This window comes from Nocardia sp. NPDC024068, assembly GCF_040638875.1.
Taxonomy (GTDB): Bacteria; Actinomycetota; Actinomycetes; order Mycobacteriales; family Mycobacteriaceae; genus Nocardia.
The window spans coordinates 114125-170635 of sequence record NZ_JBEZYU010000002.1 but is presented as its reverse complement, the minus strand read 5'-3'; the positions used below and the strand labels follow the sequence as shown (position 1 = coordinate 170635).

Annotated in this window: 57 protein-coding genes and 1 pseudogene (2 of these 58 only partly in view); 35 read left to right on the top strand and 23 right to left on the bottom strand. The window is 67.7% G+C overall.

Annotation, left to right across the window (positions count from 1 at the left end; all coding sequences use genetic code 11):
- Window positions 1–1150, top strand: partial view of a TerC family protein gene (locus AB0F41_RS03690; protein ID WP_357421143.1) — the 3' portion only. It extends 68 nt beyond the left edge of the window; only the last 1150 of its 1218 coding nucleotides appear in the window; its start codon lies off the left edge, out of view; it ends in the stop codon at window positions 1148–1150.
- Window positions 1151–1206: 56 nt separating this feature from the next.
- Here the strand turns inward: AB0F41_RS03690 and AB0F41_RS03685 are convergent, their stop codons facing one another.
- Both AB0F41_RS03685 and AB0F41_RS03680 read right to left on the bottom strand, forming a co-directional pair.
- Entirely contained in the window at window positions 1207–1569 is a 363-nt protein-coding gene (locus tag AB0F41_RS03685; protein WP_357421142.1) for an MmcQ/YjbR family DNA-binding protein, read from the bottom strand.
- 75 nt (window positions 1570–1644) lie between these two features.
- Entirely contained in the window at window positions 1645–2586 is a 942-nt protein-coding gene (locus tag AB0F41_RS03680; protein WP_357421141.1) for a hypothetical protein, read from the bottom strand.
- 402 nt (window positions 2587–2988) lie between these two features.
- Between AB0F41_RS03680 and AB0F41_RS03675 the strand changes: the two genes are divergently transcribed.
- The 4 genes from AB0F41_RS03675 to AB0F41_RS03660 all read left to right on the top strand — a co-directional run bounded on the left by AB0F41_RS03675 (window position 2989) and on the right by AB0F41_RS03660 (window position 7276).
- A complete protein-coding gene (locus tag AB0F41_RS03675; RefSeq protein WP_357421140.1) occupies window positions 2989–4191 on the top strand; it encodes a site-specific integrase in 1203 nt (400 codons plus the stop codon).
- A 247-nt stretch (window positions 4192–4438) separates the two neighbouring features.
- Window positions 4439–4945 (top strand): hypothetical protein, encoded by a 507-nt coding sequence (locus AB0F41_RS03670; RefSeq protein WP_357421139.1) that lies wholly within the window; start codon window positions 4439–4441, stop codon window positions 4943–4945.
- Window positions 4946–5179: 234 nt separating this feature from the next.
- Entirely contained in the window at window positions 5180–6352 is a 1173-nt protein-coding gene (locus tag AB0F41_RS03665) for a macrolide family glycosyltransferase (RefSeq protein ID WP_357421138.1), read from the top strand.
- Window positions 6353–6496: 144 nt separating this feature from the next.
- Entirely contained in the window at window positions 6497–7276 is a 780-nt protein-coding gene (locus AB0F41_RS03660) for an SDR family NAD(P)-dependent oxidoreductase (protein ID WP_357421137.1), read from the top strand.
- 216 nt (window positions 7277–7492) lie between these two features.
- Here AB0F41_RS03660 and AB0F41_RS03655 read toward each other — a convergent pair whose 3' ends face one another.
- Entirely contained in the window at window positions 7493–8053 is a 561-nt protein-coding gene (locus tag AB0F41_RS03655; RefSeq protein WP_357421136.1) for a DUF4303 domain-containing protein, read from the bottom strand.
- Between the two features lie 372 nt (window positions 8054–8425).
- On the opposite strand from AB0F41_RS03655, the gene AB0F41_RS03650 reads away from it, so the two are divergent.
- Window positions 8426–9085 (top strand): alpha/beta hydrolase, encoded by a 660-nt coding sequence (locus tag AB0F41_RS03650; RefSeq protein ID WP_357421135.1) that lies wholly within the window; start codon window positions 8426–8428, stop codon window positions 9083–9085.
- On the opposite strand, the gene AB0F41_RS03645 is transcribed toward AB0F41_RS03650, so the two are convergent.
- Window positions 8986–9513, bottom strand: a complete 528-nt coding sequence (locus tag AB0F41_RS03645; protein ID WP_357421134.1) for a helix-turn-helix domain-containing protein — start codon at window positions 9511–9513, stop codon at window positions 8986–8988. The genes AB0F41_RS03650 and AB0F41_RS03645 overlap by 100 nt on opposite strands.
- Before the next feature lie 35 nt (window positions 9514–9548).
- Between AB0F41_RS03645 and AB0F41_RS03640 the strand changes: the two genes are divergently transcribed.
- From AB0F41_RS03640 to AB0F41_RS03630, 3 genes are all read left to right on the top strand, one after another.
- Window positions 9549–10451, top strand: coding sequence for an alpha/beta hydrolase (locus tag AB0F41_RS03640; protein WP_357421133.1), 903 nt, complete (start codon window positions 9549–9551; stop codon window positions 10449–10451).
- Window positions 10452–10811: 360 nt separating this feature from the next.
- Window positions 10812–12137 (top strand): family 1 glycosylhydrolase, encoded by a 1326-nt coding sequence (locus AB0F41_RS03635; protein WP_357421132.1) that lies wholly within the window; start codon window positions 10812–10814, stop codon window positions 12135–12137.
- Window positions 12138–12268: 131 nt separating this feature from the next.
- A complete protein-coding gene (locus AB0F41_RS03630) occupies window positions 12269–13396 on the top strand; it encodes an AI-2E family transporter (RefSeq protein ID WP_357421431.1) in 1128 nt (375 codons plus the stop codon).
- Between the two features lie 11 nt (window positions 13397–13407).
- Here the strand turns inward: AB0F41_RS03630 and AB0F41_RS03625 are convergent, their stop codons facing one another.
- Window positions 13408–14100 carry a TetR/AcrR family transcriptional regulator gene (locus AB0F41_RS03625; protein WP_357421131.1) on the bottom strand — a complete coding sequence of 231 codons (693 nt, stop codon included), beginning with the start codon at window positions 14098–14100 and terminating at the stop codon, window positions 13408–13410.
- 116 nt (window positions 14101–14216) lie between these two features.
- Between AB0F41_RS03625 and AB0F41_RS03620 the strand changes: the two genes are divergently transcribed.
- The gene (locus AB0F41_RS03620) at window positions 14217–15935 is read left to right on the top strand and encodes a GMC family oxidoreductase (RefSeq protein WP_357421130.1); all 1719 of its coding nucleotides are present in this window, start codon (window positions 14217–14219) and stop codon (window positions 15933–15935) included.
- A 12-nt stretch (window positions 15936–15947) separates the two neighbouring features.
- On the opposite strand, the gene AB0F41_RS03615 is transcribed toward AB0F41_RS03620, so the two are convergent.
- Window positions 15948–16781 carry a thioesterase family protein gene (locus AB0F41_RS03615; protein WP_357421129.1) on the bottom strand — a complete coding sequence of 278 codons (834 nt, stop codon included), beginning with the start codon at window positions 16779–16781 and terminating at the stop codon, window positions 15948–15950.
- A 91-nt stretch (window positions 16782–16872) separates the two neighbouring features.
- Here AB0F41_RS03615 and AB0F41_RS03610 point away from each other — a divergent pair, with 91 nt between their 5' ends.
- Window positions 16873–17490 carry a TetR/AcrR family transcriptional regulator gene (locus AB0F41_RS03610; RefSeq protein WP_357421128.1) on the top strand — a complete coding sequence of 206 codons (618 nt, stop codon included), beginning with the start codon at window positions 16873–16875 and terminating at the stop codon, window positions 17488–17490.
- On the opposite strand, the gene AB0F41_RS03605 is transcribed toward AB0F41_RS03610, so the two are convergent.
- A complete protein-coding gene (locus tag AB0F41_RS03605; RefSeq protein WP_357421127.1) occupies window positions 17468–18106 on the bottom strand; it encodes a hypothetical protein in 639 nt (212 codons plus the stop codon). The two genes, AB0F41_RS03610 and AB0F41_RS03605, sit on opposite strands and share 23 nt — an antisense overlap.
- Before the next feature lie 110 nt (window positions 18107–18216).
- On the opposite strand from AB0F41_RS03605, the gene AB0F41_RS03600 reads away from it, so the two are divergent.
- Window positions 18217–19803, top strand: coding sequence for a GMC family oxidoreductase N-terminal domain-containing protein (locus AB0F41_RS03600; RefSeq protein ID WP_357421126.1), 1587 nt, complete (start codon window positions 18217–18219; stop codon window positions 19801–19803).
- A 175-nt stretch (window positions 19804–19978) separates the two neighbouring features.
- Here the strand turns inward: AB0F41_RS03600 and AB0F41_RS03595 are convergent, their stop codons facing one another.
- From AB0F41_RS03595 to AB0F41_RS03585, 3 genes are all read right to left on the bottom strand, one after another.
- The gene (locus tag AB0F41_RS03595) at window positions 19979–21019 is read right to left on the bottom strand and encodes an alpha/beta hydrolase family protein (protein WP_357421125.1); all 1041 of its coding nucleotides are present in this window, start codon (window positions 21017–21019) and stop codon (window positions 19979–19981) included.
- Between the two features lie 124 nt (window positions 21020–21143).
- Window positions 21144–22181 (bottom strand): transcriptional regulator, encoded by a 1038-nt coding sequence (locus AB0F41_RS03590; protein ID WP_357421124.1) that lies wholly within the window; start codon window positions 22179–22181, stop codon window positions 21144–21146.
- A gap of 172 nt (window positions 22182–22353) precedes the next feature.
- On the bottom strand, window positions 22354–23301 hold the full coding sequence (locus AB0F41_RS03585) for a helix-turn-helix transcriptional regulator (protein WP_357421123.1): 948 nt from the start codon (window positions 23299–23301) through the stop codon (window positions 22354–22356).
- Window positions 23302–23637: 336 nt separating this feature from the next.
- On the opposite strand from AB0F41_RS03585, the gene AB0F41_RS03580 reads away from it, so the two are divergent.
- The 4 genes from AB0F41_RS03580 (at window position 23638) to AB0F41_RS03565 (ending at window position 25673) form a co-directional block, all read left to right on the top strand.
- On the top strand, window positions 23638–23880 hold the full coding sequence (locus AB0F41_RS03580; RefSeq protein ID WP_357421122.1) for a hypothetical protein: 243 nt from the start codon (window positions 23638–23640) through the stop codon (window positions 23878–23880).
- 105 nt (window positions 23881–23985) lie between these two features.
- Window positions 23986–24492: a DUF2599 domain-containing protein gene (locus AB0F41_RS03575; protein ID WP_357421121.1), complete on the top strand. Its 507-nt coding sequence runs from the start codon at window positions 23986–23988 to the stop codon at window positions 24490–24492.
- A gap of 32 nt (window positions 24493–24524) precedes the next feature.
- Window positions 24525–25184, top strand: a complete 660-nt coding sequence (locus AB0F41_RS03570; RefSeq protein ID WP_357421120.1) for an SDR family oxidoreductase — start codon at window positions 24525–24527, stop codon at window positions 25182–25184.
- 261 nt (window positions 25185–25445) lie between these two features.
- Window positions 25446–25673 (top strand): hypothetical protein, encoded by a 228-nt coding sequence (locus AB0F41_RS03565; RefSeq protein ID WP_357421119.1) that lies wholly within the window; start codon window positions 25446–25448, stop codon window positions 25671–25673.
- A gap of 119 nt (window positions 25674–25792) precedes the next feature.
- On the opposite strand, the gene AB0F41_RS03560 is transcribed toward AB0F41_RS03565, so the two are convergent.
- Entirely contained in the window at window positions 25793–26680 is an 888-nt protein-coding gene (locus tag AB0F41_RS03560; RefSeq protein WP_357421118.1) for a helix-turn-helix transcriptional regulator, read from the bottom strand.
- 83 nt (window positions 26681–26763) lie between these two features.
- The gene (locus AB0F41_RS03555) at window positions 26764–26982 is read right to left on the bottom strand and encodes a DUF397 domain-containing protein (RefSeq protein ID WP_357421117.1); all 219 of its coding nucleotides are present in this window, start codon (window positions 26980–26982) and stop codon (window positions 26764–26766) included.
- A 347-nt stretch (window positions 26983–27329) separates the two neighbouring features.
- Here AB0F41_RS03555 and AB0F41_RS03550 point away from each other — a divergent pair, with 347 nt between their 5' ends.
- The 3 genes from AB0F41_RS03550 (at window position 27330) to AB0F41_RS03540 (ending at window position 29175) form a co-directional block, all read left to right on the top strand.
- A complete protein-coding gene (locus AB0F41_RS03550) occupies window positions 27330–28127 on the top strand; it encodes an SAM-dependent methyltransferase (RefSeq protein WP_357421116.1) in 798 nt (265 codons plus the stop codon).
- Between the two features lie 314 nt (window positions 28128–28441).
- Window positions 28442–28633, top strand: a complete 192-nt coding sequence (locus tag AB0F41_RS03545) for a hypothetical protein (protein ID WP_357421115.1) — start codon at window positions 28442–28444, stop codon at window positions 28631–28633.
- 104 nt (window positions 28634–28737) lie between these two features.
- Window positions 28738–29175, top strand: coding sequence for a CBS domain-containing protein (locus AB0F41_RS03540; protein ID WP_357421114.1), 438 nt, complete (start codon window positions 28738–28740; stop codon window positions 29173–29175).
- A 3-nt stretch (window positions 29176–29178) separates the two neighbouring features.
- On the opposite strand, the gene AB0F41_RS03535 is transcribed toward AB0F41_RS03540, so the two are convergent.
- Window positions 29179–29598, bottom strand: coding sequence for a pyridoxamine 5'-phosphate oxidase family protein (locus AB0F41_RS03535; RefSeq protein WP_357421113.1), 420 nt, complete (start codon window positions 29596–29598; stop codon window positions 29179–29181).
- Between the two features lie 177 nt (window positions 29599–29775).
- On the opposite strand from AB0F41_RS03535, the gene AB0F41_RS03530 reads away from it, so the two are divergent.
- The 4 genes from AB0F41_RS03530 to AB0F41_RS03515 are packed head-to-tail and all read left to right on the top strand — an operon-like array spanning window position 29776 to window position 35109.
- Window positions 29776–31062, top strand: coding sequence for an aminotransferase class V-fold PLP-dependent enzyme (locus AB0F41_RS03530; protein WP_357421112.1), 1287 nt, complete (start codon window positions 29776–29778; stop codon window positions 31060–31062).
- A complete protein-coding gene (locus AB0F41_RS03525; protein ID WP_357421111.1) occupies window positions 31059–32342 on the top strand; it encodes a heavy-metal-associated domain-containing protein in 1284 nt (427 codons plus the stop codon). The genes AB0F41_RS03530 and AB0F41_RS03525 overlap by 4 nt, the downstream gene beginning before the upstream one ends.
- Window positions 32339–33790 carry a decarboxylase gene (locus tag AB0F41_RS03520; protein ID WP_357421110.1) on the top strand — a complete coding sequence of 484 codons (1452 nt, stop codon included), beginning with the start codon at window positions 32339–32341 and terminating at the stop codon, window positions 33788–33790. Before AB0F41_RS03525 ends, AB0F41_RS03520 begins: the two co-directional genes overlap by 4 nt.
- Entirely contained in the window at window positions 33787–35109 is a 1323-nt protein-coding gene (locus AB0F41_RS03515; protein ID WP_357421109.1) for a pyridoxal-phosphate dependent enzyme, read from the top strand. The genes AB0F41_RS03520 and AB0F41_RS03515 overlap by 4 nt, the downstream gene beginning before the upstream one ends.
- A gap of 6 nt (window positions 35110–35115) precedes the next feature.
- On the opposite strand, the gene AB0F41_RS03510 is transcribed toward AB0F41_RS03515, so the two are convergent.
- Window positions 35116–35814: a phosphatase PAP2 family protein gene (locus tag AB0F41_RS03510; RefSeq protein ID WP_357421108.1), complete on the bottom strand. Its 699-nt coding sequence runs from the start codon at window positions 35812–35814 to the stop codon at window positions 35116–35118.
- Between the two features lie 66 nt (window positions 35815–35880).
- Here AB0F41_RS03510 and AB0F41_RS03505 point away from each other — a divergent pair, with 66 nt between their 5' ends.
- The 7 genes from AB0F41_RS03505 to ligD all read left to right on the top strand — a co-directional run bounded on the left by AB0F41_RS03505 (window position 35881) and on the right by ligD (window position 40910).
- Window positions 35881–36192, top strand: coding sequence for a DUF6191 domain-containing protein (locus tag AB0F41_RS03505; protein ID WP_357421107.1), 312 nt, complete (start codon window positions 35881–35883; stop codon window positions 36190–36192).
- A 63-nt stretch (window positions 36193–36255) separates the two neighbouring features.
- Window positions 36256–36879: a TetR/AcrR family transcriptional regulator gene (locus tag AB0F41_RS03500; RefSeq protein WP_357421106.1), complete on the top strand. Its 624-nt coding sequence runs from the start codon at window positions 36256–36258 to the stop codon at window positions 36877–36879.
- A 57-nt stretch (window positions 36880–36936) separates the two neighbouring features.
- Window positions 36937–37164, top strand: coding sequence for a hypothetical protein (locus tag AB0F41_RS03495; protein WP_357421105.1), 228 nt, complete (start codon window positions 36937–36939; stop codon window positions 37162–37164).
- A gap of 25 nt (window positions 37165–37189) precedes the next feature.
- Window positions 37190–38296: an SPFH domain-containing protein gene (locus AB0F41_RS03490; protein WP_357421104.1), complete on the top strand. Its 1107-nt coding sequence runs from the start codon at window positions 37190–37192 to the stop codon at window positions 38294–38296.
- Window positions 38297–38320: 24 nt separating this feature from the next.
- Window positions 38321–38710, top strand: a complete 390-nt coding sequence (locus AB0F41_RS03485; protein ID WP_357421430.1) for a cold shock domain-containing protein — start codon at window positions 38321–38323, stop codon at window positions 38708–38710.
- A gap of 107 nt (window positions 38711–38817) precedes the next feature.
- Complete coding sequence (locus tag AB0F41_RS03480) at window positions 38818–39903, top strand: ATP-dependent DNA ligase (RefSeq protein ID WP_357421103.1); 1086 nt, start codon at window positions 38818–38820, stop codon at window positions 39901–39903.
- Window positions 39900–40910, top strand: a complete 1011-nt coding sequence (gene ligD, locus AB0F41_RS03475; RefSeq protein WP_357421102.1) for a non-homologous end-joining DNA ligase — start codon at window positions 39900–39902, stop codon at window positions 40908–40910. Before AB0F41_RS03480 ends, ligD begins: the two co-directional genes overlap by 4 nt.
- 43 nt (window positions 40911–40953) lie before the next feature.
- On the opposite strand, the gene AB0F41_RS03470 is transcribed toward ligD, so the two are convergent.
- The 3 genes from AB0F41_RS03470 to AB0F41_RS03460 form a co-directional block, all read right to left on the bottom strand.
- Entirely contained in the window at window positions 40954–41718 is a 765-nt protein-coding gene (locus tag AB0F41_RS03470; protein ID WP_357421101.1) for a hypothetical protein, read from the bottom strand.
- A 162-nt stretch (window positions 41719–41880) separates the two neighbouring features.
- Window positions 41881–42444 (bottom strand): helix-turn-helix domain-containing protein, encoded by a 564-nt coding sequence (locus AB0F41_RS03465; RefSeq protein ID WP_357421429.1) that lies wholly within the window; start codon window positions 42442–42444, stop codon window positions 41881–41883.
- A gap of 100 nt (window positions 42445–42544) precedes the next feature.
- Entirely contained in the window at window positions 42545–43690 is a 1146-nt protein-coding gene (locus AB0F41_RS03460) for an acyl-CoA dehydrogenase family protein (protein WP_357421100.1), read from the bottom strand.
- A 205-nt stretch (window positions 43691–43895) separates the two neighbouring features.
- On the opposite strand from AB0F41_RS03460, the gene AB0F41_RS03455 reads away from it, so the two are divergent.
- The 3 genes from AB0F41_RS03455 to AB0F41_RS03445 all read left to right on the top strand — a co-directional run bounded on the left by AB0F41_RS03455 (window position 43896) and on the right by AB0F41_RS03445 (window position 47195).
- Window positions 43896–45326, top strand: a complete 1431-nt coding sequence (locus AB0F41_RS03455) for an SDR family NAD(P)-dependent oxidoreductase (RefSeq protein ID WP_357421099.1) — start codon at window positions 43896–43898, stop codon at window positions 45324–45326.
- A 40-nt stretch (window positions 45327–45366) separates the two neighbouring features.
- Window positions 45367–45753: a DUF2784 domain-containing protein gene (locus tag AB0F41_RS03450; protein ID WP_357421098.1), complete on the top strand. Its 387-nt coding sequence runs from the start codon at window positions 45367–45369 to the stop codon at window positions 45751–45753.
- A gap of 95 nt (window positions 45754–45848) precedes the next feature.
- Window positions 45849–47195 carry a CoA transferase gene (locus tag AB0F41_RS03445; protein ID WP_357421097.1) on the top strand — a complete coding sequence of 449 codons (1347 nt, stop codon included), beginning with the start codon at window positions 45849–45851 and terminating at the stop codon, window positions 47193–47195.
- On the opposite strand, the gene AB0F41_RS03440 is transcribed toward AB0F41_RS03445, so the two are convergent.
- Together AB0F41_RS03440 and AB0F41_RS03435 are read right to left on the bottom strand one after the other, a co-directional pair.
- Window positions 47196–47528: a hypothetical protein gene (locus AB0F41_RS03440; RefSeq protein WP_357421096.1), complete on the bottom strand. Its 333-nt coding sequence runs from the start codon at window positions 47526–47528 to the stop codon at window positions 47196–47198. It abuts the gene before it with no gap.
- A 51-nt stretch (window positions 47529–47579) separates the two neighbouring features.
- Window positions 47580–48551, bottom strand: a complete 972-nt coding sequence (locus AB0F41_RS03435; RefSeq protein ID WP_357421095.1) for a helix-turn-helix domain-containing protein — start codon at window positions 48549–48551, stop codon at window positions 47580–47582.
- An 893-nt stretch (window positions 48552–49444) separates the two neighbouring features.
- Here AB0F41_RS03435 and AB0F41_RS03430 point away from each other — a divergent pair.
- Window positions 49445–50596: a thioesterase domain-containing protein gene (locus AB0F41_RS03430; protein WP_357421094.1), complete on the top strand. Its 1152-nt coding sequence runs from the start codon at window positions 49445–49447 to the stop codon at window positions 50594–50596.
- Between the two features lie 12 nt (window positions 50597–50608).
- Here AB0F41_RS03430 and AB0F41_RS03425 read toward each other — a convergent pair whose 3' ends face one another.
- Both AB0F41_RS03425 and AB0F41_RS03420 read right to left on the bottom strand, forming a co-directional pair.
- Window positions 50609–51298: a hypothetical protein gene (locus AB0F41_RS03425; protein ID WP_357421093.1), complete on the bottom strand. Its 690-nt coding sequence runs from the start codon at window positions 51296–51298 to the stop codon at window positions 50609–50611.
- Window positions 51299–51493: 195 nt separating this feature from the next.
- Window positions 51494–52510, bottom strand: coding sequence for a phage tail tip lysozyme (locus tag AB0F41_RS03420; RefSeq protein WP_357421092.1), 1017 nt, complete (start codon window positions 52508–52510; stop codon window positions 51494–51496).
- Window positions 52511–52691: 181 nt separating this feature from the next.
- Between AB0F41_RS03420 and AB0F41_RS03415 the strand changes: the two genes are divergently transcribed.
- Entirely contained in the window at window positions 52692–53759 is a 1068-nt protein-coding gene (locus tag AB0F41_RS03415; protein WP_357421091.1) for a hypothetical protein, read from the top strand.
- A gap of 9 nt (window positions 53760–53768) precedes the next feature.
- Here AB0F41_RS03415 and AB0F41_RS03410 read toward each other — a convergent pair.
- Together AB0F41_RS03410 and AB0F41_RS03405 are read right to left on the bottom strand one after the other, a co-directional pair.
- Window positions 53769–54518 (bottom strand): annotated as a pseudogene (locus AB0F41_RS03410) (nitronate monooxygenase); the annotation flags it as partial.
- Between the two features lie 70 nt (window positions 54519–54588).
- Window positions 54589–56511, bottom strand: partial view of an acyl-CoA dehydrogenase gene (locus AB0F41_RS03405; RefSeq protein WP_357421428.1) — the 3' portion only. The gene runs 300 nt beyond the window's last position; 1923 of the gene's 2223 nt are visible here — the last part of the coding sequence; its start codon lies off the right edge, out of view; its stop codon occupies window positions 54589–54591.

Below are 56511 nucleotides of genomic sequence, written 5' to 3'. Positions count from 1 at the left end.
CTTCTTCCACGTCCGCAACGCACACACCCCCACCCTCCGCGAGGCCGCGATATGGTCCGCCGCCTATATCGGTATCGCGATCGCGTTCGGATTCGCGGTCTGGCTGTTCGGCGGCGCCACGATGGGAGTGGAGTACTTCGCGGGCTACATCACCGAAAAAGCGCTTTCGGTGGACAACCTGTTCGTATTCCTCATCCTCATGACCACCTTCCGGGTCCCCGGCGCCTCCCAGCAGAAGGTCCTGCTGGTGGGAATCGTGTTCTCGCTGATCGTGCGCACCGGATTCATCTTCGTGGGCGCCGCACTGATCAACAATTTCGCCTGGGTCTTCTACGCGTTCGGCGCCGCACTGCTCATCACCGCCGGGAACATGCTCAAACCGGAGGGCGAGGACAGTCACGCCGGAGACAACATCGTGCTCCGGCTCGCCCGCAGATTCCTGCGCACCAGCGACCACTACGACGGCGACAAACTCGTCACCGTCGTCGACGGCCGCCGCCGGATCACCCCCATGCTGCTGGCCATGATCGCCATCGGTGGCACCGACGTCCTGTTCGCCCTCGACTCGATACCGGCCATCTTCGGACTCACCCAGAACGTCTTCATCGTCTTCAGCGCCACCGCGTTCTCCCTACTCGGCCTGCGTCAGCTGTTCTTCCTCCTCGAAGGGCTGCTGGACCGTCTCATCTACCTCGGCTTCGGCCTGGCCGCCATCCTCGCGTTCATCGGCGTCAAACTGATCCTGCACGCCATGCACGAGAACAACGTGCCCTTCATCAACCACGGCGACCCGATCCCGGTCACCGAAATCTCCACCGGCGCCTCGCTGGCGGTGATCGTAGCGATTCTCGTGGTCACGGTTGCCGCATCCTTGCTCAGCCCCGCCGGACGCGCCCAAACCGCGGTATCCAACGCCCGGCGGCACGCCACCCGCTACCTCGACCTCGGCTACGAAGCCGACCAATCACTACGCGAGCACACCTACGCCGAGATGACCGCCGAAGAACAGACCATCGCGAACCTGCCCCGCAAATACACCAGGCGCATCCGAGAAGGCGAAACCGAACTCATCGCGCTGCTCGAACACGCCCACTACGTGCACGCCGACCGCGTATCCCGCATCGAAGCCGGTCTCCCGCTGCGGATGTGACCGCCACAGTCCTCCGTGTCGCGCACCCCGGCGGCGCATACCGGGCGCGGTCCGGGCTAGGCCTCATCAAGGGCGGCGACCAGTCGTGCCGGAGCGACGACGCGGTAGGCCTCCGTCACGATCTCACCGACCTCCAACCAATCGACCGGCACATCCAGATACACGCCCAGCCAGCCCCGATGACCCACATAGGGCGGCCGGAAGAACCGATCCGGTTCGGCGGCCACCAGCGTCTCCTGCGTTCCCGGCGGCGCGGCGCACCAGAAGCCCACGCGGTCGTCGTGATGATGGTCGGAGTAGGTGACGAACGTCTTCCTGCCGCGCACGAACCAGGTGGGTTCGCCGTGGCTCAACCGTTCGGAGGTTTCCGGCAGCGCGGTACACAACGCCCGCAACTTCGGCAGCGGATCCTCGCTCATACCGCCACCGTACCGCGCGGTTCCCCGCGCCGGTTCACGCGCAACGGCACCGGACGGCCGTTGCGCGGCGGACCCTCACGCGCTCGGCTCATCGACCGCCACCAGTGCGTCGAGCTGACGTTCGGCCCGCTCGGCCCGGGCCAGGGTCTGGGTACGCGCGTGTTCGAGGGCCTCGATACGGCGAGCGGCGTCGCCGTGCGCCTTCTCGACGCGGGTATCGGCGTCGGCGCGGGCGGCGGCCAGATCGGCCGCCGCGGTCCGGCGGGTTTCGGCGAGCTCGGCACGGACGCCATCGAACTCGGCGCGCAGACGCTGCAGTTCCGCGCGCATCTCCTGAGCCGCTTCCGATCGTTCGGCGGCCGATCGTTCGGCACGTTCCAGGGCGCGCTCGGTATCGGCCGCGCGCTGGACCGCGAGATCGCGATCCGCAGCGGAGGCCTTCACCTGCTGGGCGCATTCACGTTCGGTGCGCGCGATATCGGCTTCGGCCGCACGACGGGCCCGGTCGATCTCGTCGCCGCACACAGCCTGGACGCGCTCGATCTCCTCGGCCGCCTCACGCCGAGCCGTCCGGATATCCTCGTCGGCCGCGCAACGGGCTGCGAAAACATCATCGGCGGCCCGGGTGGTGACGGCTTCGACCTCACGCATCGCATCATCCCGCGCGTTTTCTGCGGCGGTGACGCGGGACTGCGCGTCCGCGATCCGGGCATCGGCCGTCTCGGCCGTACTCACCGCGTCATCGGCTGCCTCCTCGGCCCGCCGACGTGCTTCGTTGGCGTCCCGACGGGCCTGTTCGGCTGCCGCGGCCGCCATCTCGGACTCCGCGATCCGGCGTGCCGCATCCGCCTGCACGGCCTGCACCTGCGCCTCGGCCGCCGAGGGGTCGGCGAGGGTGGACATTTCGGCCACCGCGGCGTTGAGGGTGGTGCCGAGTTGTTCGGCGAGGCCGCGGAACTGGGCGAGTAACTCGTCCGCTCGCAGCCGGGCCGATGTCACCGGACCCTGTTGCGTCACAGTGACAGAAGTGGCGGCGGGCTGTGACTCCTCTTGGAGTCGTTGTCTTTCCCGCCAGGCTCGCCACCGGGTGTGGTCGGGACGGTCGCAGTATTCCGATGGCCGGCCAGGACCCGAGGGGCGTGGAATCGGTTGGGTGCAGCCGGGGTAGTTGCAGGTGCTCGGCACGGTTGAATCGTAGCGTTGGTTTCGTCATTACACACGTAATGACACGAAACGAAATCCTCCGAGTTCGATAGCGATTCGGAAAAAGCGGCGCGTGCCCTAACCGCCGATAAGTGAACATTATCGGCGGTTAGAGGAGGTAGGGTGCGTGTAAACAGTCCGGCCTTCAATGCGTTTCGTTTCGTCACGGCCAACTAAACGTATTGGCAACGCAATTACCGAGGGAGTCCCACACCGGTGACCGAACCAGAATTCGACCTCGCCCTACCCGACACCGTCCGCACCGAACTCCGCCGCGGCGTCACCAGCGTGCTCGTCGACACGGCCGCATTACGCACAGTCCGCGAACGATTCGACACCGAACAGGCCACCGCCCTCGGCCGCTACCTCAGCGCCTCCCAATCACCGAACACTTTGCGCGCCTACCGCACCGACTGGACCGCATGGGCGGCCTGGTGCGCCGGCGAAAACCGCTGTGCCCTCCCCGCGGACCCCCTCGATATCGCCGTCTACCTCGCCGCCGCGGCCGACGCCCGCACTCCCACCGGCAGATACGCGTACGGACCCGCCACCCTCGAACGCAAATCCGCCGCCATCGCCGCCGTCCATGCCGCCAACGGCCTGCCCGCACCCACCCGCAGCGACGTCGTCCGCCTCACCCTCCGCGGTATCCGCCGCACCCGTCGCGCACGACCCAACCGCAAACGACCCGTCCTGCTACACACCCTCGGCGAACTTCTCACCGCACTCCCCGAACCCGGATGGCCGGGCGAACCCGCCCGCCGCCGCGACACCCTGCTCCTGCTCCTCGGCTTCGCCGGCGCACTACGCCGCAGCGAGCTGGCCGGTCTGCGTATCGGCGATATCCACTTCGGCACCGACCACAACACCGGCGAGCCCCTACTGCTCCTCCACCTGCCGAGCACGAAAACCGATCCCACCGGTGTCACCGAACAACACGTCGCGCTGCCCCGCGGCCGACAGGCACACACCTGTCCCGTCTGCGCCTGCGCCGACTGGCTACAGCTGCTCGCCGCCCACACCGACAACCCCCGCACCGTCCGCACCTGGATCGAAGAACACACCGGCGCCGACCCCCAGATCCACCGCTGCCACGGCTACCACCCCGACCCCCGCTTCTCACCGGAACAGCCTCTCCTGCCCGCGATCAACCGGCACGGCGGTATCGGCGACACCGCACTGTCCGGACGGGCCGTGGCCGAAATCGTCAAACGCTACGCCGCCCGCACCGGCCTGGACCCCGCCCTGTTCTCCGGCCACTCCCTGCGCGCCGGATTCGCCACCCAGGCCGCCCTGGGCGGCGCCGCGGACCGGGAGATCATGCGCCAGGGGCGGTGGAGCAACCCTCGCACCGTCCACCGCTATATCCGTACCGCGGATCCCCTCGCCGACAACGCCGTCACCAAACTCGGCCTCTGACCGCGAACCCGCCAACCCGGCCGCGGATCCGCTTCCATGACGGTGCGGTCTCGATCCGGCAACCCCGATGCCGAGGGTGCGTCCATCCGCCGCCCTCACACCGGGCCCGCGACCGATAACCGCGAGCGGCCCTCCGAGCAGCGATTATTCACCGAAATGGCGGGGGTCGCGGGGCGCCGGACTGTGCGAGGATGTGAGCGCTCCACGAGTCAGTCCGTTTCAAACCCCCTTTTGGAAGGATGCTCAGATGGCGCAAGAAACCGCTACTGCCGCGACCCGTACGAGTAACGGCAACGGCAGCAGTCAGGACGTCCAGAGCCTCGAGATGTTGCGCCGGGGCCTGGACGAGATCCGCCAGGAAGCGCAGAGCGCTCGGCAATTCGCCCAGCAGGCGCAGAACCTGGCCCGGCAGGTGCAACAGCAGGCCCGGCAGGTCCAGCACCAGTCCCAGGTCGCGCAGAACCTGGCCAACCAGGCCAACCAGCAGGCCCAGCAGGCCCGCCAGCAAGCGACTCAGGCGCAGAACCAGGCCCAGCAGGCCCAGTCCGAAGCCGACCGGGCCCAGAGCCAGGCTCAGCAGGCTCAGGGCGAGGCCAACCAGGCCGGCCAGCGCTGTCAGTCGGCCCAGGACCAGGCCGATCAGGCCGCCTACCTCGCCCAGCAGGCCGAGGAACAGTCCAGCCGGGCCCAGGACCGCGCGATGCAGTGGGAACTGCAGCTGCACCAGGTGCGCCAGCAGGTTCGCCAGATGTAGCCTTACCGCGCGATCGCGGGGCCACGGCCTCGCACTCTCCCACGGGACCCGGTGAACTGATCAGTTCACCGGGTCCCGTGCCGTCACCCGACACCCTCGCGGATTCCGAATTCGATAACCGGTATGGATCACAATTGCGGATTTGATAATCACCGCGTGTCGCGGTCGACGCCCGTGCTCCGATCGGGCATAGGCATTCTGTACCGTCCGCCGCAGACCTGAAACGAGACTCCTGTGCCGAAGCGCCCCGCTCATATCGCCATGATCGGCGTATCCGCGGTCAGCCACATCCTGCCCGGCCTCGAAATAATCCGCGAACTCACCGTCCGCGGCCACCGGGTCACCTACGCCAACGACCCCTCCGTCGCCGACCTGATCACCCCCACCGGCGCCGAAGTGGTCCCCTGCAGATCCACGCTGCCCACCGACGACAACATCTGGCCCGACGACCCCATCGCCGCAATGAGCCTGTTCCTCGACAACGCCGTCCAGGCCCTCCCGCAGCTACGCGCCGCCTACGACCAGGACCCGGCCGATCTCTACCTCTACGATATCGGCGCCTACGCCGCCCGCGCCCTCGCCGAAAGTCAGCAGCGGCCACTCCTGCAACTGTCACCGACCTACGTCGCCTGGTCGGACTACGACAACGATATGGCCGCCCAACTCTGGCAACTGCCCGGAGCCGACGTCTACCGGAACCGCTTCTCCCATTGGCTCGCCGAATCCGGCGCCACCACCACCGACGTCGACGAATTCTCCGGCCGCCCGGCCCGAGCCCTCGCCCTGATCGCCCGCGCCATGCAACCCCATGCCGAACAGGTCGACAACCAGGCGGTCACCTTCGTCGGACCGTGCTTGCGCACCGGCGCCGAACGCGGCACCTGGACCCGGCCCTCCGACGCCGGCAAGGTCCTGCTCATCTCCCTCGGCTCCTCCTATACCCGGCAGCCCGAGTTCTACCGCCAGTGCCTGGCGGCCTATGGCGACCTCCCCGGCTGGCACGTCGTCCTCCAGATCGGCAAACACACCGACCCCCAAGAGCTCGGCCGCATACCCGCCAACGTCGAAGTGCATTCCTGGGTACCGCAACTCGCCATCCTCGAACAGGCCGACGCGTTCGTCACCCACGCCGGAATGGGCAGCAGCGGTGAAGGACTCCTCACCGGCGTACCCATGATCGCGGTACCCCAAGGTGCCGAACAATTCATCAACGCCGATCAACTGGTATCGCTGGGCATCGCGCGGCGGATCGATACCGCCGACGCCGACGCCATATCCCTGCGGACAGCGTTGCTCGAACTGACCGCCGACCCCGAGGTCGCCCATCGCTGCGCCACACTTCGTGCCGAAACCCTGGCCCAAGGCGGAACCGAGCGCGCGGCCGACCTCATCGAGGCAATGGTGTGAGGTTGCAGGGGCACCGCAGGCAGCTCCTCCCTGGCCGTCGCATGCTGGCCAAAAACAACCCATGGTGCTAGACAACTGTATGGATATGTGTCCGCGGCCCGTGGGGCCGCCGGGGCGCGTCGCGGAATCGAAGGAGAGCACGTCTTGAGCGCAGAGGAACAGGTCGCGGTCGTCATCGGCGGCGCCTCCGGAATCGGCTGGGCCACCGCACAGCTCATGGCCGGGCGTGGAGAAACCGTTGTCATCGCCGACCTCGACAGCGACGCCGCGGACGCACGGGCGGCCGCACTCGGCGCGACCGCGACCGCCCATCAGGTGGACGTCACCGACGGGGCCGGAATGCGCACCCTCTTCGACGCCGTCCTCGATCGCCACGGCGCAATCGGCACCGTCGTCGACTGCGCCGGGATCTCCCGGCCGGGCACCATCGCCGATCTCTCGCTCGACGACTGGAAAGCCACTGTCGACGTCTGTCTCACCGGCGCGTTTCTCACCGTCAAAGAGGCCGCACGGACCGTCCGCGACGGCGGGTCGGTGGTTCTGGTCGCCTCCCTGAACGGCCGGCAACCCGGAGTCGGGATGAGCGCCTACTGTTCGGCCAAGGCCGGGGTCCTCATGCTTACCGAAGTAGCCGCGATGGAGCTCGCACCTCGCGTTCGCGTGAACGCGGTCAATCCGGGCTTCGTCCACACCCCGCTGACCTACGGCGCGACGCTCGTACCCGGCCTCGTCGAGGAATACCTCGAAAACACACCGCTGGGCCGGGCGGGCACACCGGAAGATGTCGCACAGACTATCGGCTTCCTCACCTCCGACGCCGCCGGCTGGATGACCGGGTCGGCCGTGGACCTCAACGGCGGCGCCCACACGATGCGATACCCGGATATCGTGCGCCGCGTATCCGAGATGACAACAGGCAGCTGAGGCCCCGCGTCTTTGTGGTCTTTTTGAGGTGACGTGTTCGCCCTTGGTCTAAGGTGTGATGGATTGATGTTGTAATGCGCATATCTAGGTATCTATCTATTTTGTTGACCATAGTGCGAACACACGTACTACCTTATGAGCAGGTCGAACTGAACATGACCAGTCGTCTCACCCTCGCCGGTTCCTGAAGGTGGAAGCCGTTGAGTTGGCTGGAGGTTACGTCCCCCCGAACTCTCCCAAGTGCTCGACCAGTTCGGGGACGGTCGCAAGCACCTGTGGATCGACACTTGCGCGGATCAGATCGGCTTCCTTCTCACCCCGTTGTCCCTCGAGAATGACGACAACGAAATCAGCCGGCAGCGAGTCGTGGATACCGCCCCGGCGAGCGGTCGCGGTCATCGCCTTACAGACCCTGGCCATGGCGCGGTCGTGTGCCGCCTCGAGCGCGTCCATCGTTGCATCCTGGGCGGCATCAGTGCCGGCCGTGTGGAACTCTTCGCTGAGGCGTTGGTACCACGGCCGCATCGGGTCGCCCGCGGCATCCAGAACGTCCCATCGCCACTCCGGAGGGGCGAACCGCGTCGAATATCCGTTGTTCTGGTGCACCGCCGCCTCCGTGTTGGCCGCAAGAGCCGGCGGGAGGATCTGGATGTCGTCGCTGTAGAAGAGGTGGAAGGCCGCCGCGTACAACCGCTCGCCCGGATGCGCTGCGGCGAGGTCGGCCAGGCTGTGGCATCCGCTGTCGTACCATGCCGTCTCGAAGGCATTCCAATCCACCGGCACACGCTACCGCGCCCCGCGGGCCCGGGAAAGCCGCTCCCCTCCCCCGTCGCTGGGTACAGCCTCGAGAACATCGGTGGCTGCACGGCCGCGGCCGTGCACGCAACCGAGATCCGAGCCCTACTGGACTACCTCGACCATGTCCGAGCGCGTGCTCGACATGACGGGCACGTCGCGGCGTTGAGCCGCGCCTTGCCGCCGCAGGCCCTATCTCCGGCCTGATCAACCTCTATCGCGACACAGCGCAGCGGCCGAGCCCTGCCCACGGCTATACGCATATTCGCACGTATACGTATTTATTCTCAGTCGGAAGGATGCGCCATACGCATAGAGCGAAACGCCAGATCCTCGAACCATTCCTGGACCGGCATGGTCCCGGTCGGCGACACCGCCCTCGCGGTTACCGACACCGGCGGACCCGGCATCCCGGTCCTCTACGTCAACGGCCACGTCGCTACTCAACACCGTTGGCGGCGCGTGATTGCCGAACTCGGACCGGGCTGGCGCCACAGCACCTACGACATGCGAGCCCGTGGCAAATTGAAGGCCTCGGCGAACTATTCGTTCGCGACCAACGTCGCCGACATCGACGCGGTCCTGGCCGCCCGCGGTGTATCCCGGGCGCTGGTGATCGACTGGTCCTACGGCGCTTTCGTCGCGGCGCGCTGGACCAGCCGCAATCCCGATCGGGCAATCGGCGCGGTCCTGGTCGACGGAGCGAAACCACAGCAACATCCTGCGCAAGGACTTTCGTACCATTGCCGAGGCAGTTCGCGTGGTCGGCGGGCTCGACCGCATGCAGCGCTGAGATGGCATCCAGGCGGCGGCCGCGGAGCCACTCCGGTAGGCCGCCCGTCGGAAACATGCGGATGTCCGCCGGATAGTGACCACCGCCCGTGGGGTCGATCTCGGCGCCGCCTCCCATCGCATCACGTCGGTAGCGGAAAGAAGATCGGGCTGATGAGGTACTTGTGTCGACCACCTTCCGGTGAGTTCGAGGCGATCGACTCGAGGATTTTCTCGAGCTGAGTTATGAGGTGGGCGCGTTCGTCGTCGGTGAGCCACACGGGCAATTGGATGTAGGAGACCTTGTCGCGGTAGGGGTCGGCGCCGGTGGTGTGCAGGTAGTGCTGAAAGCTCGATGCCAGCACACTCATGGCTGCAGCGAACAGGGATTGATGATCGTCGGTGGTCAATGCGGCCATCTCCGCGGGCGGCATCGCCGCGCCACCGGGTGCGAATCGGTAGGTCCGTTCGACTGCTCCACGGCGCCGCTCTTCGTGATGCACGACCAATATGCCGGCGTCGAGCAGCACGGCGAGCTGACGATACAGCGTCGGCCGCGAGACATCGGGTAGCGAATCCAGCAACGAAGCGGCCGTGAACTCGCGGCCGTCCATGACTGTGTTGATGATGCGGATTCGTACAGGGTTGCGAAGTACCTCTACCAGCTCCATATTCCAATGGTCTCATAAGGTGATACCGTTCTCATATGTCGATACCAATCACGGGGCCGTTGGGTGATCGCGTCGCGGTCGGCGCACGGACGCTGTGGACACTGCGCGCCGAACCCGCAGGCGACCCGGTTCTCTTCCTTCCCGGCGCCGGCAGTTTCGGGCTGGACTATTACCGGGTATACGGCCTGATCAAGGAACGCTCTGCCCCGATCCTGTACGACCGCGCGGGTACCGGATGGAGCGAGGACGTAGCACTTCCGCGCACCCTGGACGACGTCACCGACGAGATCACCGATCTCCTGGCCGCCCTAGGAGTGGAGTCGGCTGTGACACTGGTCGGCCACTCCCTCGGGGGTGCCTACGCCCAACGCTTCGCGCAGCGCTTTCCTGATCGGGTCGCCCGGCTCGTGCTGATCGATCCACTGCACCAGGACTGGGACGACTTCGTGCCGCCCGAGCTCCAATTCGGCGCGGCACCGGTCACCGACAACGCGCAGATGCCCGAACTTCCGGCGCAAGCGATCGACCGGATACGGACCGCGATGGAAATCGCTTTCAGAGATTTCCCGACCGAGATCGGTAAAGCAGCTCTGGACCTGCATATGAGCACCGGACGGTTCCCCGTCGGGTTCCGGGAGGGCCTGAACGCGGCGCACCTGCTCGACGAACTCCGGGACGGAGGTCCGCTGCCCGAAGTTCCGACGCAGCTCATCAGCGCGACCGGAACAGACGCACAGCAACGCCTTTTTGTGCCCGCGGACCTTCTGCAACAGCAACTGGAGGGAAGTGAGCGGCTCTACGACAGTATCGCCGAAAGGCACTCATGGGTGGAGCGCATCACGGTGCCCGACGCATCACACGCGAATCTGCCCATGGTCCGCCCGGATATCGTTGCCGCCGGCGCCGCACCGGTGATGCAGGACGGCCGGCAACGCTGACGATCTCATCGATATCGAGCGCGGCCGCCCTCGATATCACAATCCAGGGGGCCGAGGCACTCGGCTCTCAGACCACACCGGCGAGCACCGCTCCCGCAGCGGTACATCCGGCCCCAAGATCTGGACGACCTTCTATCGACTCAGGGCCGCCCATACATGTGTAGATGCGCATATCTAGGTATCCTTCTGTATTCGGATTTTCGGCGGACAGGTCTCGGCCCTGGTCCATTCGCACCGGCCCCGCCCTAGACTCACCGCAGGCCGAGAAGTGAACGTACCGACTCGAATCCGGACGCGATACCGCCCCGGCACACCGCCCGAGGGCGTGCAGTGGCCGGTCCAGAACAGGAGACCGATCCGATGGGTCCAGTGAACCGCCGTCGATTCCTCACCACCGGCGCGGTCACCGCCGGCGTCCTCGCCCTCGGGGCGGCGCCCGCGGTGGCCCGCCCCGCTCCCCCGATCGAGGTTGCACCACTGGGACCCGATTTCCTGTGGGGCGTCGCGTCGTCCGGTTTCCAGTCCGAGGGCCGGGCCCCGGACAGCAATTGGACCCGCTACATCGCCGCGGGGAAAACCGAGGATCCCTACCGCGACTCGGTGGACTTCTACTCGCGCTACCGATCCGATATCGCCCTCGCCGCGCAGCTGGGGGTCGGGGTGTACCGGATCGGGATCGAATGGGCTCGTGTGCAACCCCACCCGGGCGCGTGGGACGGGAACGGTCTCCGCTACTACGACGACGTGATCGCGACGATCCGGGGCGCCGGGATGCGGCCGATGCTCACCCTGGACCACTGGGTGTATCCGGGCTGGGAATTCGACCGCGGCGGATGGCGGCGTGACGAGACGGTCGCCGACTGGCTCACCTACGCGCGTGCCGTGGTCGATCGATACGCGGGACACGATCCGCTGTGGATCACCTTCAACGAACCGGCCGTATATCTGATGAACGAGGTGCGTCACGGCGGGATCGGGGTGGCCGATATCCCGGCCGTGCAGGACCGGATGGCCGCGGCGCACAACGCGATCTATGACCATATCCACAGCGTTCGACCCGGATCGATGGTCAGCAGCAACGTTGCTTATATCCCCACCGCCGACGATGCCGTCAACGGGGGCTTCCTGAACCGGATAGCGGCGAAACTCGACTACATCGGTATCGACTACTACTACGGGTTCTCCCCGGAGGGAGTCCTCGCCCGGTTCCCCGACCCCACAAAGCTGTGGACGGTGTCACTGCAGTCGGAAGGCATCTACTATGCGCTCGACCACTACGCCCGGCGCTATCCCGGTATGCCGCTCTACATCGTCGAGAACGGGATGCCGACCGAGAACGGTCATCCCCGCGCGGACGGGTCCGGGCGTGCGGACCTGCTCCGCGACACCGTCTACTGGCTGCAACGCGCGGCGGCCGACGGGATGAACCTCATGGGCTACAACTACTGGAGCCTGACCGACAACTACGAGTGGGGTTCGTATACGCCCAGGTTCGGGCTCTACACGGTCGACGTGCTCCACGATCCGGCGCTGACCCGCCGACCCACCGACGCGGTGGCGGCCTACGCCGCGATAACAGCGGCGGGCGGGGTGCCCGGCAACTACCGTCCGACCCGGGCGCCCGCGCGCTGCTCGGTCACCGACGGCCTGTCCAGCTGTATCGACCAGGTCACCGTGCCGCGCTGAGCCGGGCCCGCGTGCGGTGAACTGCCCGCGTCGGTGCGGCGTGCGAGACTGACCGGGTGAACGGGGAGAAAGAAATCCGCGACGACAGCACCCGGGACACCGTGGCCTCCCGCCCGGACCGGGGGGACGTGATGGGTTCAGGGGTGCTGTGGCTCGCGAAATGGGCCGTATGCATTGTCGCGATCGCGGCCGGAGCCTGGGTTCTCGGGTTCCTGGCCGCGCGACTGTGGGTGGTATTGCTGCCGGTGCTGCTGGCCATCGTCGTCGCCACCGTGCTGTGGCCACCGACCAGGCTCCTGGTGAAGGCCGGATTGCCGCCGGCCGCGGCGGCCGGACTGACGGTGGTCGGGTTCATCGGGGTTCTGGCGGGCAGTATCGCGCTGATCGTGCCGTCGGTGGTGGATCAGGTGCCCGAACTGTCGGACAAGGCCACCACCGGTATCAACACCGTGCGCGATTGGCTGCAGGGGCCGCCCCTCAACGTGCGTGACGAACAGCTGGACTCGGCCGTCGACGCGGTGGTGTCGCGGCTGCAGTCCAGTGCCGAACAGATCGCGACGGGGGTGTTCACCGGGGTCAGCACCGCGACCTCGGTGCTGGTGACGATCTTCCTGGTGCTGGTGCTCTCGTTCTTCTTCGTCAAGGACGGGCCCCGGTTCATTCCGTGGATGCACAAATTCCTCGGCGGCCGCGGCGGCCGCCACCTCGAGGAAGTGCTGGTACGGGTGTGGGATGTGCTGGGCGGATTCATCCGGACGCAGGCGGTGGTGAGCTTCATCGACGCCTTCTTCATCGGGATCGGCCTGGTGATCCTCGGGGTTCCGCTGTGGGGGGTGCTCACCGCACTGACCTTCCTCGGTGGATTCATCCCCATGGTCGGCGCGTTCGTCGCCGGCGCGCTGGCGGTGCTGGTGGCTCTGGTCGGAAACGGATTCACGACCGCCCTCATCGTGCTGGTGATCATCATCGCCGTCCAGCAGCTGGAGGGCAATGTCCTGCAGCCGGTACTGCAGAGCCGGACCATGAAGCTGCACGCGGTGGTGGTGCTGCTGGCCGTCACGGGTGGCGGCACACTCTACGGAATCACCGGGGCCTTCCTCGCCGTACCCGTGGTCGCGGTGGTCGCGGTGGTCATCCGCTATATCAGCGAGCAGATCGACGCCGAGGTCGCCGGTCGCGCGGCGGGCAGCGGACCGGTCGCCGGGGCGGCCGAGGCTCCGGAAACCGACGGCACGCAGCCTACGACCCCGGAGAAGTAGGCCGTCTCCGTTCAGACGACACCGAGCAGCGCGTCCCAGGCACCGATATGCACCTCGAAAACCTGGTCACGCCGCGTGAAGGTGTCGGCTCCGTACATATCGAAGACATCGGCATTGACCGCGCCGAACAGGGAGCAATACACCGTCAGCGCCCGGGCAACCACCCAGTCCGGCAGATCGAGTTCGAGCTCTTCGCATACCCGCCGGAGGTCGCCGCCGAGCGGTTCGGCGACGGCCTCGTCCGCCCGCTGCCCGGTGAGCAGACCCTGGCGGTACGCCCGGTCGACGAGCTGGAGCAACGTCACGATGATCCGCGTGCCGGGAGCCACCGTGCGGTCGGCCGGCGCCGCGTAACCGGGGACCGGGGTACCGAACAGCAGGCCGTACCAGGCAGGTTCGGCGAGCGCCCAGGAACGCACCGTCCGGGCGGTGATCCGGAGCCGCTCGACCGGGTCGTCGGGGGCGGTCGCCAGCGCCGCGTCGACGGTGTCGCCGAGTGTGTCGTAGCCGTCGATCACCAGCAGGGTCAGCAGTTCGTCCCGGCTTCGGACATAGCGGTAAACCGCCGAGGACACAACTCCTAGATCGCGGGCCACGGCGCGTAGCGACAACGCGGCGGCACCGTCGGTGGCGAGGTGTTCGCGCCCGATGCGCAGAATATCGGCCATGGTCTGGGCCCGGGCCCGGGCGCGCGGGGTGGTCATATCCCGAGCCTCGCCTATTCGGAGAGCACTGTCAACAATAGTGACTATCGCTTCCACCTTGCTATGTTAATGTTACCGCCAGTCACTGATGACATTTCCGGACAAGGAGTAGGCCCATGACCGAGGCGCCGACCGATTTCGATGTACTCATCGTGGGTTCGGGGTTCGGTGGCAGTGTCACCGCGTTACGGCTCGTAGAGAAGGGCTACACCGTCGGCGTCCTGGAGGCCGGACGCCGCTACGCCGACGACGAACTCCCCAAAACCAGCTGGGATCTGCGCAAATTCCTGTGGGCCCCCAAGCTCGGCTGCTACGGAATCCAGCGCATCCACCCACTGCGCAATGTGCTCATCCTCGGGGGCGCGGGAGTCGGCGGCGGCTCGCTGAACTACGCCAATACGCTCTACGTGCCGCCGGAGCCGTTCTTCCGGGACGCCCAGTGGCGCGATATCACAGATTGGCGCGCGGAACTCACTCCGTACTACGACCAGGCCACCCGCATGCTGGGGGTCGTCCAAAATCCGCATATGACCCCCGCGGACGAAGTATTCCTCCAGGTCGCCGAGGACATGGGTGTTGGCGACACTTTCGTGCAGACCCCGGTCGGGGTGTTCTTCGGTGAACCCGGCGAGACCGTGGACGATCCCTATTTCGGCGGCGTGGGTCCGGCGCGTACCGGCTGCCTGGAATGCGGCGACTGTATGGTCGGCTGCAAATTCGGCGCCAAGAACACCCTCGTCAAGAACTATCTGTATCTCGCCGAGCGAGCCGGAGCGCAGGTCGTGCCGATGACGACCGTGACCGAACTCCGGCCGCAGGACGACGGCAGCTGGGTGGTGTCGGCCGAGCGGACCGGTGCGTGGCTGCGCAAACAGCGGACTACCTATACCGCCCGGCAGGTCGTGGTCGCGGCGGGCACCCTGGGCACCCAGCGGCTGCTGCACGATATGCGCGACCGGCGCATCCTGCCGGACCTGTCCGACCGGCTCGGACTGCTCACCCGCACCAATTCGGAATCGATCGTCGGTGCCGCCACCAAGAAGGTCGTTCCCGGCACGGATTTCACCCGCGGCGTCGCGATCACCTCCTCGATCCACCCGACTCCGGACACCCATATCGAGCCGGTGCGGTACGGCAAGGGCTCGAACGCGATGGGCCTGCTGCAGACGCTCATGGTCGACGGCGGCGGTCGCGTTCCGCGCTGGCTGCGGTTCCTCGGCTACGCGCTGCGCCACCCGCTGCTGCTGCTCAGCTTCCTGAGCGTCCGCAACTGGAGTGAACGGACCATCATCTCTCTGGTGATGCAGCATCTGGACAACTCCATCACCACCTACACCACCCGGGGACTGTTCGGCCGGAAACTGACCAGCCGCCAGGGCCACGGGGAACCGAACCCCACCTGGATCCCGGCCGGCAACGAGGCGACCCGCCGGGTGGCCGAACAGATCGGCGGAACCGCTGGCGGGACGTGGGGCGAGGTGTTCAATATCCCGCTCACCGCCCATTTCCTGGGTGGCGCCGCGATCGGCGCGAACCGGGAGACCGGAGTGATCGACGCCTACCACCGCGTATTCGGCTATCCCACGCTCAGCGTGGTGGACGGGGCGGCGGTGTCGGCCAATCTCGGAGTCAATCCGTCGCTGACCATCACCGCTCAGGCCGAGCGGGCCGCCGCCTACTGGCCGAACAAGGGCGAGCGGGATCCGCGGCCGTCCCAGGACGCCCCCTACCGGCGAATCGCCCCGGTTCGCCCGGTTGCTCCGGTGGTGCCGGAGTCCGCGCCTGCCGCGTTGCGCCTGCCGATCGTCGCTATCACCGACACCTCCGCAGGCTGACCGGCGGGGCGATCAGCCCTTGTAGTAGACGAGCTGATGGCTGGTCGCGAGCAGGGTTCCGTCGTGGCCCCAGAGGTGCGCGTTCTGGTCGAAATGCCCATGCCCGAACCGGTTCGCCCGGGCGGTGCCCAATAGGTACTCGCTACCCTGCGCGGCGAGTTCTCCCGCTGTGGCGTGGTAGTAGATGGTGAGCGAGATCGTTCCGGCCGGCACGTACTGTCCGCGGCGCAGGAAAATTCGCGGATAGAAAGCGTCCGACATGGCGGTCAGCGAGGCGAAATCGAGCGGACGGGCCGGCCGGTCCCGCAGCCACAGCGTGCTGACCGAATCCGGGTGACCGGGCCGGTCGTCGGCCGGCGCCACATCGGGTACGGCGCCGGTGACGAACCGCAGATCGTAGTTGCGCCCCCAGGCGATGAACTCGGGGAACTCCTGGGGCACCGCCCGATCCGGGCCGGGGACCGACGGCATGATGAGTTCGAGATCCGACCAGGTATCGCGACGTAGACCGAACACGGCGGTCGCGGTGGTCGCCACCGCACCGTCCTGGGTGAGTTCCAGTTGCCAGTGCTGGTTGGTGCGGTTGGTGCGCACCGGACGCGCCAGGATCTCGAACGGCCCGTCGGCGATCGGACCCGCGAAGTTCACCGTGAGCGAGAGCGGATCGCCCAGGCGCTCCGGATGCTGCTCGATCGCCCGCAGCAGCGCCGCCGCGGTGACACCGCCGAAGGGCCCGACCATATTCGCGTAGTCCGGGCAGGTGTGACCGGCGAGGTGATGCGTGCCCACGTACTCCGTGGCGATGGCGGTGTCGAAGACATGTGGCGGCGCATCGATCCCGGTCACGGGGCCCTCCTGGGAATATGTGCTGTTGCGGCGGCATTGCGGATGTAAGTATGACAACATACATAGTAATAGGAGGCAAGAGGAGGGACGTATGCCACGACCCAAGGATTCGGACGGCCCCCGGGCGGCGATGATCGCGAGCGCGATCTCACTCATCCGGCGGCGCGGTGTCGCGGCGGTATCGTTCGCCGACGTCCTCGCGGCCAGCGGCGCGCCCCGCGGCTCGGTGTACCACCATTTCCCCCGGGGCCGCACCCAGCTCATCACCGAGGCGACCGAGGTCGCCAGCGCGCGGATCACCGCGGGCCTCGGCCGCGCCCTGGACACTCCCGAGACCTCCGCGGCGCTGCGCGCCCTGGCCCACACCCTGGCCCGCGGCCTGGACCGCGGCGATTACACGGTCGGCTGCCCGATCGCCGCGGCCGCGCTGAGCAACGAACCGGACGCGGTTGCCGCCGCAGGCAGCGCCTTCGACACCTGGCGCGAACTCATCGCGGGCAAACTGATCGCCGACGGGGCATACCCAGAAAGAGCCGCCTCGGTGGCGGTGCTGATCGTCAGCGCGCTGGAGGGCGCCCTCATCGTCGCCCGCACCGAACGGAGCCCCGCCGCGCTCGATACCGTCGTGGCGGAGCTGGGGGCCCTGTGCCGATCGGCGCTGGACGCCGGGCGATCGGACGTCCCGATCACTCCACCGGCCGCGTCTTGATGGCGTCGCGCGAGATGAAGACGTCGTATTCGCCGGGGGTCGCGATCACCGCGTTACCGTAGGCGGACCGGACGAACGGGGAGGTGAACCAGCGGTCCTCGTTCATGTCCTGGAAGAAGTCCCGGTCACCGCCGTTGAGGAAGATATGGTTCTGGTCGGTGGCCACTCCGTCGAGCCGCTGGCCGTACAGTCGCGACACCTTGTATCCCGAATGGAAGCCCAGCGCGTTCACCCAGGGTTCGAGTTCGACGATCTGGGCCTGTAGCACCCAGAGATCACCTTCGACGCGATGCGTACTGCGCTGCTGTCCCCCGTCGTCGTCGAACATGGTCAGCTCCACCTCGAGCTGATGGTCCGCGCCCGAGACCTGGGAGACGACGACGTGCGCCGCGCGGACCTCTCCCGTCAGCCCCAGATAGGTTTGGACGAGGGTGGCGATCCACAGGATCAGGCCCGCGGCGGCCAGAATCAGGACACCCCCCGACCCCCGTGCGAGCAGTGCCCGCGGTCCCCTTCCCCGTAGTGCGAACAATGCCGAAACCACCAGGGCCCCACCGATGATGATCGCGACGATCGCACCGATCTGCAGCACCCCGAAATCCACCGGGTAACTCATGCGCCGGTTATACCCGGCCGAGGTGCCGCGGAACCGCCGAACAGCCAACTGTCCCCACATCCGCCTCCGCTCTCGTATGTTGGGCCGACACAGTGTCGAAAGGTGCGAAGGTGACAGACGTCAGTGCGGACTATGTAATCGTCGGATCCGGGTCGGCGGGCGCGCTGCTCGCGAACCGGCTCAGCGCCGACCCGGGACGGTCCGTCGTCCTGCTGGAGGCGGGCCCGCCGGACAAGGACAAGTTCATCCGCATCCCGGCCGGATTCTCCAAACTCTTCCGCACTCCCTACGACTGGGACTACAGCACCGAACCGCAGCCTCAGCTCGACGACCGCCGGATCTACTGGCCGCGGGGCAAGACCTTCGGCGGCTCCTCATCCCTCAACGCCCAGATGTGGGTACGCGGTTTCCGCGCCGACTACGAGGAGTGGGCCGCGGCCGCGGGACCCGAATGGGGTTATGAGAAAGCGGTCGAGCAGTTCCGTGCCATCGAGGACGTGGAGGGTCCCGGCGGAGGCGACCACGGTACCGGCGGTCCCCTCCACATCTCCCGCCAGCGCAGCCCGCGGCCCTCCACGGCCGCCTATCTGCGGGCGGTCGCCGAACGCGGATTCACCGTCGAGGAGCCGAACCTGCCGGAGCCGCAGGGCTTCACCCAGACCATGGTCACGCAGTACCGGGGTCGCCGCTGGAGCAGCGCGGACGCGTACCTGCGACCGGCGATGAAGCGTCGCAACCTGAAGGTCCTCGCCGAGGCGACCGTCACCCGGGTGCTCTTCGACGGCGACCGGGCGGCCGGGGTCGAATACCTCCGCGGCGGTGCGGTACAGGCAGTCACCGCGGGCAAGGAGGTGATCCTGTGCGGCGGCGCCATCAACAGTCCGCAGCTGCTCATGCTGTCCGGGATCGGTGACCGGGACGAGCTCGGGCGCCACGGTATCGAGGTACGCCATCACGCCCCGGAAGTCGGGGCGAATCTGCAGGACCACCTGGTCGCCGGTCTGGGCTTCGGGGTCGACTCCGATTCGCTGTTCGGCGCGGAGAAACCCGCACAACTACTCGACTACCTGCTCCGGCATCGCGGGATGCTCACCTCGAATGTCGGTGAAGCGTACGGGTTCCTGCGCAGCGATCCCGGACTCGACCATCCCGACCTCGAACTGGTGTACGCACCGGCACCCTTCTACCACGAGGGCCTGGTCGACCCCACCGCACACGGCGTCATCCTGGCCACCGTCCTGCTGCGGCCGCACAGTCGCGGCACCGTCACACTCGCCTCCAAGGATCCCTCGGACAAGGCCGTGATCGACCCGAAATACCTCTCCGACCCCGGCGGGGCCGACCGGGCCGCCATCATGGCAGGGCTGAAGTACTGCGCCGAGATCGCCGATACCGAAGCCTTGAAGGACGTCCTGGGGTCGCTCTGCTATCCGCCGGACGCGCCGGGCGGTCCGGCCTCGGACGAAACCCGGGCGCTGGCCCTGAACAAATACGCGCATACGCTCTATCACCCGGCCGGAACCTGCCGGATGGGTTCCGACGACAGCAGTGTGGTGGATCCGCAGCTGCGGGTTCGCGGCGTCCAGGGCCTGCGCGTCGCGGACGCGTCGATCATGCCGGTGCTGGTGCGCGGGCACACACACGCGCCCAGTACGTTCATCGGCGCCCAGGCCGCCGATTTCGTGACCCGGGACTGAGGAGACCCGGAGCTGCCGGCCCGGACGCGGTACTGGGCCGGCAGCTCATCCCGGCGGCGTGCGGTCTCACCACGCGGTGGGCCCGCCGCCGGAGCCTGCCACTGCGCGCGATATTCAGCACGGCGCGATTCCCCGGCATCAGAAATATCAGGAATTCGATGCGCTGCGCACCGGATCAAAGACGGTCCGAAATTCCCAGCGCCCTGGAGAGGGCCGGCCAACTGCGGTGCAACTGCACCTCGAAATCCGGCCAGGCATGCATTCCTTCGGGCAGAAAATCCACCTCAGCGGGAATATCCAGTTCCCGTAGCCGCTCGGCGAAGCGCTGAGTGCACAGCCGCGCCCCCTGCTCGAGCAACGACCCGCCACCGAGCAGTACGGCGAGAATTTCCGGGCTGTCGCCGATCGACATCAGCGCGGCACCGCTCGGGGTTCCGTTCGCGACCGAAAGGTATATCTCGGTCCCCCGCAACGCCTCCGCGCCCAGCAGGCTGTCATGGGCGAGCCATTCCGGTGAAGCGGGCGGGCCGAACAGATTCTCCGGATTCCCCCCGCGCGACACCACGGTCGCCGTGGTGACCGCGCGGCCGAGCTGATCGGCCGTGGAATAGCATCCGCTCAGACCGGCGACACCCCGATAGAAGCCCTGATGACGCTGCGTCAGCATCATCGCGGCCTGAGCGCCCATCGAGACACCGGCAATCGCGCGGGCGCCGGTGGATTCCAGGTATTTCTCGACAATCGGCGGCAGTTCCTCGGTGAGAAAGGTTTCCCACCGATTCAGGCCGAGCGCGGCGTCGACCCGGATCCAGTCGGCGTACATGCTCGCCGTACCACCTGTGGTGAGCACGACATCGACGGGTTTATCGGCGAAGAACTCCGCGGCACCGCCGTCGGTCAGCCAGCCGGAGGTGGGCCCGCCGTCCACCCCGTCGAGCAGATACAGGGTGGGCCGGGGCGCCGGACCGGTACCGATCAGGGTGTCGATCGCGATCTCACGGCCCATGGCGGCCGAGCGGATATGCAGCCGGATCCGCCGATCGTCGAGCACTTCCACCCGCAGCAGCCGTGGGCCGCGTTCCTGCTCGCGACCCACTACCGGCGCCGCGAGTGCCGTACCGGGGGTGGAATAACCGGGCGGGGCGGCGCCTGCGGGTGTCGCCATCACCGCCCCCATCGCGACCAGAACCGCCAGAACCGAAACCGGGTATCTCATCACTACACCTCGTCGAAACACCTGGGCGAGTGCGCGCCCCGTTCACCGCTTGCGGACGCCGAGAATTCCCGGCGCCGCGGGACCGCTTCGAGCGTCCGGAGACACCCGGCTCTGCCGTCGCTCATTACGCGGCCCCCGGCTTCCCGGAACGGGCCCGACCGCCGGTCGTCACCGGATGCCGCGGCAGCCTGCGCAGCGGAAGCGCGTCCACCGCATCGCCTTCTCGCTCGACACCCGCGCCTTCGGTGATCCGGTACAGCCCAGGGGGCCGGCCCGCCGCACGCAGACTGTCCAGCGCCTCATGAGCACGGCCGGCCAGTTCCGGCACCTGCTCGGTCGATCCGGAGGCGACCGCGGCAGTCGGCGGGACTTCGGCGGCCTCCGCGATGAGCTCCAGAACTTCCGCACTCATCATTCCGGCGGCCACCGGGTCGCCACCCAGGGCCCGTACCGATTCCAGGGGAATGAGCACGGTACCGCCGTCGGTACGCAAGAGCGACAGCGAGCGGGATCCGAGCGGAGTACCAAGGGCCGCCTGCACCCGGCGCAGTTTGCGCCGGGCCGCCGAGACGGCCGCCGGTCCCCCCGCGCGCTCCTCGGGGTGGAGCGGAATATCCAGCGCCACCACCTGATAAGCGGGTGCGATCCGGATACCGGCTCGTTTCGCCAGCGCGGTCACCCCGTGCCCGCTCAGCAGCGCGGCCAGCATCGTCTGCGCGGAGGTCTGGTGCTCGCGGGCGACGACTCGGTGTTCGTCCAGATAGGCGGACGCGGCCGCGGTCGTCACGACCTCCACGACGCGGACCAGCAGCCGCGCGGCATCCGCCACGGCGTCGGCACGTACGGCGGCGTCGGCCATCCGGCCGGTCAGGAATTCCAGCCCGTCCCGGGCACCCGCGTGGCAGGCGGTGAGCACCGATTCCAGCGCCACCCCCTCCCGCGCCCATCGTTCGGCCGCCGCGACCACCGCCGGCGGCCGAGCCGCCGCCCCGGACGATGCGGTGCCGGTTTCCGGAGTGAGATCCTGCGCGACCTCCGCCAGATACCGGCGCACCGCGGCGCCCACCGTCGTGGCGTCCCCATCTCGGACGGGGTCGCGGAAATGCGCCACGAGTTCGTCTTCCAGGCCTGCGCTCCCGGAATCGGCTGACTTTCTGCCCACCATAACTACCGGACAGTAACCTTGCCGCCGGGCCATCGGGACTATCCGGCGTTAGTCCGGACAGGTCATCAGCCGTCCGTCCGGGGATTGGGGCCGATCACAAGACGATAACGACACGGCAACGCACCGCCGTTGAACCGACGGTCCGCGACGCCGGCCGGTCATCCGGAGTTCAGTGGGTGCGGCCGGATTCCCGCGGCGCGGGCTGGTCGAGAATACGTGGCTGCCGCCGCCGCAACGCCGACAACAGGCCCGGGGTGTATTCCGGCGGTGCGGCATGGACCGACAACTGGTTCGCGACTGCCCGATACGCGTCCAGATCGGCTTGTTTGTCCAGATAAAGCGCACCGGTGAGTTGCTGGAGGTAGACGATATCCGGAAGATCCGCCTCGGCGAAGCGCAGATAGGTGAAGGCGCCGTCGGCCAGCGCCGGTCCACCGACGTGATCGGCCAGGACCTGCACCGTGATATGCGGTTGACGGGCCGCGGCGAGGAGCTGATCGAGCTGCGCGCCCCAGACCCGGGAACCACCGATGCGGCGGGTCAGCGCCGCCTCCTCCACGATCAGCCACAGATGCGGAGGATGGGCCCGGGTCAGGATGTGCTGCCGGCGCATCCGCAGCGCCACCCGGCGTTCGATCGCATCTTCCGATTGTGTCGGATGCGCCAGGGTCAGCAGGGCCCGTGCGTAATCCGGGGTCTGCAACAGTTCCGGAACCGTACGGGGCTCGTAGCAGCGAATGACCTGGGCGGCCTGTTCCAGTCCCAGATACATATCGAACCACTTGGGAAGCCAGTCGTTGTCCCGATGCCACCAGCCCGAGGTGTTGGCCTGCCGGGCGAGTTCCTGAAAGGCGTCGAGTTCCTCCCCGTCGGTGATCCCGTACAACTGGAGCAGATCTGTCAGATCGCGCTCACGGATGCTGGTGCGGCCGAGTTCGAGCCGGCTGATCTTCGAATCCGACCCCCGGATATGGTCGCCCGCCTGCTCCCGGGACAGCCCGCTCGCCTCCCGCAACCGCCGCAACCTGCCGCCGAGCACCATCCGCAACACCGTCGGCCCGCCCTCGACCGCCGCCCGTGCCGTGGAGCCCGGTCCGGTCGAGACATTCGTGTCCATAGCCGATCGCATACCAGAAGCGCCCATTATTCGAGTTTCGCATGGGAGCGCCGCCGGAGACCAAACGAAACACCCGTGGCGTGAACGACATTCACGGCGGCGTCGCGGGGCGCGGAGGTACCGGACCGGCTGCGTGCCCCGGCTCACCGCTTCGGGCCCACGGTGACCGGCGGCTCCCGGGTTCCGGCCGGGCGGTGTGAATCGCACCGACGCCCCTCTCCCGGGTGCTGTGAATTCCCCAGAGCCCGTTCCGGAACATGTTCTCACCGATGGTGCGGACTTACCGTTACACATAACGGCGTCGACGTTGACGCCGATCGGAAGGAGACGCGGATCTTGAACGCCACGACACCGGCCACGGCCGACCGCGACGACACCACCCGCGACGCCCTTACGCGCCGGGTAACCGTCTACTTCGACGGCGTCCCAGGTAATGCCTTCGTTCTGGAATACGCGGCAACCCATACCGAGGCCTGGGAATTCACCTCCGCAGCGGCCTATACGGGCCTCACCGTGACCGTGGACAGCAAGATCAGGCCGGGCCTGCGCCGACTACCCTGCCACAGCCTCTGGCGCTGAATCGCCGGCGGCGCACCACGCCGGATAGCAGCGCGCGGGCGGCCACACCTCTAGGCTCGGGAACAGCCGGTGACGACCCGGCGGTCCCGAATCGCAGGAGCGTGTATGCCGACCCGACCCACCGTCCGCCTGGGCGGCATATTCGCCGTGGTGGCCGCCGTGGCGACGGGTGGATGCGCGAACCCGGATCCCGAACCCGGCACCGACCCGGCCACCACGGCCGGCACCCCCTCCCCTTCTTCATCGCCGGCGATCGGCGCCGCGGCGACCCGTACCCCCATCCCGACCGTGGATCCCTATGCCGGGATGCCGCTGATCGAACGCCTCGAATGGACATCGAACGCCGACGGCACGCGGCTGATGGTTCATCCCACCCGGGCGGGGCGTGATACGACCTTTCCCGGTTCGGACGCCCGCGCCTGGCAGGAGGTCGTCCGCTCCGACCCCGCCGCCGACACCCCGGGGATGTGGAATCAGTTCCGCTGTCACTGGGATTGGGCGCGGCTCATCGCACCCGAGAAACCCAGCTGGAATCTGGAACCCTGGCGACCGCCGGTGGGGTACGACGCGACCGTCGATGCCGCTTGCAACCCCGGTGGACCCGAACGTTGAGAAGGCACGATACGAACGAAAGGAACCACGGTATGCGCATCGTCATCGCCGGCGGACACGGCAAGATCGCCCTGCTGCTCGCGGAACAACTCACCGGCCGCGGCCACAGTGTCATCTCGCTGATCCGCAATCCCGCCCACGCCCGGGAGGTCTACGCCACCGGTGCCGAATCCGTGGTCCTCGACCTGGAAAACGCGCTCGTGAGCGATCTGGCCGCCACCGTGCAGGGGGCGGACGCCGTGGTCTTCGCGGCGGGCGCCGGCCCGGGCAGCGGGACGGCGCGGAAGTACAGTGTGGACCGGGACGGGTCGGTGCTGCTCGCGGAGGCGACCGAGCGGGTGGGAACGCGGAGGTTCCTGCAGATTTCGGCCATGGGCACCGGTCTGCCTCCGGGCCCGGGCACCGATGAGGTGTGGGCCGCCTATATCGAGGCCAAGACCCAGGCCGAAGACGATCTGCGCAGCCGCGACCTGGACTGGACCATCCTCCGTCCCGGGCGCCTGACGGATTCGGCCGGCACCGGGCTGGTCACCTTGGCCGATCACAGGCTGGAGCGTGGCGAGATTCCCCGGGCCGACGTCGCGGCCGTACTGACCGAACTGCTCGGTGCACCGGAGACCGCAGGCCGGACCTTGGAACTCGTTTCCGGGACCACGCCGATCCGCGCCGCGATCGCGGCGCTGGGCGCCTGAACGGTCGTCCGAAAAACGTTCGTACACAAGGAATCGATCGTGCAGATGTACTTGCATTTGAAAGCACCCGCGACCTAGACTCTTCCCACACCGCTATACAGGGGAAAACAATGGGGAGGCCGCGTGAGTGAGCCGACAACAACATTCGCCAGTGGTTTACTGCCGCAGTTGCGGGAGAGCCCGACGGATCCAACCCGATTCGGTAGCAGTCCGGCCGGAATCGGTTCCGCCACGATCGGCAAGCCGGCGAACGGTATTGATATGAGTACATTCGGCGTCCGTAGCGGACGCCCCCGCAACGGATCATCACGTGAGACCGCCGTCGAATTCGTCATCGACGCAATCGAATCCACCGGGGCCGCTACTCGTGATGACTTCGATATAGACAAGATCGTCGCGACGGTGCACGCCCTGGCCGACGACTGGGACTTCGGGACGCTCCGGCCGGATACTTTCTGGCGCGTCGCCTCGACGTTCATCAGGGCCTGACCGGCCAGTGAATTTCCGTCTCGGCGATCTCGGCGCCGAGACGGTTGTTCCACAGCGATTTCCGCTCGAAAATTCAGCCGGATGACGGCCACTCCACAGGAGTCCGCCTGGCTATTTCGCTAGAGCCCCTCGATGTATTGGGCGATAATATTCCTCGACCGCTCGGGCGTCGCCGCCTGGACACTCAATCGGTCCATCACCGACAAGTACAGCGCCAGATCCTCGCGTCGGTCCAGATACAGCGCGCTCGTCAACTGCTCGAGGTAGACGATATCCGGCAGCTCGGTCTCCGCAAATCGCAGGATAGTGAAAGAGCTTCCCGCAGCGGGATGTTCACCTGCGGAGAATGGGACCACCTGAATAGTCACGTTGGGCAGACGCGTGAGATCGAGCAGATGCTCGAGCTGCGCACGATGCACAGCGGGCCCGCCGACCGGCCGGTGCAGCGCCGCCTCGTCGATCACCGCCCAGACAACCGGCGGATCGGCCCGGTGCAGGATTTCCTGCCGCCGCTGCCGGAACGCCACCCGGCGATCGGTATCGGAATCTTCGTAACCGAGGGTCACCACCGCGCGGGCGTAGTCCGGGGTCTGCAGCAGACCTGGCACCAGATGCGACTCATAGGTACGAATTTTGCTCGCGGCCTGCTCCAGGCCGAGGTAGGTGCCGAACCAGGACGGCAGCAGATCGCCGAAACGATGCCACCATCCCGGCTCGTTGGCCTTACGCGCGAGAACGAGGAATCGCTCCCGCTCCTCGGTATCGGTGACGCCGTACAGCGTCAGCAGATCCCGGATATCGCGCTCTTTGAAGCTGGTCCGGCCCAGCTCGAGCCGGCTGATCTTCGCATGGGAACCGCGGATGGCGTCACCCGCGGCTTCTCTCGTTATCTTCTTGCTCTCACGCAGTTTTCGTAACTGGCCGCCCAGGGCGATACGTAGAACCGTGGGGCCGCGTTCCGCATCAACGGGTTGTGCGCTGCCACGCTTCTCGGGCTCTGCCATCATGGAGTCGTCTCCGCTTTCGGGTTAACCCACGGTGCGTACCTCATCAGCCCAGGACGCACCACGCCGACGGCCCATGCTACCTCTCAGCCCGCCAGATCGTCGAACTCTCCCGCTTTTGCTCCCTGGAGAAAGGCTTCGATCTCCGGACGGGTGTAGAAGAGGACGCCACCATCAGGGAATCGCGAATTGCGCACAGCCACCAGATCGTTGGCCGCTTCCGCGAACTCGACACAGTTCCCGCTCGGATTGCTGAAGGTGCTCTTCCGCCAACTTCCGATCACCTGATTGATCACTTCCGACATAGGACCCACTCCTTGCTCATGGTCGCTGACGCCACTGTCGCATACCGCCGGTTCTTACAGATGCACTCGCAGGTGTTCTTGCATCTGCACCGACATCAGGACGATAGCACGAAGTTCGCCGGGGTGCGCCCACAGGCCCCGGACACTGCCCGAGCAGTGCCGCCACGCCACCGTTCGATCGTTGGAGCACAACGGAATCCGGATCCCGGCCGCACCGGCTTCCACCTCCACCCTCGGTAGCGGCCGGTCTTGTACTGTCGCAGCGATACTTCGATTCCACTCGCCCGAGGTTCACCCAGGCCGCGTTCGGCACGTTTTCGACCACCTGTCACGCCGAGGAGTTCTCCATGCCCGAAGACCACCGGCCCACGATCCGGACAGATATCCCGCACTCCGCGCGTATCTGGAACTACTGGATGGGCGGAGACGACTACTTCGAGGCGGATCGCCTCGCCGGCGAGGCCGGGATCGCGGTGGATCCCGATATCACCACCATGGCGGTCGAGTCCCGGCAGTTCCTGATCCGCACCGTACGATTCCTCGCCGCGGAGAAGGGTATCCGCCAATTCCTGGATATCGGAGCGGGGCTGCCCAGCATGCAGAACACCCACCAGGTGGCCCAGTCGGTGGCGCCGGATTCCAGGATCGTCTATATCGACAACGACCCTCTGGTGCTCGCGCACGCCCGCACCCTGCTGGCGGGCACCACGGACGAAGGCGTGACGACGTACTCCGACGCCGACTACCGGAACTCCGAACTCGTCGTCGCCGACGCGCGCCATGTCCTGAACTTCACCACGCCGCTGGCGGTCATGTTCATGGGCGTCCTCGGGCATGCCGCTTCGGCGGAAGAGATGCGCCGGATCGTGCGTACGGTCCTCGACGCGACCCCTTCGGGGAGTTATCTGGTCCTCTGGGACGGCACCGACGACAGCGCCGACTACGTGAAGCTGTGTTCGAACTACACGGATACCGGCGGTGCGCCCTACGTACCTCGGCCGCGGGCCGAGATCCGGGCCGCGTTCGACGGCCTGGCGCTCGAGGCTCCGGGATTCGTCTCGATTACCCAGTGGCGGCCCGACACCGGCGACTCCGCGGCGACCCGGCCGATCTCCGCGTACGGCGGGGTGGCACGAAAGCCCTGACCGCGGGACCGCCGCCGACGGCGCGCAGCCTCCAGGAGGAACGGGAAGCACAGGGCCGCAGCGGTGGTCGCGGTCCGGAGATGCCGCGCCGCGCGCCGCGAATTTTCGATTGTTGTTTGCAGATGTACTTGCATTTGTAAGTAACGTCGACTTAGACTCGTGCCACCCAGAGGGGCGATACGCAGGGTTTTCCGGCCGGTTCGAAGGTCGGGCGGATCGCCTCCGCAACATCGCACGTGAGGGGCAACCGAATGATCCAGCCATTCCGAAGTCCCCACCGGAACGCGGTAGGTAGCGCCACCGGTGCCCCTTCGATGGGCCACCACCCGGAACCGCTGCGCCACTACGCCGCCGCGGAAGCCGGCACCGATTGCAGCGCCGAACCGCCGGTACTGACCTACCGGCAGGCCCGGGAAATTCTGCACGTTCACGATGTGCACGGCCCGCAGTGCCGGCAGTGGCTGGCCGCCGCCGCCTACCTTTCGGCGGGGCTCGACGACGAATAGCCGGCCGCAGAACTCGCCGGCACCACCACCCGATACCGATCCGTGCTGGCTTTCGATCAGCAGACGCGGGATTCTGGAATCCCGCGCTCATGTGGATGGTAACCATGCGAATAGCCGAGATCCTCCGCACCAAGGGCAGTGCCGTCGCGACCATTCGGCCCGAGGCCGATATCCGCGCCCTGCTCGCACTCCTGACGGAACACAACATCGGTGCCGCCGTCGTCTCCCCGGACGGCAGCGTCATCAGCGGAATCATCACCGAACGGGATATCGTCCGGGCACTGCTCAGCCACGGCGGGCAACTACTGGACTGCCCGGTCACGCAGGTGATGAGTACCGATGTACGCACCTGCGGCCCCGACGACGAAGTGGACGGGTTGCGCAACATCATGACCGACCACCGGATCCGCCATCTCCCGGTGGTCGACGAGGAGGGCCGTCTCGCCGGGATCGTGAGCATCGGCGACGTCGTCAAGAGCGCATTGTCCGAACTCACGACCGAACGTGAACAGCTCGTCGAGTACCTGCAGGGCGGCTACTGATCCTCAGCCGAGATCGGCGGACAACCAGCGTTGCGGCCGCATCGAGACCACCACGTGCTCACCGAGTTCGGCCTCGGCGTACGCCAGATAATCGTCCACCCGCTCGGCGGGTAGGTAACGGCCGACCATCTCACGGTGCACCGCGTCGGTGAGCGGTCCGACCCCGGTCACCGGGCCCTCGACACTCACGTAGCGCACGGTCGGCTCGACCCGCTCCACCATGAGACTGAACCTGCCCGCGGCCCGGATCCGGCGCATTTTCTCCGACTCGAGCCCGGTGAGGACCCATAGCTCGCCGCCGGGGACGTACTGATACCAGATGGGGACCGTGAGCGGGCCACGATCCGGACCGGCCGTCACCGACAGTGCGCCGATATGTGGTTCGGCAAGAAAGGACTGACGCTCTTCCAAGGTGAGGGGCATACCGGCACCCTAACGCGGGCCGCCGACAATTCCCGGGACCCGGCGACGGTCACGCGGGACCGGACGGTCGCGCGCGGCTGCGCGAAACCCTTTGCAAGCCAAAGCTACTGGGCCACAATTCCGGCAATCGGTATCGTGGTTCGCAGCCCGGGCAGCACGGCGGAAGGAATGATCATCATGGGATCGGCCCTGCACCCGCCGGATCACAGAGCACCGGCCGATGATCCGCGCACGCCGTCCGATGTGCTGCCGGCACAGGTGCGCGCGGCCTTCCCGGCCCTGGCCGAGAGCACGGAAACCTACCTCGACAGTGCGGCGACCACCCAGAAACCCGGCGCGGTCATCGAAACGGTGCGCGATTATCACGCCGTGGCCACGGCCAATGCCGCACGCGGCACCTACCCCTGGGCCACCGCGCTCACCCAGCAGATCGAGGCCGTCCGAAGGCGCACCGCGCGGTTCGTGGGCGCCGCGCACGACGACGAGATCGTATTCACCGCCGGCGCCACCGCCGCACTCAACGCGGTGGCGTTGTCCTGGGGACTCACCGCGCTCGACGACGGTGACGAGATCCTCTACGGTCCCACCGATCACGCCGCCAACGTCCATCCCTGGTACCTGCTGCGGGACACCCTCGCCCGGTTCGGCCGGCGGATCGAACTGGTGCCCTACCGAGTACTGCCCGACGGGCGCGCCGATACCACCGATATCGCCGGGAAGCTGAGCCGGCGCACCCGGCTGCTCACCGTCACACATCTGCACCATGTGTTCGGCGCGCTGAACTCCCTCGCCGATATCGAGGACCGGATTCCCGGGCGGGTGGTGCGGTGCTACGACTGTAGCCAGAGCGGCGGGCACCTCCCGGTGGATGTCACCGCGCTCGGCGCCGATTTCGCGGTATTCGCCGCTCACAAGATGTTCGCCGCACCCGGGACCGGCGTGTTGTATTGCCGGCGCCGGGTGCATTCCGCCCTGCGGCCCTTCCTTCCGGGGGGCGGCACCGACGCCGATCTGACCGCCGACGGATTCGAGGCAGGCCGGATGCCCGGCCTGCTCGAGGGCGGGACCCCGAATATTCCGGGCATCCTCGCGCTGGGCACCGCGCTCGGAGTCCTCGAGTCGTTCGATATGGCCACGATCGCGGCGCACAACCGGGCCCTCACGCTGCGGTTGATCGACGGGCTGCGACCGATACCGGGACTGCGTTTCCTGCCCGGACCCGCTCAGGCCGCCGACAGCACCGGCCATGGCATCCTTTCGTTCACCGTGGACGGGATCACGGCCGCCGATCTCGGCTTCGTACTCGCCGAATACGGCTTCCTGGTCCGCACCGGCACGCACTGCGTACCCGGGACCGCCATGGACCGTGAATCGGTACGCGTCAGTACCCACGTCTACACCGGTCTCGACGATATCGACCGCTTCGTCGACCGGGTCCGGACCCTGGCCGAGGAGCTGTCATGACCGCCCGCACCGATACGCCCGCCGACCTCCGGGCACCCTACGACCGGCGTCGCGCGTCGCGAATCCTGTCCGGGCTGGCCCGGCCCGGACTCTTCACCACCCGGCCACGGCAGCCACGGGACCGGGCCTTCGTCTACACGAGCACTCCGCTGCGTCCCGACCCGGGCACGCACCTGACGTACTCGCAACGTCTGTACCTGGAACGGTTCATGCGGCCGTGCCGCGCGGCCGAGGTCACCTCGGCCACCCATCGGATGACCTGGACCGACAGCGCCGGAATCCCGAACACCGGATTCTACCGGGACGACGGTCTGGGCCCGCAGGTGCCGATCGCGGTGCGGGAGACGGTGCTCGCCCTGTGGCAGGAGCTCGGGCCGGGCACCGAACTCGACGATCGGATCTCGGCGCTGGACCCCGCGGCGCGCGGAGTGCTCGCCGGGACCACCACCGACCACGAACCGATCGATATCTTCCGGGTCGGCATCGAATCGGCCGGACGGGCGCTGGCGCAGCATGCGCTGCTGTCCGCCCACACTCCGTATCGCACGGCCGCCGAATTCGCCTGCGGTATGCGCGACTCCAATATCTTCGCGGCCGTCGCCACCCGCTGGTTCTGGGAGCTCCAGGCCTCCACCTATCGGCGCGGCATGATCCCGGTGCGCCTGGCGGTACGTCCGGACGGCACGATCCACTATCCGGAGCAAACTCTCACGACGCTGCGCGCCATGAAGGACGCCACCATAGGTGACGCGCACCGGGTGATGCGCCGGGCGACCGCCGAGGAGGGGATGAGTACCGGAGAGGCCATCGCGCACTATCACGACGATCTGGATCTGATCTCCCGGCAGTACGCCCTGCTGTCCCCGGGTGAACGTCCCTCGTGCCTGGCCGCCGCCGCGCATCGGGTCGACGGTGAGAATTACAGTGTGCTGCCCGTCGTGGTCGGGCGATTCGTCGATGTTTTCACGCATCTGATCGCGGAGTGCGAGGCGACTACCGCGCCCGCCGGGCCCGAGGCGGCCGACGATATCCCGGTGCATGCGGAGGACCGTGTGTTCTACGTACCGGATATGACCTGTAAACATTGTGTCCGCACGATCGGCGGCGTCCTGGAGTCCATGGGTATCGAGGTGGCCGATATCGACCTCGACAGCAAGCGGGTGGTCGCGGAGTTCCGTAGCCCACGGAACCGGGCGCGCGCGTTCGAGGCACTGCGCGACGGAGGGTACAACCCGGTGGGCGAATCTCCGGAGACGACGCGAACGGATCCGCGGGGATGACGGCCGGGTCACCACCGGCTCTCCCCGCGCGCTGGGATCCGCTGGTCCGCCGATTCCTCGACGATCCCGCCGCGCTCGAACCGGTGGTGCGGCGCTTCGGCACACCGGTGCATCTGGTATTTCCCGAGGTTTTCGTCGGCAACCTCCACCGCCTCCGGTCGGTGCTGGATTCCACCCCTGCCGGCTACCGGATCTGCTACGCGCACAAGGTCAATCGCTCCCGCGCGCTCGTCCGGACCGCGGCCGCCCAGGGAATCGCCGTGGATGTGGCCTCGCCCGAAGAGCTGGAATCGGCCCGTGCGGCCGGTTTCGCCGATTCTTCCATCGAGGTGACCGGCCCGAAGGGTGAAACTTTTCTGCGGGCGCTCGCCGGCACCGGGGTGACGGTCAACGTCGACAACCAGTGGGAACTCGAAACACTGGCCCGGCTGGCCGACCCCGCGGCACCGGTCCCGGTGCTGCTGCGGGTGAGCGGTTTCGCCGGATCGCAGCCGAGCCGGTTCGGGATACCGGTACCGGCGGTGGACCGGGCGCTCGAGATCCTCGCCGGACACCGCGACCGGCTGACGTTCCACGGGCTCGGATTCCACCTGGACACCGCCGATATCGCGGAACGAGTACGGGCCGTGGACACCTGCCTGGTCTTGCTGGAGCAGGCCTGCGCTCGCGATCTGATGCCCTCGGTCCTCGATATCGGCGGCGGATTACGCCAGGTCTTCACCGATGACGCCGCCCGCTTCGACGACTATGTACACCGGCTACGGGAATCACTGACCGGCCGTGGACACCGGATGGCCTGGGGTACCGGCACCTTCGGCTACCAGGTGGACGCCGCCGGAGTACGCGGGACCCCGGTATTCCACAAGTACGCCAATACGGTCGCGGCGGCGGATATGCTGGCCGAGATACTCGCATCGCCGCTGGAGGGACAGGGCGGGCGGTCGGTCGCCAGGGTCGCCGCCGACAATCTGTTCGATATCTGGCTGGAACCGGGGAAGGCGCTCGCCGACCATGCCGGAATCACGGTGGCCGGGGTGGAGTTCGTGAAGGAGGCCGCCGACGGCAGCCTGCTCGCCCATCTGGACCTCGGCCGCGACACGGTGACACCGGCCGATCAGGAGGTCATGGTCGATCCGCTGCTGTTGCCGGGTCCGCAACCCGCCCCCGCCGGCGATCCCACCGGGGTTTTCCTGGCCGGGCGACTCTGCCTGGAACGCGATCTGGTGACGACTCGGACGGTGTGGCTGCCGTGGCTGCCGCGACCCGGCGACCTGGTCGTATTCCCCAATACCGCCGGATACAACATGGACCTGTCGGCGGCTTCGGCCGCCATGCACCGCACGCCGGAGAAGGTGGCGATCGATTTCCGGGACGGCGCTTTCCGGGCCACACCCGACGCGGACTACCGGCCGCCCGCGCTGTCCGCCGGCCTCTCCGAGGTGTCGTGACGATCCATCAGCACATCACCGAGCTGATCGGTGATACTCCCCTGCTCCGCCTCGACCCGGCCGTCCACCGGCTCGAGGGCGTCGAACTGTACGCCAAACTCGAATCGCACAACCCGTTCGGCTCGGTCAAGGACCGGGTCGCGTGGGCGATGCTGCGCGACGAACTCACGACCCTGCGTGCCGAGCAGCGGACGCTGATCGAGGCGTCCAGCGGCAACACCGCCAAGGCACTGCGGATCCTGGGCGCGATCCACGGTATCGGGCTGCGGGCGATGACCAACCGGATCAAGGTCGGGGAGGTACGCGACCTGCTGCGCTTGTTCGACACCGACATAGTCGAATTGCCCGGGCTCTCCGAATGCCCGGACCCCACCACCCCCAATGACGTCTACTCCGCGATCGACGCCGCCATGGCCGCCGAACCGGACCGGTTCCGGCATCTGTCGCAATACACGAGTGAGAAGAACATCACCGCCCATCACGACGGGACCGGGCGGGAGATCCACGACGATCTCACGGCCGCGGGGATCTCCCGGCTCGATTATCTCTTCGGCGGCCTGGGCACCACCGGTTCGAGCCGCGGCGCGGGCAGTTATCTGCGTACGTACCATCCCGCACTGCGCACCGTCGCGGTGGTGTCCGAACGCGCCGATTTCATCCCGGGGATCCGCTCGGAACGGGAAATGTGGGAGGTGGGTCTGTTCCGGCCGGATTTCTACGATGAGATCGTCACCATCGAATCCGGACCGGCGATCGAATCCACCCTGGAGCTGGCCACCGGGTACGGGGTGCTCGCCGGGCCGACCAGCGGCGCGGCGTACGCCGCCGCCCGGCGGGTGCTGTCCCGGAGCGACCGCCCGCCGGACGAGCCCGTGGTGGCGGTGATCATCGTTTGTGATCGGCTGGAACCGTACCTGTCCTATATCAAGCAGCGGCGCCCGGATCTGTTCGAGCATGCCGGTGAGTACCGCCGGGCGCCGGTGGCCGATATCGTCGCCGCCCCCTCGCTGACGCCGGCGGAGCTGTCCACCTTGGCCGAGTCCGATCGGCCGGTCATCGTCGACACCCGCGGCGCCATGGCCTACCGGGTCGCGCATATCCCGGGTGCCGTCAATATCCCCGACGACCGGCTCACCGAGTTGTTCGCGCACGGCACCCCGTTCTCCCGCGCGTACCCGGTGGTATTCACCTGCCCCACCGGCGATATCTCGCGGCAGTTCACCGCATCCGCCCGTCGGACCGGGCATACCGCGTTCAGCCTGGACGGTGGTATCGCGGGCTGGCGCGCGGCGGGGCATCCCCTGGAGCGGGGCGGCTGAGAGCGATCAGCCGCCCGCGGACCAGGTCGCGGCCGGGCGGGCCCCACCCGCATCGGTGGCGGGGTGATCCGGCTCGCGGTGCCGGCCACGGGCGGCCCGCGCCCGCCGGGACCGCATCTGTACCAGTACGCCCAGCACCACCAGCAACCCACCGAGCGCCCAGCCCGCGAGTACATCCGTCGGCCAGTGCACACCCAGGTACACCCGTGAGAGCCCGACCAGGATCACGAATACCGCGGCGAGGACCGCGACCACCCGGGCCACAACCCGGCGATGCATCCGAATCCAGCACACGGTCGCCAGGACACCGACCACCGCCGCGGAGCCGGTGCTGTGGCCGGAGGGGAAGGACAGGTCCGCGACCGTGACCAGGCGATCGGCCGCGGGCGGGCGCTGCCTGCCGATCAGGTGTTTCGTCACCGGCACCAGGACCGCCGAGGCCGCCCCCACCCCCGCCACCAGAGCGAGATCGGCCGTATCGCCCCGGCGCAGCAGCCACCCGCACACCAGCAGCGCCAGCACCCACATCGCGACGGACCCGCCCGCATGGGTGATCGCGGTGGCCGCGGTGGTGAGCGGTTCGCTGCGCCAGCCGAGAACCTCCGCGTGGATCGGCCGATCCACCCCCGGCAGCGCGGCGCCGGCAACGGCGAAACCGGTCGTCACGGCGAAGACCGCGAAGAGCGCGGCAGCGAGCACAACCATGCAGTTCACGATAGTCACCCGCCTCGAACCCGCGCCGCGACCCGGGGACGGCGCTACCCTGACAGCGTGGAGATCCTCTTCCTCGGCGCACCCGCCCTCATGTTCCTGATGGGCGCGGCCGTCGCGATCCGCTGGGTCTACCTGCGGTTCCCATCGGCCCGTCGCGGCGCCCGCACCGACCGGGCGGCGCTGCTCGCCGCCGCCGGCGTGGAGGAACTCTCCGCCTTCTGGTACGGCACCAAACGGGACGAACTCGACCACCGTGCCGCCCGGACCATGCTCCGCGACGAAGAATCCGACGGCGCCCCGCCACGGCCCCGCGTCGACCTGGACCGGCGGCGGGCCGTACTGATCGCCCCGCCGGACCACCGCGCCTGACCGCTACCGCCGCACGGCGACCACCCCTCGGGCGGCGGACCGCGCGCCCACTACTGTGGACGGGTGCATGCGGATCAGCGATCGGACGACAGCGGACCCCGGATCTGGGGTGGCACCACGCTTTCGGAGCGCAAGCAGGCACGGCGCACCGCGCTGCTCGAGGCCGCACTGGATCTGATAGGCGAGGCCGGAGCGGCCGGAGTGACCATGCGCGCGGTATGCCGTCGCGCCAATCTCACCGACCGGTATTTCTACGAGAGTTTCGCCAGCCGTGACGAACTCCTCGACGTCCTCTACCGGCACATCGCGGACGATTTCCTGGAACCGATGACGGCCTTCGCGGTCGCCGACGACTCCTCCCGCGACCGGGCACTGTCGGAAGCGCTCGTGGACAAAGTGCTCGAGGATCCGCGCAAATCCCGGCTGTTCCTGGTGGAGCCCTATTCCAGCACCGGACTCGGCCAGACCACCATCTCGGTGATGCCCGCCTTCACCCGCCTCATCCAGGACCACCTGTTCACCCGCATCGACGATCCGGTCCGGCGGCGGCTCGCCGCGGTGACCATGGCCAGCGGCAACGCGGGCATGTTCTCGGCATGGCTGAACGGGTCGCTGCGCGCCACCCGCGACGAGATCGTCGACCACCTGGTCGCCATGCTCGGCGCCTACCGCACCCTGTATCAGTAGGCTTCCCGGCGCGGCACGGGTACGGAATCCGGGGCCCGGCAAGGAGGTTCGGGACAATTGCGGGACGAAGTCGTCGGATCGACCGGTAAGCTGACCTCGCCGATCCGCGGCCCCGGGACGCTGGGTGAGGTCCTGGTGGCCGTACGAGGGGGAACCGAAGGGTATATCGCACGCGCCGCCGAAGCCATTCCGGCCGGTAGCACCGTGCTGATCATCGCGGTCGATTCCGGGCGCATCGCCGAGGTGGTGCCCTGGATCCCTCTCGTCCCGGACCCGGCACTGTAGCGAAATACGACGCGAGGAGTCACACGTGCTGGGCTATCACGTACCGGATCCCGATGAGGCGATGCTGGTCAGCGGCGCCAAGAGCAGCGACGCCACTCCCTTCCGGGTGATCATCGGCCGCGGCACCTGGGTGATGCCGTTCTTCCGCAAGGTCAGGTACCTGTCGCTGGCCATGTTCGAGGCCGAGATCTCCGAACGCTGCGTCACCAAGCAGGCGATCGTCCTGCAGGTGCGGGCGGTTATCGCCTTCAAGGTCGCCAACGACACCGCCTCGATCGTCAACGCCGCCCAGCGCTTCCTCTCCGAACAGGAGCAGGAGATGTCGGTGCTGACCGGCCGGATCTTCTCCGGCCATCTGCGCTCCATCGTGGGTTCGATGACCGTGGAGGAGATCATCCGGGAGCGCCAGCGCCTCGCCGACGAGGTGCTGGTGGCGTCCAAGGTGGAGATGAGCAATATCGGGCTGTGGGTCGATTCGTTCCAGATCCAGTCGATCGACGACGGAAATCTCGGATACATTTCCGCGCTCGCCGCCCCACACAACGCCGCGGTACAACGCGATGCCCAGATCGCCGAATCCCAGGCCGCCCAGCGCTCGGCCGAGGCCGAACAGGAGTCGCTGCGTAAGCGGGCCGAGTACTCCCGGGAGACCTCCATCCTCAAGGCCGGATACCAGCGCGATATCGACAAGGCGCAAGCCGAGGCGGCCGCCGCCGGTCCGCTGGCGGCGGCGCTTGCCCAGCAGGAAGTGCTGGGCGCACAGGCCGCGCAGGCGATCAAGGAAGCCGAGCTGCGCGAACAACAGTTGCAGACCGAGGTGGTCAAGCCCGCGATGGCGGAAGCGGAACGCGTGCGTATCCTGGCGGAGGCAGAGGCGGCGCGTACCCGGATCCAGGCCGAGGCAGCGGCGTCGCACAACCGGATCGCGCTCGATCAGCTGCTGATCGAGCAGCTGCCGCTCATCGTGGAACAGGCCGCACGCGGGCTCTCCAATGCGAACCTGACCGTCCTGAACGGGCCGGACGGGGTCGGCGAACTGCTCAACGGGATGGTCGGTCAGGGCCTCACCGTGTTCAACTCGCTGCAAAAGGCGCTATCGGCCGACGAGGCGGAAAAACCGGAGATAAAGTAACCGGTAACTGTGACGAGGAGCGGTGTGGTGGCCAGCGGGAAATTGGTGTCGTTCGACGGATCACGTGGATTCGGATTCATCCGTCCCGAGGACGGGGGTCCGGATGTCTTCGTCCACGTCAATGACATCGGCCTCGGGGAGGGGGAACTCCGGCAGGGCCGGGTGTTCGAATTCGACGTCACCGAGGGCGACCGTGGCCCGAAGGCGATCAATCTCCGGTCGCCCCGCGGGCAATCCGTCCGTCCCGCCGCCGCCCCGGCAGGCGAGGGCGCACGGCTGACTGCCGGCGAACATCTCCGGCTGATCACCGAATTATTGCTCGACGCCTCCCCGGCGCTCACCGCCGGGGAGATCGTCGTCATCCGGGAGCGGCTCACCGATTTCGCCGTGGAACAGGGCTGGATCGACGAATAGCGCGGCGGATCCACCGTGGTGTCGGTGCGAACTCCTATCATCGGACGCGATGAATCGGCGCCGGCCGCGGCGTCGATACGGGTGAGGATCGACCCGAGGAGGATCGTGTGGATCTACCGGTGATGCCACCCGTCCGGCCCATGCTGGCCAAATCCGCGCCCGATATACCACCCGGGCCCGGGCTGAGCTACGAACCCAAATGGGACGGGTTCCGCTGCGTGGTCTTCCGCGACGGCGCGGAGGTGGAACTGGGTTCCCGCAACGATCGCCCGCTCACCCGGTACTTCCCCGAAGTCGCCGAGTTGCTGCGCGAGGCGTTGCCGCCCCGGTGCGTGGTGGACGGCGAGATCGTCGTCGTGAGCGAGAACGGGCTGGATTTCGACGTCCTGCAGCAGCGGCTGCATCCGGCGGCGTCCCGGGTCGCGAAACTCGCGGTGGAGACCCCCGCCAGTTTCGTCGCCTTCGACCTGCTCGCACTGGGCGACCGCGATCTCACCGAACGGCCGTTCACCGAACGCCGCGCCCTGCTGGAATCCGTTCTCGATGCCGCACCCGGCCGGGTGCATCTGACCCCACTCACCGGCGATCCGGGCACCGCGCGGGACTGGTTCACCCGCTTCGAGGGCGCCGGGTTCGACGGGGTGATGGTCAAGGCCGATGATCAGCCCTACCAGCAGAACAAGCGGGTGATGCTGAAGGTCAAACACGAGCGCACCGCGGATTGCGTGGTCGCGGGCTTCCGCTGGCACAAGGACGGCGAAGGCGTCGGATCGCTGCTACTGGGTCTCTTCGACGACGAGGGGAGCCTGCATCACGTCGGAGTCGCCAGTAGTTTCACCGCCGCGCGGCGCCGGGAACTGGTCGGGGAACTCGCACCGCTGCGCGAGAACGCGCTCGCGCGGCATCCGTGGCGCGACTGGGCCGACGCCGCCGCGCAGGCCGCCTCGGGTGGGTCCATGCCGGGCGGAGTGAGCCGGTGGAGCGGCGGCAAGGATCTGTCCTGGGAAGCGCTGCGTACGGAACTGGTGGCCGAGGTGCGCTATGAGCACGTGCAATCCGGCCGCTTCCGGCACGGTGGACGCCTGGTGCGTTTCCGCGCCGACCGCACACCCGAATCGTGTACCTACGCGCAGCTCGAGGAAGTCGCACCCGCGGAACTGCGCAAGATCTTCGGCGACCCGGTGACGAAATGAGCGAATCCATCGACCTCGAGGCCGCCGGGCGGGTTGTGACCATCAGTAATCCCGGCAAGGTGTATTTCACTCGCCGCGGCGAGACGAAACTCGATCTCGTGCGTTATTACCAGAGCGTCGGCGAGGCATTCCTGCGCGTCAACGGTGGCCGGCCGCTGCTGCTGGAACGCTACCCCGACGGTGCGTCGGGCAAATCCTGGTTCCAGAAGCGGGTACCGAAATCCGCGCCGGACTGGTTGCATACGGTCGAAGTGTCCACCCCCAACGGCACCACCAGTGACGCGCTGGTGGCACACGATCTCGCCCATGTGCTGTGGGCGGTGAACCAGGGCTGCCTCGGCTTCCATGTCTGGCCGAACAAGGTACCGGATCTGACCATCGCCGACGAACTGCGCGTCGACCTCGATCCGTCGCCGGGGATCGGTTTCGACGATTTGCGGACCGCCGCACTGCGCACCCGGGAACTGTGCGCCGAACTCGGTATCGAATCGTGGGTGAAGACCTCCGGCTCGCGCGGTCTGCATCTCTACATCGCGCTCGAACCGCGCTGGGACGGCTATCAGGTGCGTGCCGCCGCCGTCGCGCTGGCCCGCGAATTGGAGCGCCGGTTCCCCGGCGACATCACCGCGCACTGGTGGAAAGAGGAGCGCGGGCGCCGGGTTTTCGTGGACTACAACCAGAACGCCCCGCACAAGACGGTGTTCGGAGCATGGTGTGTGCGGCCCAAGGTCGGCGCACAGGTGTCCACTCCGCTGGCCTGGGAGGAGCTCGATACCGTCGTTCCCGAGGAACTCACCCTCGCGACCGTGCCCGCGCGTCTGGCCGAATCGGGCGATCCGTGGGAGGTCCGCGCACCGCAGTCCATCGCGCCGCTGCTCGAGATGTCGGACCGCGATATGGCCGCCGGTCTCATGGACGCTCCGTGGCCACCCCAGTATCCGAAGATGCCCAACGAACCGCCCCGGGTTCAGCCCAGTCGCGCGCGGAAACCCGACCCGGCCGGCTGAGGCCGGACCGGTGCCCGGCACTCACCTAGCGCCGAAACCCCGGTCACGACACCCACAGGGCCCAGTTCCCGTTCTCGCAGACGAGCGCGTGACCATCGGACGTGCGTGCCGTGGTCGAGGCCTCGGCTCCGCAGCGCGCGCCCTCCACTCCGACTCGGTCGGCGACCCGGAACGGCCCCGCCCATTCGTATCCGGTCACCGAGGCGGCGTCGGTCAGGCACAGCAGCGTGCCACCGTCGCTACCTGTCCCCACCAGCGCCGGTTCCGGACAGGGGGTACCGCGCTCGGCCGCGGGGGCGGCGGCGCCGGATTCCGCGGCCGGCCGCGAAGTCGGCGGAGCGATCGAGGAGACGGCCGAGGGCGTGGGCGCTGCCACGGTGGTCGTTTCCGCGGCGGGGTCCGGGGCGGCGGAGGTCCCGGCCGCATCGCCCACCGCGGTGCCGATCCGGGAGAGAACATCCGGAATGTCGTCGCGGGGCATCAGGATCAGCGCTGCCAGCAGGGCGATCTCCGCCAGACCCAGAACCAGCGCGGCGAACGCCATGAGCCGCCCGCGCGGGTGACCGAACGCGATCAACCCGAAGACGATCGCCACCGGAAACAGCAGCAGCAGGGCGGCTACCAGGGCGACAATCGCATACGGATTGACCACGGGACGGGTCTCGTGGGGCGGCAGGTCGTCGAACCGGTCGTCGAAGCCCTCGTACTCACCGTCTCCGCGGCGGCCCGCCCGTCCGGGTGCGGCCTCGTCTCGCTCCGGTGTCAGTTCCGGCCAGCGCTCCCTCGCCCAGCGCTGCTGGTTTGCCATGCACGATCCCTTCGAACTGCCCCGGCGAATCCCGGAACTTCTCGATTCGCCCGGCGCTGTAGCAGGATATGCCGGATCGGCGCGACAGATCACCGAAATAGTGGTGTTCCAGACCCGAAAGCCCAACCGGTCCCGCCGTGACATTTCATCACGAGATCCGGGTCAGCGCTCGGCGTGCACCCGGGGCAGCGATTCGGTGACCAGGGTCGTGAGCATATCGACCAGCAGCGCGTGGACCTGATCGCGAGTCATGGTGCCACGGGTGAGCCATTCGCGACCGGCGACCTTCACCAGCCCTCCGAACGCCCGGACCATCGCGCGGCGCGGTTCGTTGTGTGCGGCGCCGTCGGCGAGACCGATCATCGCCAGCAGACGCTGGGCCGCGGCATCGTCGGCCGCGTCCAGGATCTGCTGCACTTCGGGGTCGTCGCCCACACCTTCGTGGCTGGTCACCTTCACCCAGGTGCTGCCGTGTTCGGAAATGGTGTCCAGCAGCCAGCGGACACTCGCGTCGATCCGGTCGCGAGTGCTGCCGGTGGGGGCGGCGAATTCGTCGGCACGCGGCAGGGTCACCATCCGGCGCACCACGGCCAGGTACAGATCGCGTTTGTTCCCGAAGTAGTGATTGATCAGGCCTCGGGCCACTCCCGCGCGGTGCGCCAGCTCGGCCGTCGACACCGCGGCGTACGGGCGCTCACCGAACATCTCGATGGCACGAGCCAGAATCTCGGCCCGCCGCTCATCGGGTTCGAGCCGGCGCCGCCGCGCGGGTGCGGTGACGCCGGACCCGTTCGCGGCGGGTTCGGCGGCGGACGAGGAGTCGAGGTCAGAGCCCACGGGCGATGAGATCCTTCATCACCTCGTTGCTACCGGCGAGGATTCGCAGGACCCGGGCGCCGGTGTAGAGCTGGGAGATGGGGTACTCGGTCATATAGCCGTAGCCGCCGAACAACTGCAGGCAGCGGTCGACGACCACACCGAGCTGGTCGGTGGACCAGTACTTGGACATGGCCGCCGACTGGATATCCAGCTCACCGCGCAGATGGCGGGAAATACAGTCGTCGAGAAACACCCGGTTGGTCCGGGCGATGGTCGCGCATTCCGCGAGTTCGAATTTGGTGTTCTGCATGGCGAACAGCGGCTTACCGAACGCTTCGCGGCCCTTGGTGTACTCGACGGTCAGCTCGACCGCGCGTTCCATCATCGCCACTGCCATGATGGCGGTGACCAGTCGTTCCTGGGCGAGCAACTGCATCATTTGATAGAAGCCCTGGCCTTCGGCACCACCCAGCAGGTTCGCCGCGGGCACCCGCAGGCCGTCGAAGAACAATTCCGCCGTGTCCTGGCCCTTACCCCCGATTTTGGACAGGATCCGGCCACGGGTGAACCCCGGCGTGTCGTCACCGACCTCGGCAAACAGCAGCGATACGCCGGCCGCTCCCTTCTCCGGATCGGTTTTGGCGGCGATGATGATGCCGTCGCACAGCCATCCGTTGGAGATGAAGATCTTCGATCCGGTGATCACGTACTCATCGCCCTCGCGCACCGCGCGGGTTTTGATCGCCTGCAGGTCCGAGCCGGTGCCGGGTTCGGTCATCCCGATGGACAGCACCATCTCACCGCTGCACGCCTTGGGCAGGATCCGCTTCTTCAGCTCGTCGGAACCGAACTCGGCCAGATAGGGCGCGATGATCGAACTGTGCACCGGGATGCCGAGGGCGCCGTCACCGGCACGCACCTGCTCCTCGATGATCGCCGCCTCATGGGCGAAGGTTCCGCCGCCACCACCGAACTCCTCCGAAACCACGGGGCAGAGCAGGCCGAGTTCACCGGCGCGCCGGTACAGCGCCTTGTCCGGGTGGCCCTGTTCGATGAACTTCTCCTCGTGCGGGACCACTTCCTTCTCGAAGTAGTTGCGGGCGAGTTCCCGTACCGCCTCGACCTCGTCGTCGCTCCAAGCGGGGCGTGCCATAATCCGCGTCCTCTGTTCCGTGATCACCCAGGCCGGCAGCACAGTGCCGGATGTCCAGCACGACTGTCCCGCACTATTGGCGTGTTGTCAACGAAGCAGCGGCCCGCATCCGCCACCCGGGACGGCCCGGCCACGGCGGCAACTGCCCCACTTGCCACAATGATGAGCACGCTTGCCCAGCTCACGAAGGAAATCCCCGCTACCGATGGCCGACTCCAGCATCGCTCCCCACGACCTAGCCACCTGTCTGCGCGTCCTCGACGAGGCGAGCCGGCTGGACCCCGCCGACCCGGACTCGATCACCGTGCAGCGGGCGGTGGGCCGGATGTTCAAGGAGCTCAAGCGGCAGCGCCGGATCTCCGCCCGCCAGGCCAAACTGGACGCCGACCGCGCGGTGGTCGCCGCCACCGCCACCGGTTCACCGAATCGGATCGACGACGAGACCGCCGGAATTCCCATCAGTTCGGCGACCAGTGGTTCCAGCGCGGGAACGCTGCTGCGGCCACGCGGATGCTATATCTGCAAGCAGAAGTACACCCGTGTCGACTCGTTTTACCACCAGCTCTGCCCCGAATGTGCCGCGATGAGCCACCGCCGCCGCGACGCCCGCACCGATCTGTCCGGCCGGCGGGCTCTGCTGACCGGTGGCCGCGCCAAGATCGGTATGTACATCGCATTGCGATTACTGCGCGACGGCGCCCACACCACGATCACGACCCGCTTCCCCAACGATGCGATCCGCCGTTTCGCCGCGCAACCCGACAGCGCGCAATGGCTGCACCGGCTGCGTATCGTCGGTATCGATCTGCGCGACCCCGCCCAGGTCGTGGCCCTCGCCGATGATGTCGCGGCCCATGGCCCGCTGGATATTCTGATCAACAACGCGGCGCAGACCGTACGCCGCTCCCCCGGCTCCTACAGCGCGCTGGTCGCCGCGGAATCCGGTCCGCTGCCGGCCGGGGAACTTCCCGAGACGGTGACCTTCGGCCAGACCACGCAGGCCCACCCGACCGCGCTCACCGCGTCGCTGACACCGGCACTGACCGGCGTGGAGGTCGCCGAACTGGCGCTGGTGGCGGGTTCGGCGACCCCGGACCGGATCGCCCGCGGAATCGCCATCGACGCCGGTGGTCTGGTGCCCGACCTCGCGCACACCAACAGCTGGGTGCACACCGTGGGCGAGGTCGACCCCACCGAGCTCCTGGAGGTGCAGCTGTGCAACTCGGTGGCGCCGTTCATCCTGGTATCGAGGCTCCGTCCGTCCTTGGCCGCGGCTGCGGCCCGGCGCAAGTACGTGGTGAACGTCTCCGCCATGGAAGGACAGTTCTCCCGCGGATACAAGGGTCCGGGCCATCCGCACACCAATATGGCCAAGGCCGCCCTCAATATGCTGACCCGTACCAGTGCGGCCGAGATGTTCGAGGCCGACGGCATCCTGATGACCGCCGTCGATACCGGTTGGATCACCGACGAGCGCCCGCACTACACCAAACTCCGGCTCGCCGACGAGGGTTTCCACGCTCCGTTGGACCTGGTGGACGGCGCGGCACGCGTCTACGACCCGGTGGTCCGCGGTGAGGCCGGCGAGGATCTGTACGGCTGTTTCCTGAAGGACTACCGTCCGTCGCCGTGGTAATTCGGGTGCCGGGCGAGCGGCGAGGACATACCCTGGAAGGGTGTGGTACCGGCTGCTCGCCGATGTAACCGCCGCCGTGCATGTGCTGTTCATCGGCTATGTGGTGGTGGGTGGTTTCCTTGCGTGGCGATTCCCTCGCACGATCTGGTTACACGGCCTCGCCGCGGCATGGGGGTTCGGCACGGTACTGGTCGGCTACGACTGCCCACTTACCTACGCCGAGAACTGGGCCCGGGAACGCGCCGGTGTCGCGGGGCTGCCGCCGGAGGGTTTCATCGATCACTACCTGACGGGCGTGATCTATCCCGACACAATGCTCATTCAGGTACAGATACTGGTGGGCGCATGCGTGCTCGTCTCCTGGGCGGGCCTGTGGTGGCGGACCCGGCACGGCTCCGGCCGGATCACCGCCCGGGCCGCCGGGTAACCGATTTCCCGGCATTGGTGACAGTGTGATGAAAATCGCTGCGCCGAACGGTAACTCGGTGATCGCGGGTCAGTGTGACCAGTACGCTCGGTGCCGTGGACGTGGGCGCACGGCTGGTTCGTGATTACGAGGACGGCACCGGTGTCGAGAAGTCGCCGCCGGTGGATTGGCCCGACCCCGGAGCCCTGCTCGCCGCCACCCTGCCGGTATGGGGCCTGGCCGCGGGATCGGTCCAGGCGTTCATCGCGGCGACCGACAGATATCGGCAGGTCACGGGTATTGCCCCGATCCGGCACCGGCTCGACCCCGGGCGGATCGCGGCATCGTTCACCAGCGACCGCCTGCTGCGGCTGGACGGGGCGCCGATCCACGCCTTCGCCGACCTCTCGGGGTTCTTCCCCACCTTCGACGGCTGGGTGCGCACCCACGCCAACTATCCACACCACCGGGCGAGTTTGCTCGCGGCCCTCGAATTACCCGCCGATGCCCCGGTGGAACTCGCCGAAGCCCAGATGGCCGTGATCCGCGCCGCCGATCTCGAGGAGCTGGCGGCGGCCCGCGGGGCGATCGCGGTGCGGGTACGGGACGAGACCCAGTGGCGGGCCTGCCCGCAGGCCGGCCCGGCCGCGGCCGGGCCGTTGGCAGCGGTCGTGGAGCGGTCTGATCGCAGGCGCTACACGCTGCCCATGTCGGGGACGCCCTACCAGCCGCTGCAGGGGGTGCGGGTCCTCGACCTGACCCGGGTGATCGCCGGGCCCGTCGCGACTCGCGCGCTGGCCTTGCTGGGCGCCGAGGTGCTGCGGATCGACCCGCCACACCTCCCCGAGATTCCGTGGCAGTACACCGATACCTGCCAGGGCAAGAATTCCGCCCTCCTGGATCTGCGTAGCGGGAAATCACAGTGGGAGGGCCTGCTGGACGCCGCCGATGTCCTCGTCACCGGTTATCGTCCGGGCGCACTCGAGCGGCTGGGCCTGACCGGGCGGCCGGGGCTCGTACACGCGCGGGTGAGTGCCTGGGGATTCACCGGACCCTGGGCCGGACGGCGCGGATTCGACAGTATCGTGCAGGCGGCCACCGGGATCGCGGTGATCGAAGGGGCATCGTCGATTCCGGGAGCTCTGCCCGCCCAAGCGCTGGACCACGCCTCCGGGTATCTGCTCGCGGCCGGAATCGTCGACGCGCTCGCAGCGCGGACGAGTGACGGTCGGGGCCGCGACGTCCGGGTTGCACTGGCCCGGACCGCGACCTGGCTGCTGTCCGAACGAGGACGCACCCCCGGCCATCCGGCCCCCGCGATACCGGAACCCGGCCATACGGTCACCCATGACCGAGTGGTCACGTCCGCACCGGCCCTGGCCGAGTTCCCGGATTATCCGTATCCGGCACCGGGCTACGGCCGCGCCGAACCGCGCTGGCCGGAGAATTCCGGGGCCGGGTGATCAGAGGCCGGTGGAGAGGCGGACGACCACTCGGTCCTGGGTGACCTCCTGCACCGTGAGATCCAGGCCCTGCGCCGATCCGGTCTCCCCCCTGGGCACCGTCACTTCCTGGCCGGCCACGGCCAGCGTCACGAGATCGCCCTGCACACCCCTGAGTTCGACATCCACGCCGAGCACGCTGATCTTGGCGTCCACTCCCCGGTCGAATGTCACCGTGCACCCGCTGACCTCGCATTCACTGCTCGCGCCGGCACCGGTGACGGTACAGGCCGAGACCCCCAGGGTCGCGGCGAAAAGGAGGGCGATCACGGCGAACAGCCGTCGAGCGGACATGCGAACAGTGTAGGGACACACGGACCGGTCCCGGAACAGATCCGGGATCGTTCACCGGGTTCGGCCGGCGCGGATCTCGGCGGGCGAGACCCCTCGACGCCGCCGTGCCAGCGCACGGAGCGCGCCCGCGTTCACGTACCCGACCGCACCGGCGACCGCGCCGACAGTGAGGTCGGTTGTCCGCAGCAGCCGGGTGGCACGGTCCAGCCGGATATCGTCGGCGAAATCCTTGGGTGACATACCGAGCGCGGCGCGGGTGGCCCGCTGCAGGCTTCGCTCGGTGACACCGAGATCCCGCGCCGCGGTCGAGATGAGAAACTGTTGCGAGATATGCTCGCGCACCCACTTCTCGTACCGCACGACCAGCGGGTTACTCCGGGCGACGACCTCGGGAATAACGTAGGGTGCCTGGCTTTCCCGATGGCCGACCGTCAGGTAGCGGCGAACCCGCTCGGCGAGATCCGGGCTGGTCCGGTACACCAGTGACAATGCGAGATCCACGTGGGACAGGGAGGCGCCGGCCGTGGTGAGGCCGTCGCCGCGGCACAGAATGCAGCTCTCGTCCAGTTCGACGCGTGGATAGCGGGCCCGGAAATGCGCGCCGAGCCACCAGCTGGTGGTCGCGGGCGAACCGTCGAGAACACCGGACTCAGCGAGGAAGAACGTCCCGGTGCAGGCGGCGGCCAGATGCACACCGTCACTCCGGGCCGCCCGGAGATATTCGAGCACCCCCACATGCCTGGGGTCCGTGACGAATCCGGCGAGCGGTTCCGGATCCAGAATATCCACGGCGGCCACCGCGAGAATATCCAGCGACCCCGGCGAATCGGTGATCGGCGTGGTGGGCACGAGGCTTCCGTTGGCCGACCGCACCGAGGTTCCCGACGCGACCATCCGGATCCGCCACTCGGCGGGCGGCTCGTCCAGCTCCTTTCGCAGGGCGTTTGCCATCCCGAACGCACCGAGAAGCACACCCAGCCCGAAGTCGGCCACCCCGTCCACCACCAGAATCCCCACATCCACGCCCGGATGATACGTCCCTATCCGCGCTTGAAAAACCGGACGGTCCGAATTCTCAGTGGATGCGACACCGTGTCGCAAACAGATCGCTTCTTGTCGCTTCGGCCCCTCGGCCGGATCGCAACCGGCCCGTAGAGTCGCCTGTGTCGGACGGTGACGACCGCGTCTTCGCGTCGCCACCGTTTTTTCGCGAGCACGGAGCCACGGCGCGCGGCCGGTCACACCCGCCGCATACCGCGCGAGCGTGGCGTGCCCGGGCTCCGCGCCGTCTGTCCGCTCCGGTGCGCCCACCCGCGTGACCCGCCGAGGCGACCGGCGCCTGCCGCCTCCCCATCCGGGCTGTCAATACCCGGATGGGTTTCGGCGTGTACGGGTGCAACGGCTGCGGCGCTGCGGGGTGCGCCGCAGCGTGCACCCGTACACGCATCCGCGTGGCAATCCGACAGCAAACCACCGGCCACTCCGCCGCGACCGTCCCCTCGGTCACATCCTGCCACCCTTCCACGGCAGCGCCTCGGCGATACCCACAGCCGGCCCGACCACTCCACGGCATGCAGTCGGCGGCGCCCGCATCCCCGAGCGGCCCATACGGAAACGTTAACCATAGCCTGCCATTAAAAATGAGATCTACAACTCATTAGAAACTACGCATATCCGAGTGGTCCGGGCCGATTATCTGGACTTTTGCTAAATATCCACGTTCCAGACGGCCGCAAACAATCGGTAACAGGGCCGGTCTGCGCCGATGAATTCCGCGGCGAGGAACCCCGGACGGGACATTTGTCCGCTAGTGTCCCACCCGCACTTCGGTTGTGATCCGACCGGCGATACGCCGCCGTTTCACCACCGGTGCAGATCGGTCCAGGCAGAGAGTTGGTAGTGCATTGACGGCCACGATGACAGCGATCCTGACCGCCTCCTGCCCGCGCCGCTTCCGGATGCCCGCCACCTCCAGCGAACGGCTGGTGGCCGACGGGTTCGCCGCCGTTCTGCTGCGCCGCGACCCGACCTATCAAACCCCGGGCGCCTGGCTCGCCTCCGCCCCGGCGAACCGGACCGCCGCCATCGGCCTGGACGAGAACTTCTTCGACCTGGGCGGCAACTCGCTGGTTGCCGAGCAGCTCGCGATCCGGCTGGGATCGGCCTTGGCGATCGACCTGCCGGCCCGGGTGATTGTGGAGTCCCCGACCGTGGCCGCCCTCGCACACCGGATCGATGAACTTCTCACCGCCCGCGGCCCCGCCGGCGCCCTCGCTCGGCACCGGATTCCCGTGGTCGACCGCAGCGCCTTCGATATGTTGCTCCCGTTACGGACCGCCTGCTCCGGAACACCACTGTTCTGCATCCACCCCATCACCGGCATCGCCTGGTCGTTCGCCGGCCTGGCCGCCCACCTGGGACCGGATCGTCCGCTCTACGGACTGCAATCGCCCGCGCTCACCGCGGGCATGGCACTGCCGCGATCCATCGAGGACTGGGCCACTCTCTATATCGGTGTGATCCGCTCGGTTCAGCCCAGCGGACCGTACCGGTTGCTCGGCTGGTCATTCGGCGGTGTGCTGGCGCACGAAATCGCGGTGCAATTACAAGCCGCAGGGCACGAGATCACCTTTCTGGGCGTGATGGACAGTTATTTGACCGACGAGGTCGCCTCCGCCGGGCCGATTCCGATTTCCGAACTGCTCGGTGGACTGCTCGGGGATCAACCTCGCGATCTCGGCACCACCGCGGATTTCAACCCGGCGACGGCACCGGAACTGCTGGCGCGACTACCCGAACCGCTGGCCTCGTGCGGAGCCAGCCGGTTCGGCAGGCTACTCGACGCGGCCACGCATTCGATCCGACTGCGTGACGCCTACCGCGCACCCCGCTACCGGGGCGACGTCAGCTACTTCCACGCAATCGGCAACGGCTCGGCCGCGGGGGCCCACCGGTGGCGCGCCCTGGTGGACGGCCATGTCCGGGACCATGAGGTCCCGACCACGCACTGGCAGATGACCTCGGCGGCGGGACTGGCCTGTATCGCCGAGGTGCTACGAGCCCACTGAGCCACGGATCCGCTACGGGCCACCCAACCCGAACCCGGAATCCATCTCGATATCGGGATCGAGGATTCCGCATACTTTCCAGCCGTCCTCGTTCACCAGGTCATAGGTCATGGTCGAGGTGCTCTCCGTGCCCATCACTTCCACGGCGATCTCCATGGTGAACGTCCCCGAATCACTGCCGTCCGGGACGTCGACGCTCTTCAGGGTCGTCGACGACTCCGGCAGATCGGAATCGGGAACGCCGGTGGGTTTGACCGGATTGTCCTGCTCATACTTGCTGATCTCGTCCATATCGGCGGCGCATACCAGGTCTTCGGGGTCACCCTTCTGGTCCACCCAGGCCTGCGCGACATCGCGGGGATCGTCGTATCCGCCACCGACCACGCCGCCCCCGTCACCGCTGAACAGGAAGAACGCGCCGACCCCCACCGCGATCAGGACGACCGCGACGCCACCGATGATCATGGCGACCTTGCCGCCGCTACCACCGGACCTCGGCGGCGGCCCCCCGTATCCGCCGGGTCCTCCGTATCCGCCCGGTCCGCCGAATTGCGGTTGACCCGGCGGGTAGGGCTGCTGCCCGTACTGCGGCTGCCCCGGATAGGGACCGGGACCCTGCGGGCCCGGATACGGGCCTCCGGGTGGCGGCACGGGGCCGCCGGGTTGGTGGTGATACGGATTGGGCTGGTGCGGGTGACCCATCAGGACGTCCTGTTTCCTCGCGTTCGTGCACGGCGCCGGATACGGCGTCGTGTCCCATACTCATTTCCCCGGGGCTTCGCAGTGTTAACCGCGACCTTCACTTACTCTACGCACAGGCGAATCGCCTGCGCCACATCGGTACCCGTCCGGTGGCGAACTCCTCGGCACCGGCATCGCAACCGATTCGCTATCACGTCATACGGCCACCATCGATGCGGCGATCGCCTCGGCATTGGCGACCCGTTTGCCCCGGGCCTCACCGGAACTGCGTTCGTAGTACTGATCGAACACCGCCGCCGCCTCCCCGGCCGACGACGTGGACTTGAGCCGGTTGTAGGCACCCGATTCGCTGGTGTTCAACTCGTGCATCATGAAATCGATCTGATTCTCCCAGCTGGTCACGCCGCCCTCGCGACCGGCCGCGAACGCCTCCAGATTCTCGCGACGTCCGCCCAGCCACTGCGCCAGTCCGATGGCGCCCTCGTTCGGATTATAGGCGCCGGTATCGAATCCGGATTCGACCTGCAGGTTGCCGAGGATTCCGGCGGCCTGCTCCGGAGTGAGGTCGTACTTCTCGATCAAGTACTGGTACATATCCTGGACAGTGGCCTTCTCCCCTTCGCCGATCGGCTCGGCCGAATCGTCGCTGTAGGCGCTACCGGTATCTGTGAGACCGGGGAAATACGGGGATCCGCCCCCCGAACCGCCGCCTCCGCCAGACCATTGCGAGGGCACCTCCTGCGATTTACCCTCCAGCGCGGCGTAGGCCACCCACACTTTGTCCACGGCGTCGCCCACCGCCTTGTCGATGGCGTTGACGGCGTCGAGCTGCCGGGAGGGTGTCGGATCGTCGGGGACGCTGCGGGTGATCTCCACGACGGAGTCACGGAGTTCCTCGAATTCGCCGGTGACCAGATTGGAGTCGTCGGCGGCGCGCGCGGCGAGGAAGCCGACCTGATCGTCGAGCGCGGACCACTCGTCCTGGTATCGCTCGACCTGATCCTCCTTGAGGGTGTATTTCTCCTCGAGCTCGCTGATCCCCGGGCGATCCTTGCCCTTCTTGACGAGCTTACCGGGGGTCAGAGTCTGCGCGGTCTTGTCCCCCAGCCCCTTCTCCAGAGCCTTGAGCACACTCTCCGTATACGCGATATAGGGATTGAGGATCGGGGCGTTGCGCGGACGATGGAGCGTCCAGTCCTCCTTGGGAGCCATGGTCCACCTTCCTCACCCGATACCGAACACCTGCATAACAGAATTCCATTACCGGCCCACCCGCCATCCTCCCGCTGGTGAGAATGGTTCCGGCCGGCCGGCGGAACGCGTACGGCCGGATTTCCGTATAGCAGGGTTTCTTTCGCCACCGGGAGCGCGGCGATTTGCCACCATCAGGGCCGTGTACAAATCTTTGTTCGCCACGTTGCGCCGTGCTGCACGGCCCGTGCGCCGTCGCGCAGCCACCCGGCCCGGAGGGCGGGCGGCTCTCGTAGCCACCGCACTCACCATGATGATCTCCGCCGCCGCACCCGCCGCGGCGGCGCCCGCGGAAGCGGCCCCGGTTCCCTCGGCCGGCTGCGAGGCCCCACATCCGGCGGCCGGACCGGAGCCGATCTTGTTCACCGCACGCGGCCTATCGGGCGTCTACCTGCGCGATGTCCCGGCCGATGCGAACGGGCCGCTACCCGTGGTCCTGGATCTCCACGGATATCTGGAGCCCGTATTCATCCAGCACACGAGCACCGAGTTCGGCAGCTACGGCCGCGCGCACGGATTCATCACGGTGACACCGCAACTGCTGCGGCCGGGACTCCCCCGCTGGGATTTCGACCGCGGCTCCGCCGATATCGATTATCTGGCGGACCTGCTGACCGAGGTGGAATCCACGCTGTGCGTGGATACCCGCAGGATCTACGCGACCGGTCTCTCCATGGGCGGTTTCACGACCTCGTCGCTGGGCTGTCAGCTGGCCGACCGGCTCGCCGCCATCGCGCCGGTCGCCGGGCTCTCCGATTTCGCGTGGTGCGCACCCGCCCGGCCCATTCCGGTGATCGCCTTCCACGGCACCGCCGACCCCATCGTCGCCTACGACGGGGGCACGGGACCGAATGCGCGGCTGCTGCCGTCGCCGGACGGCTCCGGATCCGCGGACCCGCAGCACGACCGGCCGGATGTGGAGGGACCCGGCCCGCAATCGGTGACGGACAACGCCGCGGCGTGGGCGCGCCGCAACGGCTGTTCCACCGAACCGGTCGAGCAGCCGATCGCCGACGATGTCGTACTCGCCGCCTATCCGTGCCCCGCCGGGGCCGAGGTACAGCTCTGGACGGTCCTCGGGGGCGGGCACATCTGGTTCGGGACCCGATCGGAGATCTTCCCGGCGCCGCTGGTCGGCAGCGATACCGATTCGATCAGCGCCACCACGATCATCTGGGATTTCTTCCGCGCGCATCCGATGCGGGACTGAAGGGCTCGATCAGCCCAGCGCGACGATCCGCCGGCGTGCCCGGTCGTATTCGGCGGCGAGACGATCCACGACCACGGTGACCGGGCGGATCCCGTCCACCGCGCCGATCCCGTGGCCGGCTCCCCAGATATCGCGCCAGGCCTTCGGTTCGTCAGAGCTCAGGAATCCCAGCGAACCGGCCTCACCCCCGAGGTCAGCAGATTATCGGGATCCAGGCCGGCGGCAGTGATGCTGGGGCGCAGATAGTTACCCTGCACGCCGGTGAAGAAGTCCGTGTACACGAACGATATCCCGGGCCGTTCCGGTGACGATCATCTTCTTGTACTCGGGCACCGCGTCGGCCTCGTCGGTGGCGATGAACATCGAACCGACGTAGGCGAAATCGGCTCCCGCCGCCAAGGCCGCCGGCACGCTGTCGCCGTGCGCGATGGCACCCGAGAGGACCAGCGGCCCGTCGAACCACTCCCGTATCTCCCGCACCAGCGCGAACGGTGAGACGATACCGCCGTGGCCACCGGCACCGGCCGCCACCGCGATCAGCCCGTCCGCACCCTTCTCGACCGCCTTGCGCGCGAAGGTATCGCTGATGACATCGTGCAGGACCACACCGCCGTAGGCATGGATTCGCTCGTTCACATCGGGACGGGCGCCGAGCGAGGTGATCACGATCGGCACCCGGAACTCCTCCAGGATCGCGAGATCCTCGAGCAACCGCCCGTTGGTCTTGTGCACGATCAGGTTCACCGCGAAGGGCGCCGAATCCGGGGGAGCGCCGAGTTCCGGGTGATCCGGGTGAGCCATTCCCGCAGCTGATCGGGGGTGTGCGCGTCTATTTCCGGGGCAGGCCGAGGACCAGGGTCGCGATCGTGTTGAGCTGGATCTCCAGCGTCCCGCCGCCGATCACCCAGGTGGGGATATCCAGTTCGTGATGCACCGGTTCGGAGACCGCTTCCCCGAGCGCCGCGGCCGGGCCGATGAGATCGAGCGCGGCCGCGGCCGCGTCGGTGTGCAGCATCGAAGCGGCCGCCTTCGCGATACTCGTCGCCGGGCCCACCGGATGACCGTCGAGCCGCCGGATCGTTTCGCGCAGATTCATCGCCGAAATGGCAGCGCCGCGTGCGCTGATCCGTCCGAGCGTACGCACCGCATCGCCCCGCTCACCCGCGTACTCCTCCCGGTCCATGATCCCGCGCAGCCGCGCGTTGTGCCCCGGGTCCCGGACCCCGCCGATGAACAGCCGCTCCTGGGCGAGCGTCTCCAGCGTCAGCGCCCAGCCCTGGCCCGGCTCACCGAGCACCATCGAATCGGGTACGAAGGCGTTGTCGAAGAAGACCTCGTTGAATTCGGCGTCGCCGCTGGCCTGGGTGATGGGACGGACCTGCACCCCGGTGCCGTGCATATCGACCAGGAACATCGTCAGCCCGCGATGCCGTTGCGCGTCCGGGTCGGTGCGGGCGAGCAGCAGGCCCCAGTCGGAACGGTGCGCGAGGGTGGTCCAGATCTTCTGCCCGTTCAGTTCCCAGCCGCCGTCGGCCCGGGTGGCACGCAGGCTCAGGGACGCGACATCGGATCCGGCCTCAGGTTCGCTGAACAGCTGGCACCAGATCTCCTCGCCGCGCAGCGCCGGCGCCGCCAGCCGGGCCAGCTGGTCGGGGGTGCCGCGCTGGAGCACGATCGGCACCACCCACTGCCCGATACCCATGGAGGGAGCGGGGATGCCGTGCCGATCGTATTCGTCCTGCAGGATCAGCTGTTCCAGCGGGCCTGCCTCGATTCCGTAGGGCCGGGCCATCGGCGGTGATACCAGGCCACTGTCGGCCAGCAGGGTCCGGCGCGGGCCGGTGTTCACCGAATCGTGGTCCCCGATCGTCGACGAATTCGGATTGGCCAACTCGGCTGCGCGATCCAGGACCTCCGAAACCCAGTCGCGGAAAGTCGCATCGTCCTCCGGTAGCGGGACGGCGAAGTTCCGCGGACCGTGCAGGGCCGCTTCGCCGAGCCGCTGTTCCCAGGTTCCCACCGGTCCGGCGAGGCCGGCCAGGGAAATGGCCCGGCGCCAGTACAGGTGCAGATCGTGCTCCCACGTGAAGCCGATGGCACCGTGCAAACCGAGGCATTCCACAGCCGCGTGGACCGCGTTGCCCAGGGTGGTGAGCGCCGCCCCGGCCACCGCATGGGTTCGCTGCCGCGGCTCGTCGTCGAGTCCGCGCACCGCGTCCCACGCCGCGGCGGTGGCAAGTTCGCTGGTGATCAGCAGTTGCGCGGTGCGGTGCTGCACCGCCTGGAACGCGCCGATCGGCCGTCCGAACTGCCTGCGGGACTTCACATATTCGGTGGCGGTGTCGGCGCACCAGCGGATCACCCCGGCGGCTTCCACCGCGGCGAGCGCCACCGCCAGGGCGGATACCCGGTCGGTGTCGAGATCGACGGATACCGCGCCGGATACCTCCTGGAGCCGGACGGCGCCGATATCGCGACCCAGATCGGCGGCATCCTCGACCTCGACGACCATCCCCGCTGCCGTGCGGTCCACGACGAACCACCGCACGTGCGTGTCCGCGGTCGCGGCGACGAGGAACAGTTCGGCCGCGGCCGCGCCGAGGACGACCCGGGCCGAACCGGTCAACACCGGGTTCGCGGTGGTACCGCCACGGGCGATGCCGTGCTCCGGCAGGATCACCGCCGCCGTGGCGCCCGATGCGAAGCGCCGCAGCACGGAGTCGACGGGGTCCGCGCCGGCGGCCGGGGCGAG

Excerpts from the sequence above, each read along its gene's own strand:
- AB0F41_RS03565 (WP_357421119.1), top strand. The coding sequence starts at position 25,446 with ATGAGTACATTCGGCGTCCGTAGCGGACGCCCCCGCAACGGATCATCA.
- AB0F41_RS03440 (WP_357421096.1), bottom strand. The coding sequence starts at position 47,528 with ATGTCCGCTCGACGGCTGTTCGCCGTGATCGCCCTCCTTTTCGCCGCG.
- AB0F41_RS03455 (WP_357421099.1), top strand. The coding sequence starts at position 43,896 with ATGGCCGACTCCAGCATCGCTCCCCACGACCTAGCCACCTGTCTGCGC.
- AB0F41_RS03630 (WP_357421431.1), top strand. The coding sequence starts at position 12,269 with ATGGGTTCAGGGGTGCTGTGGCTCGCGAAATGGGCCGTATGCATTGTC.
- AB0F41_RS03545 (WP_357421115.1), top strand. The coding sequence starts at position 28,442 with ATGGGCCACCACCCGGAACCGCTGCGCCACTACGCCGCCGCGGAAGCC.
- AB0F41_RS03520 (WP_357421110.1), top strand. The coding sequence starts at position 32,339 with ATGACGGCCGGGTCACCACCGGCTCTCCCCGCGCGCTGGGATCCGCTG.
- AB0F41_RS03425 (WP_357421093.1), bottom strand. The coding sequence starts at position 51,298 with ATGGGTCACCCGCACCAGCCCAATCCGTATCACCACCAACCCGGCGGC.
- AB0F41_RS03460 (WP_357421100.1), bottom strand. The coding sequence starts at position 43,690 with ATGGCACGCCCCGCTTGGAGCGACGACGAGGTCGAGGCGGTACGGGAA.
- AB0F41_RS03595 (WP_357421125.1), bottom strand. The coding sequence starts at position 21,019 with ATGAGATACCCGGTTTCGGTTCTGGCGGTTCTGGTCGCGATGGGGGCG.
- AB0F41_RS03685 (WP_357421142.1), bottom strand. The coding sequence starts at position 1,569 with ATGAGCGAGGATCCGCTGCCGAAGTTGCGGGCGTTGTGTACCGCGCTG.
- AB0F41_RS03625 (WP_357421131.1), bottom strand. The coding sequence starts at position 14,100 with ATGACCACCCCGCGCGCCCGGGCCCGGGCCCAGACCATGGCCGATATT.
- AB0F41_RS03640 (WP_357421133.1), top strand. The coding sequence starts at position 9,549 with ATGTCGATACCAATCACGGGGCCGTTGGGTGATCGCGTCGCGGTCGGC.
- AB0F41_RS03620 (WP_357421130.1), top strand. The coding sequence starts at position 14,217 with ATGACCGAGGCGCCGACCGATTTCGATGTACTCATCGTGGGTTCGGGG.
- AB0F41_RS03560 (WP_357421118.1), bottom strand. The coding sequence starts at position 26,680 with ATGATGGCAGAGCCCGAGAAGCGTGGCAGCGCACAACCCGTTGATGCG.
- AB0F41_RS03525 (WP_357421111.1), top strand. The coding sequence starts at position 31,059 with ATGACCGCCCGCACCGATACGCCCGCCGACCTCCGGGCACCCTACGAC.
- AB0F41_RS03535 (WP_357421113.1), bottom strand. The coding sequence starts at position 29,598 with ATGCCCCTCACCTTGGAAGAGCGTCAGTCCTTTCTTGCCGAACCACAT.
- AB0F41_RS03635 (WP_357421132.1), top strand. The coding sequence starts at position 10,812 with ATGGGTCCAGTGAACCGCCGTCGATTCCTCACCACCGGCGCGGTCACC.
- AB0F41_RS03470 (WP_357421101.1), bottom strand. The coding sequence starts at position 41,718 with ATGGCAAACCAGCAGCGCTGGGCGAGGGAGCGCTGGCCGGAACTGACA.
- AB0F41_RS03550 (WP_357421116.1), top strand. The coding sequence starts at position 27,330 with ATGCCCGAAGACCACCGGCCCACGATCCGGACAGATATCCCGCACTCC.
- AB0F41_RS03540 (WP_357421114.1), top strand. The coding sequence starts at position 28,738 with ATGCGAATAGCCGAGATCCTCCGCACCAAGGGCAGTGCCGTCGCGACC.
- AB0F41_RS03670 (WP_357421139.1), top strand. The coding sequence starts at position 4,439 with ATGGCGCAAGAAACCGCTACTGCCGCGACCCGTACGAGTAACGGCAAC.
- AB0F41_RS03650 (WP_357421135.1), top strand. The coding sequence starts at position 8,426 with ATGGTCCCGGTCGGCGACACCGCCCTCGCGGTTACCGACACCGGCGGA.
- AB0F41_RS03610 (WP_357421128.1), top strand. The coding sequence starts at position 16,873 with ATGCCACGACCCAAGGATTCGGACGGCCCCCGGGCGGCGATGATCGCG.
- AB0F41_RS03530 (WP_357421112.1), top strand. The coding sequence starts at position 29,776 with ATGGGATCGGCCCTGCACCCGCCGGATCACAGAGCACCGGCCGATGAT.
- AB0F41_RS03420 (WP_357421092.1), bottom strand. The coding sequence starts at position 52,510 with ATGGCTCCCAAGGAGGACTGGACGCTCCATCGTCCGCGCAACGCCCCG.
- AB0F41_RS03555 (WP_357421117.1), bottom strand. The coding sequence starts at position 26,982 with ATGTCGGAAGTGATCAATCAGGTGATCGGAAGTTGGCGGAAGAGCACC.
- AB0F41_RS03585 (WP_357421123.1), bottom strand. The coding sequence starts at position 23,301 with ATGGACACGAATGTCTCGACCGGACCGGGCTCCACGGCACGGGCGGCG.
- AB0F41_RS03645 (WP_357421134.1), bottom strand. The coding sequence starts at position 9,513 with ATGGAGCTGGTAGAGGTACTTCGCAACCCTGTACGAATCCGCATCATC.
- AB0F41_RS03570 (WP_357421120.1), top strand. The coding sequence starts at position 24,525 with ATGCGCATCGTCATCGCCGGCGGACACGGCAAGATCGCCCTGCTGCTC.
- ligD (WP_357421102.1), top strand. The coding sequence starts at position 39,900 with ATGAGCGAATCCATCGACCTCGAGGCCGCCGGGCGGGTTGTGACCATC.
- AB0F41_RS03605 (WP_357421127.1), bottom strand. The coding sequence starts at position 18,106 with ATGAGTTACCCGGTGGATTTCGGGGTGCTGCAGATCGGTGCGATCGTC.
- AB0F41_RS03430 (WP_357421094.1), top strand. The coding sequence starts at position 49,445 with ATGACAGCGATCCTGACCGCCTCCTGCCCGCGCCGCTTCCGGATGCCC.
- AB0F41_RS03510 (WP_357421108.1), bottom strand. The coding sequence starts at position 35,814 with ATGGTTGTGCTCGCTGCCGCGCTCTTCGCGGTCTTCGCCGTGACGACC.
- AB0F41_RS03575 (WP_357421121.1), top strand. The coding sequence starts at position 23,986 with ATGCCGACCCGACCCACCGTCCGCCTGGGCGGCATATTCGCCGTGGTG.